We start from the raw sequence: 57,007 nt of genomic DNA on the forward strand, positions 1-57,007 counted from the left end.
GTGGACGGCGAGGCGAGCGAGAGCTTTGGCCGGATGGTGGCCTTCCATGGCCAGATGGGCATGTTCGTGCGGGCGCTGGCCTATATTCTCAGCCACGGCGCCGACGGGCTGAAACAGGTGGCCGAGGATGCCGTGCTGAACGCGAACTATATCGCGGCGAAGCTGAAGCATGTGATGACGCCCGCCTTTGAGGGCTATTGCATGCATGAGGCGCTGTTCTCCGATGCGTTCACGGCCGAGGGGATCGAGACGCTGGACATTGCCAAGGCGCTGATCGACGAAGGCTATCACCCGATGACCATGTATTTCCCGCTGGTGGTGCATGGCGCGATGCTGATCGAGCCGACCGAAACCGAGAGCAAGGCGGAGCTGGACCGGTTCTGTGCGTCGCTGGAGAGCATTGCCCGGCGCGCGGCGCAGGGCGACGAGACGCTGAAGGGCGCGCCTTACCTGGCGCCTGCCCGGCGCCTTGACGAGACGCGGGCGGCGCGCAAGCCGGTGCTGAAATGGATACCGGGACCGGCGGACAAGGTGGCTGCCGAGTAGCGGCCTATTCGGCGGTGACGGTGGCGGAGCGGGCGTAGAACAAGCGTTCGCGCAGCTTGCCGAAGCCGATGATCATCGGGCGCTCGATGAAGCGGTAGGCCAAGGCGGCGGCAAGGAGCGCGGCCGCGAGTGAGACCGTGTAGAAGGCAATATTGTCGAGCGGGCCGGGATGGCCGACCCGGAAGATGGGCGCGAGCGCATCCACCTTGCCAAGGGGGGCGAACACCAGGCGTACCGGAGCGAACAGGAGCGGGTGGCAGAGATAGAGCGAGAACGACCAGTCGCCGACCCGGGTCAGGCCGCGGTAGACGCCCTGCATCAGGGGTGCGACGGCATGCACGCGTTCCGGCATGGCCTGACCGCCGAGCCAGCCGGACCAGAGCACGATCATCATCGCGATGGCGCCCACGATGGCGGACATGATGGCTGCGCCGAAGCGGTCGGCTACGGTGCTGTCAGCGAAGACATTGTAGAGCAGGCTGATCAGGCAGGCGGCGATGGCGCCGGAAAAGGCCGGGACGAGCCAGGCCTGCCGGTTTGACAGTTCGAGCGTGGCAAACCCGTAGACCAGAAGCGTGCAGGGCAGGCCGAACCAGACGACGCGGCCCCACATCATCAGGCTGGCATCGTCGACACCCTGGAAGGTGAGCGAGGCGGCGAGCCAGAGCGTCGCCACAAGCGTTAGGATGCCGCTGCGCCAGGCAATGCCGGAACTGACCGCCAGCCCGACAACGGCGCCCATGATGAATTCCATGGTCATCGGATAGAAGACGAGCGCGCTATAGCCGGACGCAAACGTCTTGGTCAGGCTGACGAACGAGCCGCCGGCGATGACCGTGCCCCATGCCAGCAATATCCAGAGCCAGAACCGGCGGGGCACCAGCATCATCAGCGTGAAGGCGGCGTAGAAATACATCTCGTGGATCAGGGTCCAGCCTACGCCGAGCACGGGATGGGCATTCTGCGGCACCAGCAGGAAGGACTTGATCAGGTAGGGGACCAGGGGCTGGCCCTGGCTGACCCTGTCCCACCCCGACCCGAAGCCGCTGACGTTGTAAATGATGAACATCAGGCTCATCAGGCCGGCGAACACCCACCAGAGAGGATAGATGCGTGTCACGCGGGCAAACAGGAATTCGGCACTCGATTTCACGCCCGAGCGGATGCCATCGGTGACATAGACCATGATGAATCCGGAGATCACGAAGAACAGGTCCACGCCGGCATAGCCATTGGTGACGAAACTGTTCAGCAGCGGCAACTCGGACAGGCCATTATTGCCTATGGCGAGGATTTCCATTGCCCGGACATGATACACGACAACGAGCAGCGCCGCGATGCCGCGCAGGATCTGGATGGACTGTAATTTCATGCCGCCCTCATGCCCGGTTCCCGCATATGACAGCAAGAATTTTCACGTTTGTAGCAATCGGGTAACGCTGTTGCCAGACTTTGAACACATCCGCATGATTGCATTGCCGAAACCTCAACCCACCCCCATATCACCGCGAATGGCTGACGACGAAACGACCCCTATGACCGAAACCACTCCCCTGACGGGCGCCAAGCCCTCTGTCGCCATTCGCACCGGCTTCAATACCGCCTTTCGCCAGGTGCTGGCCCTGATCGGGCTGTTCATGATTGCCCTGTCGATACCGATCGGCCTGCTCACGCCGCTTATCCCCGTCGGCTTGCCGTTCGGTATTCTGGGTGTGGTCCTGCTGGGCCGCAATTCGGTCTGGGGGCATCGCTGGATGGAAAGCGTGCTGAAGCGTCACCCCCGCGTGGAACGCTTTGCTCCCAACTGGCTGATGAAGCTGGTGTTTGCCCGCGAAAAGCGCATCCTGCCGCGATCCCGGCGCTGAAAAACCGCGCAGGCCTTGCCGCCGTGTGAATTCTGCGCACAAATGCTGCAATTATCATTGCAGCAAATGGGGCTGATGCAGATGAACCGATTTCCGATGGCAGGCGCGCTGTGCGCGGCGCTGCTTCTGGCGGCCTGTGGCGGACAGGATTCCGGCGACAAGAAGGACAAGGCAACGATACCGGCAAACCCGTTTCCATCGACCTATGAACCTTATCCCAATAGTGCAGTCTTCATCACGAATGCCACCATTATCGACGGCACGGGCGGCCTGATCGATAAGGGCAGCCTATTGATCCGTAATGGCAAAGTGTCGGCGATCGGCACCGACCTAGAAATGCCCGAAGAGGCGACACGGATCGACGCCGAAGGCCGGTGGGTGACGCCCGGCATCATCGACAATCACAGCCATCTCGGCGTCTATCCCTCGCCCGGCGTCAGCGCCCATGGCGACGGCAACGAAATTTCAGGCCCGGTGACGGCCGAGGTCTGGTCCGAGCATGGTGTCTGGCCGCAGGACCCCGGCTTCACGCGGGCAATGGCGGGCGGCATCACGTCGCTGCACATCCTGCCGGGCAGCGCCAACCTGTTTGGCGGCCGGGGCGTGACCTTGAAAAACGTGCCGAGCCGCACCGTTCAGGGCATGAAATTTCCGAATGCGCCCTACACGCTGAAAATGGCCTGCGGTGAGAATCCGAAGCGGGTCTATGGCTATGGCGGCGGCAAGTATCCTGGCGGTTCGCCCTATTCGCGCATGGGCAACGTCGCCGGCTATCGCGAGTCCTGGATCCGTGCGGCGGACTACAAGCGCAAGTGGGAGAAGTATGCGAACGAGGGCGGAGACGCCCCGATGCGCGACCTTGAGCTCGACACGCTGAAAGGCGTTCTGGATGGCGACATCCTTGTTCACATGCATTGCTACCGCGCCGATGAGATGGCGCAGGTCATGGATATCTCGAAGGAGTTTGGCTACAAGGTCACCGCGTTCCATCACGCTGTCGAGGCCTACAAGATTGCGGACAAGCTGGCAGACTATGGCGCCTGTTCATCCATGTGGGCCGACTGGTGGGGCTTCAAGATGGAAGCCTATGACGGGATCAAGGAGAATGTCCCGCTGGTTCACAAGGCCGGTGCCTGCGCGATTGTCCACTCTGACAGCGATGTCGGCATCCAGCGCCTGAACCAGGAAGCGGCCAAGGCCTGGGCCGATGGCAAGAAGATCGGAATCAGCATTCCCGAACAGGAAGCCTGGCAATGGCTGTCGCTGAACCCGGCGAAATCACTGGGTATTGCCGAAATGACCGGAAGCCTGGAGCCGGGCAAGATGGCGGATGTGGTGATCTGGTCGGGCAATCCGTTCAGTGTCTACACGAAGGCCGACCAGGTCTTCATTGATGGGGCGCTGATGTATGACCGCAGCGATGCCGCGAACCGGCCCGTCATGGATTTCGAGCTTGGCCAACCCGGTGAAGGAGACATGAAATGAGCGCGCAACGTATCGCCAGCCTCCTGGCGGCGGCCGCCTGCCTGGCCCTGCCGGCCCTCGCCAAGCCCATTGCCATCGTGGGCGGCGACATCTGGACCGGCACGAGCGAGGGCACGATTTCCAAGGGGGTCGTCCTGATCGACGAGGGCCGGATCGTTTCGGTCAGCCCGGCAGGATCCCCCGTCCCGGTGGACGCCTCAATCGTCGAAGCGAGCGACAAATGGGTGACGCCGGGCCTGATCTCGGCATTCTCGCGCACGGGCATCGTGGAAGTCGACGCCGAAGAGACAACGAATGACACGGCTGCGGGCGAGTCTGACTATTCGGTCGCGCTGGACGCGGCTGACGGGTTCAATCCTGATGCCACATCTGTTGCGGTGACGCGGATCGAAGGGTTTACCCGGATCGCGGTCGCGCCGTCGGCAAGCGCGAACCTGTTTGCAGGCCAGGGCTTTGTCGCTGACACGAGCGGCGAGGCGGACACGGACATCTCGCGCAAGGCCTTCCTGCTCATGTCGATGGGCGAACGCGGCGCAACGCTGGCGGGGGGATCACGCCCGGCAGCCTGGGCCCAGTTCCGGGCCGCGCTGGACGATTCGCGGGCCTATCCGGCGCGCTACCTGGCGAGCAATGAAGGCACGGCGCTCAACCGGGTCGATGCGGCCGCGCTGGTGCGGGCGGCACGCGGCGAGCAGCTGATCCTGATCGAGGCGCAGAAGGCCAGCGACCTCAATGCGATCATGGACTTCGCCGAGGCCAATTCCGACCTCAGGATCGCGATTGTCGGGGCCGACGAAGGCTGGCGCGTGGCGCCCCGGCTGGCGGCATCCGGCATTCCGGTGATTGTCGATGCGTTCTCGAACCTGCCAGCCAGCTTCGAGCAGCTTGGCGCGACAGCGGAGAATGCCTCCCGCCTGATGGAGGCGGGCGTGACCGTCGCGATTGCGCATCTGGGCGATTCCAGTCACCAGGCGCGCCTCTCGACGCAGGTGGCGGGCAATGCGGTGGCCAATGGCCTGTCGCATGATGATGCGATGCGGGCGCTGACGACCCATCCGGCGCAGATCTTCGGTCTGCAGGGCCTTGGCGTGATCGGCCCCGGTGCGCGCGCCGACATTGTGGTCTGGGATGGCGACCCGCTGGACGTGACGTCCAATCCGGACGTGGTGATGATCGACGGCAAGGTGCAGTCGCTCGAGACCCGACAGACGCAGTTGCGCGACCGCTACCTGAAGCTCGATGAGAGCACGCGGCCGCTCGCCTATGTCAAACCCTGATAAGGGCAGCTTTGTTCAACTCCCATAAATCCCTGGTGGCCTAGACTGGCCGCCAATCACGCTTCTGACTGGTTTGCCGCAAGGTTGCCGCAAATTGGGTTCGAAGTGGAAACGGGATGGTGTTGTCAATGTGGCTTGCCTTGTTCATGGCGTTTTCGCTGGTGACCGGTTCGGGTCCCATGGACTCGGCCCTGTCTGCAACCGAGGCCCCAAAAACCCTGCGGGCCGCCTTTACCGTGGAATTGCAAAGCGATCGGGCCCGGCGTGTCTATGCCTTTGACCCGCGCCAACACGGCGCCGAGCGGTGGAAAGTGCTCGACTGGCAGGGCGAGGATGACGAGCTGGAGGAGGTGGCCGCGAACTGGGCCGCTGAAACCGCGCCGGACGGGCGCCTGTTCCCCGATGACCTGCGCGCGAGTCTTGGCCGGACGGTTGATGTCGATGACCGCGGGCATGCCTGGCAGATCTCGTTCCGGCATGCGCCGTCCAAAAATGATGGCGAGTTCGATGTCTGGGCCGCTGAGCGGCTGCAGGCGACGGCCTGGCTCGATCCGGTGGGTGAGCGGTTCCTGCGCATAGACTATCATTTACCGCGACCGGTGGCCGGTCCCGAGGGGGGCAAGCTGACCCGGTACAATCAGAGCTATTTCCTGCGGACCGAGCCGCGCTGGGGCATGAGTTACGTGTCCGGTTTCTCTGTCGAGCTGGAGGCGCGCGCGGCTTTCCGGAAGATCGAGCGGCGCTATTCGGCCAATGTGGTCCAGGCTGAATTCTTCTTTGCCAGCGCGGCCGCCCAGCGTGATTTCGAGCAGGGACGGACCGTCCAACCGCAATTGATGACTGGATTGGACGGGCTGGCGCGCTAGACTCGCCCGCATGACGATTCACATGGTGAAACTGAGCGTAGGGTCCGACACGGTCGAGGACCTTGCCGACTGGCAGGTGCGGAAGATGCAACGCCTCGACAATCCCGTTCATCATACCCGCATGTCGCCCAAGCGGGCCGAGGAAATGCTGGACGGCGGTTCGATCTATTGGGTGATCAAGCGGGCGATCCGCGTGCGCCAGCGGATCATCGATATCCGGGCGATCAAGGATGATGAAGGCCGCGACATGTGCGAGCTGGTGTTCGACCCGAATCTGGTGCGGACCTATGCGCAGGCAAAACGCCCCTTCCAGGGCTGGCGATACCTGAAACCGGCCGACGCACCGCGCGACCTCAAGACCGGCGATGTGGCGCTGGACATCCCGCCTGATCTCGACGCCGCCCTGAAACAGGCGGGCGTCTGGTAGGATCAGAGGACGAAGCGGGCGTGTTCATTGGCGTCGAGGAATTCAATCATCTCGTCGGTTGAGGCCTTCTCCAGCAATTTCAGCGCATCCGTCTTCCGGGCCGGCGAATTGCTGGAAATGAATTGCTGGCGCGCGGTGTTCACCTGCGCAGCGTAAAGTTCCATGCGGGCCAGTTCACGCTGTGGATGGAGGCCTTCCTCGACCGAACGCGTGCCGACGGCGAGGATCGCGAAGATGATGGCGAATGAGGCGGCGACCGTCTGGTTGATCGATTGCACAGGCCATATTGCGACCAAGAGGGCGAGGAAGTTGGACAGGAATGCCATCAGCACGAGTGCGAACATGACATTGCCCAGAATGCTGATCTGCTTGCGCGGCAGTGACCAGAAAGAGCCCTCGGACGACAGGATATAATTGGTGTACTGCACCTGGCCCAGCAGACGGGTCTCCTCGCAGGCGGAGAGTATCTCGTCCAGGATGCCCTCGGGGTCAGGCGGAAGCTTGCGGGCCGCCGCCCGGGCCCAGGCCGGGTCGATCCAGAAGGCTTGCTGGCCAGCCTTGTCGACCACGGTCTGGCCCATGTGGCCGACCGCCTCGCGGTGCGTGTACTTGGTGTATTCGCTGCTGATCTGGTCAAGGAAAGACCGTTTGAAGCGTTCAAAGGCGAGGTTGCGCGTTTCGACATATTCTGCAATCGCGGCTTCGGATCCGGCGGCCATGACAATATCGGCCATGTGCGCGGTGATGTATTGCGCCTGCCACTGGCGCATCCGCTCTGTCTTGAGGCGCATCTGCAGCCAGCGGCGCTTGGCCTGCCCGAAGGCGAGTCCGATATTGCCGAAGATGATGGCCAGCACGCCGCAGACGGCACCGATGATCGCGATGGCCTTGAAGAGGCTGATGGAGGTGACGGCATTTCCCGAGACAGATGCAATCAGCGGTTCGAGCGGAAATGTCAGCAGGGACGCCACGGCGAAGGCGAGTGTGAGACATCCGATCAGCCGGCTGCGCTTCTTGGCAGCGTTGGCCAATTTGTCCACGCGCTGGAATTCATCACGCAGGACCGGATGGTTCAGGGCAAAAAAAACGCGCGGGTATCTTTTTTTTGCGAGATCACGATCGCTTTCGCTGAGCAGCAGCTCGTCATTGAATCTGAACATGCCGCGCCCCCGGCTGCACTGCGCAAACCAGGATGCGCGAGCCAACGCGGCTGATCCTGCTTTGGACCAGGGCCGATTGCAATGGCCGTTCGAGATTTTCACCGGCGTTTGGCTAACCAAAAAAACTGTGTCATCGTGAACACTTAGCGGGCCTTCCTGATGTTTCAGAAGACTGCTTGCGTGGGGACGTGCATGGCCAGTGTTTTTCTATCCTATAGCCGCGTGGACAGGCCAAAGGCCCAGCAGGTCGCTGCAGCGCTGGAGGAAGAGGGCCTGACGGTCTGGTGGGACAAGGTGCTCAAGGCCGGGCAGACATATGACGAAGTGACCGAGGGCATGCTGCGTCAGGCGGATGTCGTGGTCGTGCTCTGGTCAACCGTCTCCGTCAAATCCAGATGGGTGCGCGCCGAGGCAACGCTGGGCGAACGATATTCGGCCGTTGTGCCGGCCATGATCCAGGAGGCTGACAGGCCGATCCTGTTCGAACTGACGCAGACAGCGGACCTGATCGGGTGGGATGGGGACCGGACCGAACAACGGTGGAATGATTTTGTGACCGACCTGCGCCATGCGATCACGCGGAAGGCAGTCAAAACCGCCGAACAGCCGGTAACGGCCAAGCCGGCCGCCGACACGGCGTCTGCGCCAGCGGCCCCCGCGCGCTCGCTTGCTGATGACGGCACGATCGAGAATACGTTCTGGATGTCGATCCAGTCCTCAACCGATGCGGCAGATTTCGCGGCCTACCTCAAGCGCTATCCGACCGGCCACTATTCTGACCTCGCCCGAAACCGCCTTGCCGCGCTTGAGGCCAAAGCGAAGGCGAAGACACCGGAACCCGTGTTCGCAGCCGCGCCTGTCCAGACGGCACCCGCCCGGCCTGCAACACAGACGCCGGCCCGTCAGCGCAAGCTATCCATGCTGCCGCTCATCGCCGGTGGCATCGTGCTCCTGCTTGGGGCAGGCTGGGGTGTGAGCCTGTTACTGCCTTCCGATCTTGAGGTCCCCGAGACGGTTGCAGAGCAGGCTGCGGACCCGGTTGAAGAACCCGTGGTCGAAACCGCCGATGCGGAGACTGTCGCACGTGCTGACACGGTGGCCGTGGTCGAGACCGGGGTTGCAGACGCCGTGCTGACGGAGGCGGCTTTTGTCGCGCCATCCGAAGAAACCGTGGCCGCGCCGGAACCCCCTCAGGCTGGACCGCGACGCGATTGCGACACCTGCCCTGAAGTCGTTGCCGTTCCGGGCGGAACATTCCTGATGGGGTCACCGGATTCAGAGCCGGGCCGGGTTGGGAATGAGGGGCCTGTTCGCAGCGTCACGGTGGCGCCTTTCGTGATGAGCCGCAGCGAGATTACCTATGCCGACTGGGATGCCTGTCTCGCAGATGGCGGCTGCAATGATTATCGCCCGGGCGACATGGGCGAGCGGGGCGACATGCCGGCCATGTCGATCTCGTGGCGTGACGCCCAGAGCTATGTTGACTGGCTGTCGGGCAAAGCGGGGCGAACCTACCGCCTGCCGACCGAAGCAGAATGGGAATATGCGGCACGCGCCGGAACGCAAACGGCGTATTGGTGGGGTGATGGTTTCGATCGGTCCATGGTCTCCACAGGTGGTCCCAAGGCAGCGTCAAACATGCCTGAAAACGGCTACGGCCTGGTGGGTACGCTCGGAAATCTGCGTGAATGGGTCGAGGACTGCTACGTGAACAATTTCAGCAACGCGCCGACCGATGGCAGCGCCGTGCTGACGGGTAGTTGCGACCTGCGTATCATCCGGGGCGGCGCATGGTCAGACAATGCCGCGACCCACCGAGCCGCGAACCGGGCCCGCGTGTCGCGGGGAACGCGGGACCGGAAGATCGGATTCCGCGTCGTGTCGTCGGACGTGAAGCCCTAGCCAGTTCAGGGCGAGACGGCTAAGCGCAAGGCATGATCGATTTGCTCCTTCACTACTGGCCGCTTTTGCTGGCGCTTGTCGTGGCTGGCATGGCGGCTGGCTTGGCGGCGGGCATGTTCGGGATCGGCGGCGGCGCGGTGATCGTGCCGGTGCTGTATTTCCTGTTCGACGGGATGGGATATGGCGAGACCGCCATGCATGTTGCGGTATCGACATCGCTGGCGACCATCGTGCTGACGTCGGTACGCAGCGTGATGGCGCATAACCGGCACAAGGCCGTTGACTGGGATATCATCACGTCCTGGGCGCCCTGGATCGTCATCGGGGCGCTGGTGGGCATGGGGCTCAGCGGCTTTCTTTCCAACAAGGCCCTGCTGGGCATATTCGGCACGATGGCTTTTGTGCTGGCGGCGCAACTATTCTTTGGCCGTCCGACTTGGCGGCTGGCAGAGGAGATGCCGGGCGGCGCGGTGCGCGGCGGGCTGGGCATCGCGATTGGCACCCTGTCGGCCCTTATGGGGATTGGCGGCGGCACGTTCGGGGTCAGCCTGATGACGCTGTATGGCCGTCCGATCCACCGGGCGGTTGCCACGGCGGCGGGCTGGGGCGTGCTGATCGGACTGCCCTCGGCGCTGGCAGCCATCGTGATCGGATGGGGCCGGGAGGGGCTGCCGCCCTTCTCGCTTGGGCATGTGAACATTGCGGCGTTCGCGCTGATCTCGGTTTTCACGGTGGCGATGGCGCCGGTGGGGGCGAAACTGGCACACAGGATGGACGCGGCCCTGCTGCGGCGGTCCTTCGCGGTGCTGCTGTCGCTGGTGGCCGCCCGGATGCTGTGGAATGCGCTGGGGCTCTAGAGCGGCGTGCCGAAAAGTGGACCCGGTTTTCGGGGATACGCCGCGACCAATAAGAAATTCTGGATCAGAGTGCTGATTCTTAGAATCAGCACTCTGATCTAGGCGTCAGACCAGGACATTGACGATGCGCTCGATCGCCCAATAGGCGCCGACAATGCCGATCATGTAGGCCGCGACATGCCGGGCCGGTGCCAGCGGCAGACGGGCGAGACGGGTGGCGAGGAAGGCCACCAGAAGCACCGTGCAGACAAAGGCGACCTGGCCCACTTCAACGCCAAGATTGAACAGGAGCAAGGCCAGTATTTCCGCCCCCCTGGGCAAGCCGATTTCCGACAGGGCCCCGGCAAAGCCGAACCCGTGGATCAGGCCGAACCCGAACGCGATGAGCCAGGGCTTGCGCTGGCTGAGCGTCTCGCGGCCCCGGCTGCGATAGATCGCTTCGGCGCCGAGCAGGGCGATGCTCATCGCGATGATGATCTCGACGGGCGGTCCGGGCAGGGTGATGCCGCCCAGCGAGGCGGCCGCCAGCGTGATGGAATGGGCAAGCGTGAACGCCGTGACCGTGGCGAGCAGCTGGCGGGGGCGCACCAGCAGGACAAGGCCCAGCACGAAGAGGAGATGATCGTATCCGAAGATGATGTGCTCGACGCCAATCCGGAAATAGGCGGCTGTCGGCGCGCCGGTTGGAACGGACAGGTCGAGCCGCAGCGCGCCCGGCCGCAGGACCGCCGAGAGATCATCACCCGTGAGGCGGTCAACGCGGACGAAGGCATCGGTCAGCGTGCGCTCCAGCCCTTCAATCGCGACGTGGCCTGCCGACAGGTCGCAGCGCATGTCCCAGCGCTGTACCAGCGTGCCGGCGACCGCTTCGGTGCGGTCACGCTCGCGCGTGCATCCGTCCGGGAAAACGGGGTCGAGCTTCAGGCGCCGGCCATCGAGGATGGGTTGTTTCCAGGTAACGGCAAACAGGCCGGGCTCGGTTTCGACCAGTTCGAGATAGGCCGGGCGCACCTCGTGCGCGGCGGCGGGCAAGGCGATGCCGACGAGGACAAGCAGTGCAAGCAGGAGGCGGTTCATTCGGCGCCTTCGATGTCGACCTTGTAGCGCCTGATGATGGCGGCAATTGCCTGTTCATTGGCCGTGCGCTGGGCGTCCTTTCGCCAGTCTGCTTCGACTTGCGTGCGGGCGTCTTCAAAGGGGCGCAGATGGCCGGGATCCTTTGCGGCAAGGTGGACCAGATGCTGGCCGAAGGAGGAGGCAACGGGCCCCTGCCAGTCGTCGCCAGCATCGAGCGAAAATATGGCGCGGGCAAAGTCTGCCCCGAACAGGCGAATTGTTTCGCGCAAGGGGAGATCGCCATAGGCGCGCTGCAGCATGAACGGGTCGCCAAGGGTGCGCCAGTCGGGGGGTGAGGAGGCGTTGAGGGTAGCGAGAAGGGTGTCTGCGTCGGCTTGCCAGGTCGCGGGGCGCCGGTCGGTGCTGAGGAATACGTGCTCGAAGGTGACGTTCGGCGCGGTCGTGTAGGTGGCAGGGTGGGCCTCATACCAGGCCCGCAATGTCGCCTCGTCCGGCTCGGGCGTATCGGCAAGGTCGGAGACCATGAAGCTCATCTTCTGGGCGAGGCGGCGTTCGATGATTGTGTCATCCTGATCGAGCCCCAGCCGGCGCGCCTCGCGCGACAGCGCCTCGTGGCGCACATGGTCTGTCACCATGGCCGCCATGTCTTCCGGCGACGGGAGCGCGCCCGATTCGGCGGCGTAGAGGGCGGCCATGCGCTGCATGTCGGCCTCTGTGACGGTGATCGTGCCGTCGCGTGCGGCGGCATGGGATGTCCAGATCGCATGGCCGGCAAAAACCAGCAGGGCGGCAAGGACGAAATGGACGAGGGGTTCGCGCAGGAGGGATTTCATGCTGGTGAGCGCATCATGTGTTCGAGACCGGGCCGGACCCCCACCCGGCCTCTCCCTTTCCGGGGAGGTTCGGCGGGTGTTCTCCGGCGTGACCATTCCAGTCATCTAGGCGGGCGGAATGTACCAGATGGGCGAGGTGTAGGCGCGCTCCTGCAGGGTTGTGGGCAGGTCGGGGTTTGGCGGTGTGCCGTTGCGATTGGCTTCCCATGTCGACCAGCGGCAGGTCGGGTTTTCCAGCACGCGTACATAATAGGTTGCGCGCTGGGCCGGGTCGAAGTCCGGATCAGTCCACAGGGCCTTCAGTTCGCCTGCGCCGCTGCCGGGCGTGGTGTTGCAGGTCGCGATGTCGACGCTGGCGCCATTGTCAGGGCAGCGGTGATCGCTGCCGGGCACCGCGCCGCCGGAGCAGGCCGCATCATAGACCGCTTCGCCGCCGCTGGTGATCTTGATGACCTGGATGCGCTGGAGGGGGGCGGAATTGGCGTCCTGAATGGCCCAGGCAATGAAGTTCGGTGCGCTGCCTGCGCCGACAAGGTCGCCGCCCATGGGCACGCCGCCGGCATAGGCCTGCGTTGCCAGGTCCGGCGCGTTCAGCATGTCGGCCGTATAGCCAAAGCCGCCAAAGAAGCGGACCTTCATGCGGGGGCCAGTGGTTGCGAAAGTCTCCTTGCGGCGGAAGGCGTCGAACAGTGCGTCGCGCGTATTCTCTTCTGCCCAGACGCCGGTGAGGCCGGAGGCGGACCAGCGCGAGAACCAGTGTTTTGCGCTCTGGGTTGCCTGAGTGTCAGGCTGGTTTGCCCAATCGGTCACGCCCGGCATCGGCACCGAGCCGCGCTGAAAGGGCAGGCCATCGACGATGCCGATTTTTGACCAGAAATCCTGCTCGGAATAGGCGCCGCCGGCAACATGGCTGTCCGAGGCGGCGGTCAGGCCGAAGCGGAAGGGATCGAACCCGCGTTCTTCCTGAAGCTTCAGGCCGTTGCGATAGGCTTCGCGTACATAGGATCCGCTGGCTTTGGACACGGTATTGGTGGCCAGCAGCTCGTCATAGATTTCGAAATTGGCCCATTCGTCATTCGGTGACAGGTCCGGGTGAGTCTCGCTCGTGCCCTTGACCTGCGTGACTTCGACCAGCGGCTCGTTGCGCATCCGCTGTTCGGCATAGGCGGCATCAAGGGGCTCGCCGGTATAGGTTTCAAGCCGGAACATCTGGCCATCGGAGACATTCGAATTGTGCGGGATCGCGAGCGACTCGCGCCCCTCGGCACGCTGGGCATCCATCCAGTCCCACAGGTCTTCGGGATTGGTGGAATCGAGGGTGGAGAAGGCGCGCGCGGGCGCTTCGCCGCGGAAGAAGACGTTGCGGTGCAGGTTGCCGCCGCCGAACCCGCCTGCGCCGCCTTCGGATGTCACGGACGTGAACTCGTAGGCGGAGAATGTGGTGAAGACACCTGGTTCATTATACTGTTCGGCGGCCGCGATGTTCTGCGCCCAGACCGAATTCATCAGCGGTTCGTCATACATGTCTTCGATTTTTTCTCCGGACCGAACCGACGCGCCGACGCCCTGGAAAGCGGCCGTGATCTTGTCAGGATCGGTGGAGAACATGTCCTTGGCGCGCGGCAGTTCCGAGAGCGGCGAATCCTTGGAATTCATGGCCGGCAGCACACCCAGATATTCGGCGTGGTCGGTCACGGTGTAGAAATCGAGCGGACCGCCGGCAATGGTCATGTCGAAGCCGGACGGGTGCTTGATCGTCTCACCCTTTGCGAAGCGGTAGGCGTCGTCGGCCGTGCGGCGCACATTGAAGATATAGGCATCGAAGCTGTTTCGCGTGTGGATGTGCATGTCGCCGAAATAGGCGTTGCGCTCCGCATTGTAGCCCGGCGTGGCGCCTTCCGGGGCTGTACTTTCCGGCGCTGCAGCCCGCTCGGCCGGGGCGGTTTCATCCTTGTTTCCGCTGCAGGCGACAAGCGCAAGCGCGGTTGAGGCAAGCGTCAGGGCTTTCCACATTTTGCAATTCCTCCCATGGGCACTCTTGTGGCACCGTCTGTGCCATATGTTCAGGGAATGCCGCCAAAGTCCAGATTCAAGCGGGGTGAAAAAATCATCCCTGCCAGAAGCGGCGGGTCAGCACGACGAAGACCGAAATGAACTCGAGACGGCCAAGCAGCATGGCGATCGCGCAGATCCATTTGGCGGCATCGGGCAGGGTCTGGAACGTGCCGGACGGGCCGATAATGGGGCCAAGACCCGGGCCGACATTCGAGACGCTGGTGGCCGAGGCGGAAATGGCTTCCATGGCACCGAGTCCGCAAAGCGAGAGCAACGCTGCGGCAATCATGAAGGTGGAAATAAACAGGAAGAGGAAAACCATGACCGACTGGAGCGTCTCTTCGTCCAGTGTCCGTCCGCCATAGCGGACCGGCGTGCGGCGGTGGGGCATGGTCATCTTGTGCGAATAGGCGACGAGCGCCTTGGCGGTGATTTCGAGGCGGAACATTTTGAGGCCCCCGGCTGCGGAGCCAGCGCAGCCGCCCAGGAATGTAATACATAGAAACAGCGCCAACATGGGCTGACCCCATGTGTCATAGGGGGCGGAGGCGTACCCGGTTCCGGTCATCACCGATACGACATTGAAGAGGCAGATCTTCAGGTTGCCCAGTATCGTGCCTGCGCCTTCTGTGTCGATCACGGTTTCATAATAGACCGTGACGATCAGCGTGAGCACGGCAGCGAGCCCAAAATAGAATCGCGGCTGCGGATCCTTCAAGAGTGGCATTGGGCGGCCCTGCAGGACGAGCATGGCGAGCAGGGCGAATGGCAGGCCTGCAAACATCATGAAGGGTGCAGCAATCCAGGCGGCGGGCGTTTCGTTAAAGTACCCGAATGAGGCATCGTGTGTGGAGTACCCCCCCGCCGACATGGTGGTCATGGCGTGGGTGACGGCATCAAACCAGCTCATGCCGGCCAGGAAATAAAGCAGGGCGCAGAGTGACGAGATCAGCAGATAGGTAAAGCCGAGATATGCGGCAATGTCAGTGATGCGCGGCAGGAACTTGCCGGAAATGTCCGAGCTTTCGAGCTGGAACAGCTGCATGCCGCCGACGCGCAGCTGGGGCAGGATGGCGATGGCGGCAACGATAATGCCGATGCCGCCGATCCATTGCAGGATCGCGCGCCAGAGCAGCAGGCCGCGCGGCAGATCGTCAAGGCCCGTAAGGACGGTCGAGCCAGTCGTGGTCATGCCGGATATGCATTCGAAGACGGCGTCCGTTATCGACATGCCGGACGCTAGGAAGGGGATGGATGCCATCGCAGGCAGGAAAACCCAAGCCATGACGGTCAACAGGAAGGCCTCGCGCTGCCCGGTGCGCTGGTCACCGCCGCGGGCGAGCACCCAGAGGCAGGTGCCGATGAAAATCGTGCCGAATGACGAGACCGCGAAGACGTACGCTTCCGGCCGGTTGTCGGCCATATCCATCAGCGCACACGGAATCATCGCCGCCCCGAGCAGGATGGTCATGATGCCGATGGCAAGGAGGACGGGGCGCAGCTGCATATTACGCGCGGAAGATACGCGGCAAATCCTGAGAAGGTGTCAATTTTCCGGGGGTTAACAAGGGGTTTCCAGACGAGTATCAGCGGGGTGGTGAGGGGGCGGCAAGGGTGTGGCAGGGGGGTGGGTAGCAATCAGGCAAGGATTGGGCCAGAGGGGGTGTGACGCCGCGATATTGTTGACGCAAGGGAAACAAGAACCTAAACGCCGCATATCGTTTCATCCGTAACCAAATGCGATTTCCCCCATGTTCGATCACCCCGCCTATGATGCCCATGAGGGCGTGCACCTGTTCCACGACGCGAAAAGCGGACTGAAGGCGATTATTGCCATTCATTCGACGGCCCGCGGCCCGGCGGCGGGCGGCACACGGATGTGGGATTTCGCCAATGGCGAGGCCATGCTGAAAGACGTGCTGCGCCTCAGCCAGGGCATGAGCTACAAGAATGCGATGGCGGACCTGCCGCTGGGCGGCGGCAAGGCGGTGATCTGGGGCAATGCCAAGACCGACAAGTCGCCGGACCTGTTCCGCGCGTTCGGCCGGGCCGTGGAGAGCCTGCAGGGACGCTATTACACGGCCGAGGATGTCGGGATCGATGTCGCCGACATGGAGATCGTGCGGCAGGAAACCGCCTATGTGGCCGGGCTTGACCATGGTGAAGCGGCGAGCGGCGACCCGTCGCCGATCACGGCGATGGGCGTATTCCTGGGCATCGTCGAAACCGCCAAGCGGGCGCTGGGCAGCGGCGACCTGACCGGGCGGACCGTGGCGGTGCAGGGGGTAGGCTCAGTCGGGGGCTATACGTGCGACCACCTGGCCAAGGCCGGTGCCAGCCTGATCATCACGGATATCGACCAGGCGGCGCTGAAAGCCGTGGCCGACCGGACGGGTGCCCGGATTGTCGGGCCGGACGAAATCTATGATGTCGAGGCCGATATCTTTGCGCCCTGCGCGCTGGGCGCGATCGTCAATGAGCAGACGCTCGAACGGTTCCGGGTTAAGGCGATTGCCGGCGGTGCGAACAACCAGCTGGTCGTGCCTGAAATGGGCGAGCTCTTGCGCCGCAAGGGCATCCTCTATGCACCGGATTATGTGATCAATGGCGGCGGGATCATCAATGTGGCAGCCGAAATTTCCGGCAATTATTCGCGCGAATGGGTCGATGCCAAACTCGGGCGGCTTGTCCAGACGCTGGGCGAAGTGCTGGACGAGGCATTGAGCAGCGGCAAGCCGACCAATGTCGTGGCCGACACGATTGCGCGCGCAAGGATCGCGGCTGCCCGCTAGGGGAATTTGCGTAGTTCGCCTCAGGCGCGCCAGATGCTACAGTGCTCTTAAGTTGAAGAGCATTCGTTACCCGGAGGTAGATGTCCCATGTCCGTTGTTGCCATACTGCAAGGAACCGACGCGCAAGACCGCCAGTCGACCCTGACTGCCGTTGAACTTGCACGGCGGCTGAACACGCCGGTCACGGGCCTGTTTGCCCTGCCGGATCCGAACGCCGTGCTGATGGTTGCGGCGACACCGGAAGCCACCGGCCTGACCGCATCGACGGCGCAGAGCATCATTGACCTGCAACTGGCAATGAAGGAGACGGCCGAGTCAGCGTTCCATGATGCCACCAGCACTGGCGCGCACGGGCTTGAATGCACCTTCTTCCACGAGGTGAATACGGTGGAGCGAGCAAGCGCGAATGCCGCGACCCTGGCGCAGGCCGTCGTCTTCCCGCGCTCTGCGGCCAAGGGCGGCGAGCCGCTGAACCTGGCCTTCGAGCATGTGATGATGGATGCACGCCTGCCTGTCGTTCTGGCAGGTACAGACGAGTTCAAGGATGCGGGCCCGGTTGTCATCGCGTGGGATGGCAGCAATGGCGCCGCACGCGCCGTGCGCTTCCACCTGCCGCTGATCCGTGCATTGGGCCATGTCGTGATTGCGCAGGCGCCCAAGGACCTGGAACGAGATATTGCGCGCCCTGTCTCCGAACCCGGCACGCTTGAAAACTGGCTGAAGCGCCATGATGTGAAAGCCGAAGTTGCCGAGATAGACGGCGATGTCGGCAGCGGATTGCTGGCGCTGGCCAAGGGTAGCGGTGCCTGCATGATCGTCGCAGGCGCATACGGACATTCCCGCCTTGGCGAGAAACTTTTCGGGGGAACCACGCGGCGGCTGCTCGAGGCGACGCACGCGCCCGTTCTCGCGCTGGCCCGCTAGCGTTTCACACAACACAGGAGACACTTCATGGCTCTCAGCCGCATCATTCTGCAACTTGCACGCAATCCGGGGCTTCCCGGCGGCGATCCTGGCGAAGGCTATACGCTGGTCGCACCGCTGACGGCTGACGGCCACCTTGATGTGGACGCCTGGCGGACCGAGCGGAAGAATTGCCGGGTTGTGCGTTTTTCGGCCGATGACTCCGAGCATGCGGATGGCCTTTTGACCCATCGCGGCAATCGCTGGTTCTTCCATTATGACGAAGACGACGAAGGCGATGACGAGGCAGGCTACCGGCTGGGCGAGCATGTCTTCAGGGAAGGCGAGTATGTGACGGTTGCCAGTCATGGTGAAACGCCCCTGACCTACAAGGTGACAGACGTCTCCCCCCTTTGAAGAAAGAAAAAGGCCGGGCGCGCGATGCGGCCCGGCCCTGTTTCGCGTGGTGGCAAGTGAGGCCTAGAAGTCCCAGCGCAGCTGGACGCCATAGGTGCGCGGCTCGTTGACGAAGCCGGTCAGGTTGTTGAAGTCGATCGCGCCGGTTAGCGCTTCTTCGTCCAGAATGTTCCGTGCGAAGATGGAGACGTCATAACCCGCATCGGCCTTGTAGCCGACCTTCAGGCCGCCCTCCCAATAGCCATCCTGGCCGAATTCGGCACTGTCATAGAGGAAGAAGTTCGTGTCGCCCTTGTAGGCCCAGTCGGTATAGCCGTAGAGCTCGCCTGACTGGAGGGGGACGGCATAACGGGCCGTGACGTTGGCGATCCATTCCGGGGCGTTCGGGAAGGAATTGCCGGAGATATTGTAGCCCAGTAGCGTCACGCCGTCGGCGGCGTAGACAGCCGGGTCGAGCATGGTGCATCCGCCGCCGCAACCCGGCGCGAGGAGGACGTCATCCTTGAACTCGGTCTTGTTGTACGAGAGGCCAGCCGTGAGGAAGAGATTGTCGATGGGCGCGGCTTCCACGTCAGCCTCGAATCCATAGCCTTCGCTCTTGTCCGCATTGAACAGGGCGACCGTATTGTTCAGGCCGCCGACAATGGTCAGCTGCTGGTCGTTGAATTCGAAGAAGAAAACATCGGCATTCAGGCGGACGCGATTATCGAGCAGTTCCGATTTGAAGCCGGCCTCATAGGAGAGAACGGTTTCGGTGTCGGCGCTGGACACTTCATTGGCGAAAACGAGGCGGCCTTGCGTGGACGGGCCACGGAAGCCCTTGGCCACGCGGGCATAGAGATTGATCTCGCCGGTCGCCTGATAGGTGGCCGAGACATCCCAGCTGACCTGGTCATCAGAGACGGACCCCGAGACCGGGCCGAACGTGCCTGAACCGAACGGGCCAAGGGTCCGCTCGACGACAAAATCCTTGGATTCGTCGGTCCATCGCGCACCGCCGGACAGCGTGAGCCTGTCTGAAACGTCATAGGCGAGCGAGGCAAAGATGCCGGTGCTGTCGGTCTGGTTTTCGCGGGTGGCGATTCCATTGACGGGGCGCCCCGGTGCAAGCGTGTCGAAGCTCCTGGATGTGATCGAGACTTTTTCATCGAACACGAAGAGGCCGGTCTGGGCGCGAAGCGGGCCGCCATTGTCGAACGCGAAGCGGATTTCGTTCGTGGTCTGGTGCAGGGCATCGACCGCGCCGGAGCTTTCCGAAGGGAAGGGGATGAATCCCGGGCCGAAATTGCCTGCGCCGAGGAAGGCGGCGCCAAAGCCGCCGTCAATGTCGCCGCGGCTTTCGATGGTTGCCTGCTCGTTGCCGAAGACATAGGTGACCTTGATCGCCTCCGTGAGGCCCTTTTCAAGGCGCAGCGTCACGCCATGGGCGTCCTGCTGGAGGAAGTTGTCACCGTCGAAATAGACCGTATCCCGATCAAAATTCGAGCCAACGCCATTGGAGCCTGCATCAATGATGTTGGCGCGGAAGAGGCGGGCGTCGCCTTCATTCGACCGGCCGTGCACGTTGAGAAGGGCCGAGAAGTCCGTGCCTGATGGCGTGAACAGGAGCTGGGCGCGCCCGGCCAGTTCGTCAAAACCCTCGTAGCGGTCGTTCTCGCCGGTGAAGGCATTGTCGACATAGGGATCGCGCTGCTGGGAAATGCCGGAGAGGCGCAGGGCGAGTTCGTCCCTGAAGATCGGCAGGTTCACCGCGCCTTCAAGTTCGCGCGTATTGTAGTTGCCATAGGAACCGCGGACATAGCCTTCGAATTCATGCACAGGCTTGGCGGAGTCGAACTTGATGATGCCGCCGGGCGTGTTGCGGCCGAACAGCGTGCCCTGCGGGCCGCGCAGGACTTCGATGCTGTCGAGGTCGAAGACCGGGAAGCCTTTCAGGATCGGGCTTTCATAGGGCACGTCATCATAGACGAGCGAAACGGGCTGGGAGGCGTTGAGGTCGAAATCGGTATTGCCGATGCCGCGGATGTAGAAGCGCGGGAAGGCGCGGCCGAAGGAGCTTTCAGCGATGACGCTGGGCACGCGGGCCGACAGGAAGCGAACGTCGGCGCCGGAGGATTTCAGGACGTCGAGCTTTTCGTCGGCAATCGTCGTGATCGAGATTGGAACATCCTGGATGTTCTCCTCGACGCGCTGGGCAGTCACGGTGACGGATGGTAGCCGGGCTTCGGTGTCGGCGTCCTGGGCGAAGGCCGGGAAAGCGGCCGCGGCGAACATGGTGGAACCGAGCAGCAGGGCGCGCAGGGCGGGTCTGTGTTGCATGTGGAAATCATCCTGATTTGCATGGAGAACAGCCCGTCTCTTCGCGGGATCTTATGCCTGGGGATGTCTCACAAATCGGGATGCCGGGATATGACAGGCGTCACGATTTTGACGGGAATGCGGATATTCTGATGCCGTATGTTGCTGCGCCGCAACATCTTTGGCCCGTACAAACGCGAAAATGACGGGATTCAGGATGGGCCTGACCCTGTCTAAGTCAGTTCCAGGGGTTGAAGCGCGTCGTGACCTTTGGCGCCGGTGATTCTTTTTCCGGTTCTTCAGCCTGCTGTGGTTGCGCGGACTGGGCCGGAACTTCGAACGCCTTTTCCTCGGGCCGGGACGGGGCCTGTTCATCGACCGTCTCTTCGGCGGCGGTTTCGGCAGCAGGTTCGGGTTCACTGAAGGCGAATGGCGGCTCGTCCGGGGCCGAATCAAACGCCGACAGCGGCAGATCGTCCGGAAGATCAGCCGTGCCGTCGATGACGATCCGCGGGCGGTCAGGTGACGGGACGTTCTGCACAGGTTCGGCAGTCCGTTCCGAACCCGGGATGTTGTTCCTTACGGCTGACCCGAGGCCGAACCCGGATGACATGCCCGACAGGCTGAAGCTGGGCAGCGGCGCCGGCTCGGTCGGCGAATCGCCGGTCATTTCCTGGGCGGGCTGGTCTGGCTCAGGCGTCGCGGCGGCTTCCGTGAAGGCGGGCGTGTATGCCTCGGGCTCGGATTCAGCGGTGGTAATTTCGGGCTCCGGCGCAGCCTCCGGCTCGACAGGCACAGGCGTTTCAGCCGTTTCGCCGGGCCGGCTCACGGCGTATCGCGACAGGTCGCCCATGCTCGATCCGAAAAAGCCGCCTAAGGCCGCTGAGGACGGCGGTGCAGACGGAGCCGGTTCCGGTTCGCTTTCGGGGGCGGCGTCCACCATATTCGTTTCGGCTTGTGGCTGCGGGGCATTTTCATCTTCTGGCCAGAGCGCGCCTTCAGCACGTTCAGTTTCGGCGGCGGGCGCTTCATAGACGTCCGCGCTGTGCTGTTCAGGCAGGAGAGAGGCGTATTGCGACAAGATCGCCTCAGCTTCGATACCCGCCGCCGGTTCGGCTGTATCATCGCCTGTATCCAGTGCGGGTTCGTCCGGCTCCGCTGCTTCGATCTCTGCGTCCACAAAGTCTTCGTCGTCGACGTCAGACGTCATGACCGGTTCAGCCTCGGTTCCGGAATCTGTTTCCAGGTCGCTCGGCGCCGCGTCTTCCGGCTCATCCTCTTCGTACGCGCTGGCGCCGGCATTCACTTCGTCGGCCATGCTGGCGACGGCGCGGGCCATGTCGTTCTGTCCTTCAACCTCCGGATAGGCCTCGGGCAGGGAATCCGTGTCGTCACCCGGATCCTCGATCAGTTCTGCCGGATCCATTGCGATCTCGGGCTGCGCGTCCGGCTCGGCTTCGATGGTTTCGAGGCCTTTCAGGACCGTGTGGATGGCCTTTTCCGCGCCGCGCGCATGACGATGCGCCTCGCGATACAGGTCGGCCACGAAGGCGGTATAGGGGCGCCCTGCGGAGTCGGTTTCGTCCATGAATTCGTCTGGCGTGCAGGATTCGATTTCCTTGCCGAGCGCGTCCGTCAGAAGGACGGCATGCGGTTCCGGCGTCAGGACCACCCTGTAACCCTCGGTATCATGGGTGATCGTGCCGTTTTCGCCCTCAGACCAGGCGACCCGCTGCTTGCGGGTCATTTCACTCAGCTTGTCGATCAACCGCTTCGTCGAAGGATGCAGCATGAAGTTTCGCCTTTTCCAATGTGTTCCGGCTATAGTTTATCCAATAGCGGCTGACAGGCGAACATTCAAACTGTGGTTCCGTCAAACTGCATGAATTGTCATTTATGCGTGCAGGATACGGGCCAGTTCGTCGCGATTGCGGGCAGCCGCCTAGGGGTTTTTCGCTGCCCGTGGCGGGATGAATTTCATCTCCAGGAGAACCGCTTCCTCCCGGTATTCAGGCGAGGCATTGTCGAGTGTACCGTCGAAGTCGCCTCCTGCCCCGAAGGCGCGGACGAATCTGGGTGTTTCGGTATTGTCAGGGCAAATGAACAGGGAATCGATCGGGCCGGATTCCAGCCTGCACTTCGCGCGGGCTTCCCCGGTCAGGTCCTTGAGCTTCATCTTGCCGACCGTGCCGCCATCGGGGCCGGTCACGGCGGGGTTCCGGGTCACGACGGATGCGACCGTGCCAAGCGTCCAGTCCGGTTCGATGACGTAGACGAGACGGCCCGGCTGGCCTTCTTCGGCGATCGTCTGGACAAGAAACACCGGATAGGACTGTTCGCCGGCCATCGCCCTGTCAGAGAGGATTTCGTGGCCGGGAAAGGCGGCTTTCATAGCGGCGAGGGTGAAGCGTGTTTCGCCCGTGAGGCGCATCGCGCCTTGCGGGCCGATCGTGGCGGGCAGCGGGGTGCCCCCGAACTCGGCCTTGCGGACCTCACCCTTCACACGGGCTGCCTCCTTGAGGAAATCCTTCACAGGCTCGCCGCCTGCCACCGAGAGGTCGGTGCGGAAACCCCGGATCACACCATCCGGGGATATGAGGATATAGCTCGGCGTCCAGGTGATTTTCAGCGCCTCGCGGACGCTGGCATCGGAATCGATTACCGTCGGGTAGCTGAAGCCCTTTTCAGCAAAAAAGGCCTCGACCGAGCCATACTCGCCATACAAGTCCTTATCACTTGTCATGTCAGCATTTTGCGGCACGTGGATCGACAGGAAATAGAGGTCAGGATCCTGTTCGATCGCGGTTGCAAGGGCGGCCGCGTAGGGCGCATCGTTCTGACTGTCGCCGCACCAGACGCCCCAAACCTGAATCACCATCCAGCGATTGAGGACATCAGAGTCGAAGGGCTGCCCATCCGACATGGTTGCCGTGAATTGCGGGAATTTCTGGCCGAGCAGTGCATAGTCGAGCGGGCGATCATGGCTGTCATGCACAATGCCGGCATCCGTGGCCGCGTCTGGGGATGCGGGCGGTGGCGGGTTGGTAGTGATGATGCTGGCGGCAGCACCATGTGGCGCCTCAACCGGGGCTGCGGGACGATCGCCGGAACATCCGGCGAGAACGAAAGCCAGTGCGCCGGTAGCAAGCATTCGGATCATGGGACAGGCCTTTCCTGGGAAGAGAGAACAGCCCGGGCCATCGACAAGCAGCAGGCGTTTCATCTGCATTATGCAGCGCCGTCTCACCGGCACAAGCACGCAGCATCAGCAGGTGGCCGCAAACCCCAACCCGAGGTTTAATGCGCGGAAAAATAACGCCATTTTGGTTTTCTGCCTTGCCAAGCATCCGGCGCTTTCCGTGTGAATGCATGGCCGAAAAATGTTCGCCCGATTGCTGCGCTGCATCATTTCCGGTCAGATTTGAACTTATGCCCTGAACCATTCCGATATTCGGTTCAGGATATTCCCGGGCGGAACAAACCTGAGCGGACCGTAGCAGTGGTTCAGATCAGGAGACCAAATTTAATGAGACAATTCGAAATTCGGCCGACGCGGCGTGTGTCGCTTGCGGCCTGTGCCCTCATGGGTGCGGCAAGCCTGGTGGCCCCTGCGTTTGCCCAGGAGGCAGGCGAAGACGGCGAGGCGCGTTACGAAACCGTGGTCGTCGAGGGGCGCCGCGTATCGACGGCTGATACAGCCATTGGCCTTGACGAAGCAACGAACACGGTGGCCGTGACGCGGGCAGAGCTTCTGTCTGCGCCGGGCGGCATATCCGGGCTGAAGATGCTCGAATCCCTTCCTGGCTTCAACGTGCAGACGGATGGCGCACTTGGCCTCTACGAATTCGGCAACTCGGTGACGGTGCGCGCCTTCAATCTCCAGCAGATCGGCTTTGTTCTGGACGGCGTGCCGATGGGCCGGTCGGACGCTTTCGGCGGCAGTCCGATCTTCCGCTATGTCGACAATGAAAACCTTGGCTCGGTCGTCGCTTCGCCGGGTGCGGGCGATGTGTCCCTGCCGAGCTATGCCTCGCTCGGACCGATCGTTTCCTACAATACGGTCGATACATCGGACACGCCTGGCGGCATGATTTCCTACACGATGGGCGACGACAATCTTGAGCGCAGCTTCATCAAGCTCGAGACCGGCAATATCAACGGCCTGTCTGCCTATATCAGCCGCTCGAAGACGGACAGCAACCTGTGGCGCGGGCCCGGCACGATCGACCGAGAGCATATCGAGGGCAAGATCAAGTACGAGTTCGACGAGGACACGTTCATCAAGTTCGGCTACGTCCACAACGACTTCTTTGACTATGACTCTCCGTCCGCTCCGGAATCCACGTTCGAGAATAACTATTATTACGGTTATTCGCCGACTATTCCTGAAACTGGCTGCATCAACCCGCTTCCCGGCGTCTATGACTATAATGGCGACGGAGTTGCGGACGATGCCGACTTCGCGCCGATTTTCACGGGCGGTACGTGCACCAGCTATTATGAAGACCGCATCAACATCCGCGATGATTCGCTCTACTCGCTGAACTTCCAGACCGACATCACGCCAAACCTGATGTTCAAGGCGACGGCTTATCAGGAAGACAAGGACGGTTACGGCGTCTCGCCAGACAGCTATTCGAATTCACTTGGCATTTATAACCGCCAGGTCGCTGCCGGTCTCGATGTCGTTCATCCGCGCGGCGTGCAGTACGGCCTGTCGGGCGTTGGCGGTACGCGCAAGGGCGCCGTTGCCGGGCTTGAATGGGAAGTGGCCAATCACAAGGTAGAATTTGGCGGCTGGTATGAGGACGAAGACTATAACCGCACCCAGATGCGTCTGAACAAGACGAATGGTTCGGCTGATGGCGATGTGATCTGGGATGAAGTGGCTTATTATCGCCGCAACTATACCTCCACCCGCAAGACGACCCAGTTCTACCTGAAAGACACAGTCAGCCTGCTCGATGACCGCCTGAAGGTTGAGGCTGGCGTGAAAACCCTGAGCGTGGATTATGGGCTCAGCGGCTATCGGGACTATAATGACTACGAAATCTATGGGCCCCAAAGCGTAGGCGAGAAATACGAGAACAGCTTCCTGCCGATGCTCGGTGCGGTTTATAACCTGAACGAGACGGACCAGGTGTTCGCCTCGTATTCGCAGAACTATGCCCTGCCACGCGGCGCTGACGATATCTTCTCAATCGCGACCACGGATCCGACAACAGACCCGCTGCCATCACCGGAAGGCGAGGAATCGACAAACTATGAACTGGGCTTGCGGACCAACCGCCCGCAGTTCTATGGGTCAGCCGCATTGTTCTTAACCTCGTTCGACAACCGGCTGGTGGCTGGCAGCGTAATCAATCCGGCGACGGAACAACCGGAGGCCTTCTATACCAGCGCCGGCAAGACGGAAGCCTATGGCTTCGAACTCTCCGGCGTCTACAAGCCCGACTTCTTGGGCGGCAAGCTCTATTTCGACGGAAATCTGACTTACAATCACTCCGAGCTGAAAGACGACACTGACGCAAACTTTGATGATGTTCTCGATTATCTGTCCGGCACGATTTTGCCCGACAGTCCAGAATGGCTGGCTACAGGCGGCGTGACTTATGAACCCACCGAGTGGCTCGTCGCGAACGTTTCCGGTAAGTACACAGGCAAGCGCTATGCCCGGTTCAACGAAGTCTACGACATGGAGGCCTTTACGGTCCTGAGCGGCTATCTCGATCTTGGTGGGCCGAATAACTTTGGCATTCCGGAGAATGTCAGTCTGCGGTTCAATGTCGACAACCTGCTGGATGAGGAAGTGCCGACCGCTTTCGTTTTTGCAGGCTCTGCTTTCTTCCGCCCGCTGAACCCGCGGACTTTCCAGGCGACCCTGACCGTCCGCTTCTAGGCGAGGGGATCACAATCTGAAACAGAGGCCCCCGGCTCGATTGGCCGGGGGCCTTTTCTTTAAAAGTCGGCCTGAAGGCGCAGGGTAAAGCCGGTGACGGTCTCGCCGGCCTGTCCGGCAAGCACGGCAGCGGCAAAGGCGGGGGCGAGGCCCGAGGCTGAAGCGCCAAGTTCGCCTTCTGACCGGAACAGGCTGAGACCGGCGCGCGTCTGGGAGGTCGGGTACCAGGACAGGCCGATCAGCGCGGTGTCCAGCGACCCGCCGTCGATACCGGGCTCATTCAGGTCGAGCGTGTCGAACGCGGCGGATACGCAGAGGGCGCCATTGCCGCCTTCGGTGATGGGGCGGTTGACCACCGGGCGATCGAACCTGCCGTCCCTGTAGGTGCGGTGGCCGCCGAAGACATAGCCTGCTTCGAGCTTACCGCCCCCGAAGCGCGCGCGGCCACCGGCTGCAAGGTCGGACGAGAGGACGGCATATTCCGAGCTGGCCCAGAGCGGGCCGCGCAGGATGGCGCCCTCGATGCCGAGCAGCATATCGGACTGTCCGACTGATCCGGTCGAGATAATGCGGCCGGGGATGTGGGCGAACGGCCGCTGGCGATAGCGCAGGCTGGGCTGGTCATCACCCTTCTCACGATAGCGGACGGATGTGCCGAGATGGACGGTCATGTCCGCGGAATGGACCGGCGTGAACGTGCCGCGCGCGGCAAGGGCGATGCTTTCCTGCGTGGGCGTGTCATTCAGACTGCCGCCGAAAGCGCCTGCCATAAAGGTCCAGTTCCGGCCCTTGGTGGACGCGGCCACGCCGACACGGCGGTCGAGTTCGAAGGCGTCCGTGAATGCGGCGCGTTCCGCGAACGTGGTGAAGAGGCCGGACACCTGCTCTTCCAGCGCGTTGGGCGTTTTGAACTGGCCGGCGCGGATCGTCCATCCGGATCCGGGCAGGGCGACAGCGATATAGGCATCGGTCGCGGAGATATCGCCGCTCTCGCTCGTTTCCATCTCGATCTTGAAGTCGATGCGCTCTCCCTTTCCGGAAAGGGAGAGGCGGGCGGTTCGCAATTCGGCTTGATCGACCTGGAACGCGGCCTTGTCGGCTTCGGCCTGCGCGTAGTCGTAGAGGACACGGCCTGAAAGCTTGAGGTCGATGGAATCGTCCGCTGCTGCAGAAAAGCTTGCCAGTGCGATACTGGATGCCGCGGTCAGAAAGCGGAGATAATTCATGCCCGTATAGTCACCCTCGGTTTTCCGGGGCGTCTAATCGTATTTCACAAATAAGTCACATTAATTACGTCATTATGTAACTTTAAGGGCTGACCAAGAAAAGCCCCGACCCAAAGGGCCGGGGCTTTCTTTTGTCATTGCCCAGCCGGGCCGAAAGGGCAGCCTAGCTGTAGATTTCGAACAGGCCTGCAGCGCCCATGCCGCCACCGATACACATGGTGACAACACCCCACTTGGCACCCCGGCGACGTCCTTCGAGCAGGATCGAGCCGGTGCAGCGTGCGCCGGTCATGCCGAACGGGTGGCCGATCGAGATCGAGCCGCCATTGACGTTGTATTTTTCAGGATCGATGCCGAGGCGGTCGCGGCTGTAGAGGCACTGCGACGCGAAGGCTTCGTTGAGTTCCCAGAGGTCGATATCGTCAACCGTGAGGCCGTGGCGTTCGAGCAGGCGCGGCACGGCGAAGACGGGGCCGATGCCCATTTCGTCAGGATCGCAACCTGCGACGTTGAAACCGGCGAACCGGCCGAGCGGCTCGATGCCGCGCTTTGCGGCTTCCTTGGCTTCCATGACGACCACGGCAGCGGCGCCATCGGACAGCTGGGACGCATTGCCCGCGGTGACGTATTTGCCTTCCTTGACGACCATGCCGCCGGAGAAGACAGGCTTCAGGCCCGCAAGGGTTTCATAGGTCGTACCGGGACGGTTGCACTCGTCCTTGTCGACGATGACGTCCTGATAGGTTTCTTCGCCGGTCTCCTTGTTGAATAGCTTCATGCGGGTCTTCATCGGCGCGATTTCCTCGGCCATGTAGCCCTTCTTCTGGAACTCGGCCGTGCGGCGCTGGCTCTCTGCGGAGTAACGGTCCTGGTCTTCGCGCGACACACCGTAGCGGTCTGCAACGATCTCGGCCGTTTCGATCATGCTCATCCAGATGGCTGGCCATGTCTTCATCAGCTCTTCTTCGGTGTAGCGGTACAGGTTCATGTGGCCCGAGCGCGACACCAGCGAGAGGCTTTCCACGCCGCCGCCTACAGTGACAGATGCGCCTTCATTGATGATCGTGTGCGAGGCGTTGGCGATGGCCTGGAGGCCTGACGAGCAAAAGCGGTTGATGGTCGCGCCTGATGTGGAGGACGGGCAGCCGGCCCAGAGGGCGGCGTTGCGGGCGACGTTGTGACCGGTTGCGCCTTCAGGCTGGGCGGTGCCGAGGAACACGTCCTCGACCGCAGCGCCTTCGACGCCGGCACGCTCAAGCGCGCTCTTGATGGCGTGGCCGGCCATCGTGATGCCGTGGGTGTCGTTGAGTGAGCCACGGCCGGTTTTGGCCATGCCCGTGCGGGCGGTGGAAACGATGACTGCTTCACGCATATGGATACTCCTCCAGAGTTTTTTGTAGAGCGTTTCGGATGTTGCGGCGCACACTAACGGGCTGGCGCGCATGGCGCCAGCCTTCCCTTAACGTCAAGGTCAGGAAATCGTCGTGTCAGGCAGGCGTTTTCGCCTTGGGCGCACTGGCCCGGACAGATTCATCGACATAGCTCTCGAACTTGGCAAAATTTGCCACGAACATGTCGGCAAGTTTGGCGGCCTGTTTGTCATAGGCGACCGGGTCTGCCCAGGTTGAGCGCGGATCGAGAATTTTGCTGTCCACGCCGGGAACGGCAGTCGGGACCATGAACCCGAAGGTTTCATCCTTGCGGAAGGCCGCCTTGTTGAGCGAGCCGTCGAGCGCGGCATTCAAGAGGGCCCGCGTGGCCTTGATCGGCATGCGGTTGCCCTGGCCGTAGGGGCCGCCGGTCCAGCCAGTCGAGACCAGCCAGCAATCGACGTCATACTTGCCGATCAGGTCGCGCAGAAGATTTCCGTATTCGGACGGATGGCGCGGCATGAACGGGCCACCGAAGCAGGTGGAGAAGGTAGCGGTCGGCTCGGTCACGCCCTTTTCGGTACCCGCGACTTTTGCCGTGTAACCCGACAGGAAGTGGTACATGGCCTGCGCCGGCGTCAGCTTGGCAATCGGCGGCATCACGCCGAAGGCATCGGCGGTCAGCATGATCAGGTTTTTCGGCTGGCCGCAGCGGCCGGATTCCGAAGCGTTCGGGATCGACGAGATCGGATAGGCGCCGCGCGAGTTTTCAGCGAGCGAGCCATCGTCAAGATCAAGTTCGCGGGTGACAGGATCCATCACCACGTTCTCGAGCACGGTGCCCCACATTTTCGAGGTTGCGTAGATCTCGGGCTCGGCGTCGGCCGAGAGCTTGATCATCTTGGCGTAGCAGCCGCCTTCGAAGTTGAAGAGGCCGTTTTCCGACCAGCCATGCTCGTCATCGCCGATGAGGATGCGGCTGGCGTCGGCAGAGAGTGTCGTCTTGCCAGTGCCCGACAGGCCGAAGAAGATCGCCGCGTCATCCTTGTCGGATGTGTTCACCGAACAATGCATCGGCATGACGCCCTGGGTCGGCAGGTAATAGTTGAGTGCGGTGAAGACCGATTTCTTGGTTTCGCCCGCATAGGACGTTCCGCCGATGAGCACCATGCGCCGGTCGAAGTTCACGGCGATGACCGTTTCCGAGCGTGTGCCATGGCGCGCCGGATCAGCGCGGAAGGTCGGGCAGTTGATGATCGTGAATTCCGATTTGAAGCCATTGTATTCGGCATCGGTCGGCACGCGCAGGAGATGGCGGATGAACAGGGAGTGCCAGGCGAGCTCGGTGACCACGGTGACCGGCAGGCGGTGGTCAAGGTCTGCACCGCCGAAGAGTTCCTGGACGAACACATCCTTGCCGGCGAGGTGGGATGCAAAGTCGGCCAGCAGCGCATCGAAATGTTCCGGCGTCATCGCGGCGTTATTGTCCCACCAGACGGTGTTTTCCGTGGTCGCATCGCGTACCGTGAACTTGTCCTTAGCGGACCGTCCTGTGTGCTGGCCGGTTTCCACGACGAGCGCGCCGCCATTCGCCACACGGGCTTCCCCGGCAGCAACAGACGTTTCATACAGGCGCGGTTCCTTCCAGTTCTTGCGGATGGACTTCGGTTTGATGCCCAGCTCGGCAAGAATGGCTACGTTGTCGCTCATGGTTTCCTCGGAATCTTGTTCTTGAACCTGGTGAATTCGATCGGGCCAATTAATGGCACACGTCATCGATTTGCAACAATCATGCCCCTGTATTGCAGCAAGTTAAAGCCGATCGGCTGCATCCTGATGGCTGACACCGGTTACCATGCTTGATCGGCCAGGGGGCAGTCTTCGATTTTTCGCCAGATGAGTTCAATTTTGAGAATCATCGCCGCGAAGGCGGTCGATGATGCCGTCGCGCCAGCTTTCAGGCAGGAGGTAGACCACCCAGGCGGCGGCTTCGTAATGGGTGCGCTTCCAGATATCCACCGGATTGAGGCTGGCCTTCGCGCAGGCCGAACGGGCCCTGGGGCCGCCCTTGGAGACCGTCTGGTAGATCGACTTTGCGCGCAGGAGGTGCATGCAGTTGGATACGAAGACCAGCTGGTCCGCGCCAGCGAGACCCGGCTGCCCGGCCAGGGTCTGCAGGCCCGAGATCGTGTCGCGGGAGGAAACATCGGCTGATATCCGTGCGCCATAGCCCGAACGGCGGATGGCGGCGAGCGCCATGTCCTGGCTGCCGACAATGCCTTCCTGCGGGCGATGGCCGCCGACCATGACCAGGCGGTCGACCTTGCCGGCCTCGAGCAGGGCGATACCCTTGTCGATGCGCGCATCGGCTTCACGGGCGGAATCGGAATAGAAGACCACGCCCGCGCCATGGGTGATCTGTCCCGTCTGATCGACGAGGCGCGTCAGGCCGAAAAAGGCGAGGGTTGCAATCAGGTCTGCAACCAGTAGCCGCACCAACAGGATCCGCAATTGTCTCATGCCTGCTTATTAGCAGAATTCAGGTCGTGGGCGAGGCCGCGGATGCGGTTTCGAGGCTCGCAAGCAGCGCATGGGTGGGCGTGGTCAGGCGGGGAGGGAGGGCGTCGAGGGCATACCAGCCGAAACCTCCATGTTTTTCAGGCTCCATCAGGCAGGGTGTGCCGGAAACGACGCGGGCGAAAAAAATCGGAGACACCCAGTGACGCCCGTCGCCCTGATCTAGAATTTCCGCCATGCAGGCAAGGCCTGTCACCTCGATATGGATTCCGAGCTCTTCGGCGATTTCGCGATGTGCCGCTTCGCGAGCCGGTTCCCCGAAATCGATCTTGCCGCCGGGCAATCCCCATGCGCCCGCTTCCGGCTCTGTCAGGCGCTGGATCAGGAGCAGGCGCCCCGACGGATCGAAAATGGCCGCGCCGCAGCCGACCTCGGGATAGGCGATCCTGGAGGCAGACAGTCCAGCCATCGTGTCAGAGCTCCCCGAATGATTTCAGCGCCGAGAGGGCGACCGGCTCGCCCCATTCCTGAACAAAGTGTCCGGCGTCAGCGAGGACCATGGGTTCGGGACAGCCGCGGATCGTCTTGCGCAGCTTCTCCATCTGCGCGGGGCCGAGAACGGGGTCTTGTGCGCCAACGGCCATGAAGCTGTCGCCCTTCCAGTCATTTGCCCACCAGGCAGCCGCGCGCCGCGAGATATCGACGCCTTCCATGCCCGGACTGACCATCACCAGTTCGGGAAACATGCGCACGCCGGCCTTGTAGGTCGCATCCGGGAAAGGGGCGGCATAGGCGGCCGCTTCGGCGTCGGTGAGGATGGGCGTGCCGCGCTTCATCAGGGCGGCAATGTCCATGTCGGGCTGCGTGCGGTTATAGGCTTTCCACTGGTCAAACCCGGCGCCAGGCGATGTGCCCGTGGCGAGGGTTGTATTCATCACGATCAGGCGCTCGAACGTGTCGGGCATGTCCATCGGGATGGTGAGGCCAATCAGGCCGCCCCAGTCCTGGCAGACCAGGGTCACGGTTTTCAGGTCGAGGCGCTTGATCAGTTCGACCATCATGTTGCGGTGAAAACTGAACGAATAGACCTTGTCATCGACAGGCTTGTCCGACCGGCCAAAGCCGAGCCAGTCAGGCGCGACGACGCGCGCGCCGCTGTCGAGGAAGACCGGGATCATCTTGCGGTAGAGATAGCTCCATGTCGGCTGTCCATGCAGGCAGAGATAGGTGCGAACGGCATCCTGTGGGCCTTCATCGACATAATGGATCCGCAAGCCTTCATAGCCGCGCAGGTCGTCGACATAGTGCGGGGCATAGTCAAATCCCGGCAAATTGTCGAAGCGGGCATCCGGCGTGCGCTTGGCGTCGATCGGCATGGTGCGTCCTCTTGTCAGCCTTTGGGAACACCATGCGGCAGGGCGCATTCAATGCCAACAGTGCAAGTTTTGCGAAGGCGCCTGATCTTGCCCGGCCAATGTGATAGGAAGGCATGGAGCCATCCCGCAATCAGGAGATCATGATGCCCTACACAATCAATCGAACCATTTCCGGCGCCAGTTTTGACGCCGTTGACCAGCGCACGCGGCAGGCACTGGCCGACAAGGGGTTCGGTGTGCTGACCGAGATCGACGTGAAAGCGACGATGAAGAAGAAGCTCGATGCCGAAATGCCGTCTTATCGCATCCTGGGCGCCTGCAATCCGCAAATGGCCCATCAGGCGATCCAGATCGAGCCGCGCGTCGGCGCCATGCTGCCCTGCAATGTCATCCTCAGGCAGGTCGACGACGCGGTTGAAGTCAGCGCGATTGATCCGGTGGCGTCCATGCAGGCGATCGAGAATGATGAACTTAAACGCGTTGCCGGCGAGGTGCGCGACATGCTCGCGGCTGCCATCGCAGCCATTTGAAATGGGAGACGGACATGGCAAGGGTTATAGGCCTCGGCGGGCTGTTTTTTCTGTGTAAGGACGTTGACGCGACGCGCGCATGGTATTCGCGCGTACTGGGGATCGCGATTGATGACTATGGCGGCAGCAGTTTCAGCCATGCGAGTGCGGCAGGCGTCTTCCCGAAAGGGGCCCAGACCATCTGGGCGCCGTTCAAGGGCGAGAGCGACTATTTCAAACCCTCGGCCAGCGACTTCATGATGAACCTGATGGTGGATAACATGCCGGGCATGCTGGCACGCATCAAGGCGGAGGGTGTCGAACTGGAAGGCGAGCCGATGAGCGAAAGCTATGGCCACTTTGCCTGGGTCATGGATCCGGATGGGCGCAAGGTCGAGTTGTGGCAGCCTGTCGAGCCTGCTGACGGATAAAAAACGGCCGCCCCGGTTTCCCGTGACGGCCCGAGGAGAGACTCTTGAAGTCCGGAGAGCGATCTAGCTCTTCGCGGAAGCCTTGCAGGCTTCGAGGTCGGCAGCGTCGAGTTCTGACTTGTCATTGCGCAGGGCAGTGATTTCGCCGACTTCCTTGGCGATTTTCTTGCAGATGCGGAGCGAGACAGTCTTGCGGTCAAGATCGCCGACGCAGGTGGTGCCTTCGCAGGTCCAGACAACGCTTTCCGCGATGACACGCTTTTCAGCGACTGGCTGGGCTGTTTCGAAAACGAATGTTCCAGCGAGGGCGGGTGCAGCAAACGCCAGGGCAGCGGCGCTGATGAGAGTAGAACGTAGCATGGGAGGGTGCCTTTCGTTCGGGGTTTGTGATGAGCGTGCAACGCGGTGAATAAAGGGAAAGCGCCCCCTTCAGAACAATGACTATCAAACGCTGAATATTTGGTCAAGTGTTCAGAGGGTGCATTTCGCGTGATTTCCCGAAGGGAATCCCTATGGCAACGCGGTTGCCCCTACGACACAAATTGCTCCCATCCCAGCGTAGGTTAAAGTGCCAGGCAGAACAGAGGCGCGCGCCTGGGAGAGAAACATCATGGATTTCAATATTCCAAAAGATATTGCCGATTACCTGATCGTCCTTGATCAGTTCATCGAGGACAAGATCAAGCCCCTCGAGCAGCAGGACGACAATATCCGCTTCTTCGACCACCGCCGCGAATGGGCCCGAACCGATTTCGAGAACCAGGGCCTGCCGCGCAAGGAGTGGGAAGAGCTGCTGGGCAAGGCGAAGCGCCTGGCGGACGAAGCCGGGCATTTCCGCTTTGGCCTGCCGAAGGAGTATGGCGGCCAGAACGGGTCGAACCTCGCCATGGCGATCATCCGCGAGCATCTGGCGCGCAAGGGCCTCGGCCTGCACAATGACCTGCAGAACGAACATTCCATCGTGGCAAACTACCCGCAGATCCTGATGCTGCGTGACTTTGCCCGCGAGGACCAGAAGCATCTCGCGACGGCGGCCCTGGAGGGCAAGTTCCGCGCGACGTTCGGACTGACCGAACCGAACCATGGCTCCGATGCCACGCACATGGAAACACGGGCTGTGCGCCACAAGAAGGACGGCAAGGATGGCTGGCTCATCAATGGCGAGAAAATGTGGATCACGGGGATGCATCACGCCACCCACATGATGTGCTTTGCGCGCACAAGCGGCGAAGATGGCGATGCCCGCGGCATTACGTGCCTGCTGGTGCCGGCGGACGATCCGGGCATCGAAATTCTCGAATATATGTGGACATTCAACATGCCCACCGATCATCCCCGCCTGACCATCAAGGATGTCTGGGTGCCCGACAGTGCCGTGTTCGGCCCGCCCGAAGGCGGCTTGGCGCTGGCCCAGCATTTCGTGCACGAGAACCGCATCCGCCAGGCGGCGAGCTCTGTCGGCGCGGCACTGTTCTGCATCGACGAGTCGATCGACTATGCAAACACCCGCGCGCCTTTCGGCAAGAAGCTGTCGACCAATCAGGCGATCCAGTTCCCCATCGTTGAACTCGCTTCGGAAGCAGAAATGCTCCGGCTGCTGATCTTCAAGACGGCCTGGGAAATGGACCAGATGTCGAAGCCCGAAGTGGCGATCAAGCTGTCAGACAAGGTGTCGATGTGCAATTACCGGGCAAACCGGCTCTGCTGCAATGCGGCCGACCGGGCAATGCAGATCCATGGCGGCATGGGCTATTCACGCCATACGCCGTTCGAGCACATCTATCGCCACCACCGTCGCTATCGCATCACCGAAGGCTCGGAAGAGATCCAGATGCGCAAGGTCGCCGGGCACATTTTCGGCTTCATGGGCGCGCAGAAGCACGGCCAGTCCACCGGCGAAAAAGATGCAAAAGGCAAGAGCACCGAACCGACGGATTTTGCCGTCCGGTAGGCGATGACTGACACATGATGGGAGGAAATCCGTGGCCCGGCGCAAGGGGTTAATTTCACGGTAACCTTCGTGGGGCCAGAATCGGTGTCAGATTCACCCCACTGGAGTTCCCGTCATGTCCCTGCTGGAACGGGTTATCCGTGCGCATCGCTGCACGTCGACACATCATCATATCGCGTTCAATGCGCTGGACCTGATTGACGCCGAAGCGGGAGAGCAGTGGAAGTCGCTGTTCCTGGTGCACCACGAGCATCTGTTGAAAGGCGCCAAGGCGCCGGACACGGTTTTCAAGGACTTCCAGAACCACGTCCTCCACATATCCGAAGGCGAATGGGGCGGCGCGCGCGACAAGGCGACCGAGTGGTATGCCAGGTCTGTCGAGCTGCTGGCGAAGAAGAAGTGGAGCGAGGCTGCCTATGCGCTCGGCGTGCTGAGCCATTATTATGCTGACCCGCTCCAGCCCTTCCATACAGGCCAGACCGAGGAAGAGGGCGCGATCCATCGCGCCGTTGAATGGAGCATCGCCAGGTCGCATGACGGGATCGCCGCGCGCATCGAAGCCAGCGGTTATCCGGCGATTGATGTGCCGGATGGTCTTGGTTTCGTCTCCGACATGGTGCGGGCCGGGGCGGAACGGTCCCATCCGCATTACCAGACATTCATCGACCATTACGACCTTGATGCCGGCGTGAAGGACCCGCCTGCGGGCCTCGACGAGACGATGCTGGATATCGTGGCCGACCTTGTCGCCTATGCGACGGCAGGCCTGTCAGTCCTGATGACACGGGCTATCGAGGAGGCCGCCGTTGCGCCGCCGAAAGTGAACCTGACGATCCAGGGCTATATCGAGACGCTGGATATTCCGCTGCGCATGATTTCGAAGAAGCTGGCCGATGCCGGTGACCGACGCCAGGTCGCGCGGATGTATGCCGAGTTCCAGAAGACCGGCAAGGTCGTGAAGACGCTGCCTGACGATGACAAGGCGATACGGAAACTCCATGCCAGACAGGTGCTGCGCGTGCCGTTGAAACAGCTGGATGCGCAGGAACTGGCACCGCTTGGTGCCAAGCGCGTCAGACCGGAGAGCGCGTCTGTTGCTACCAGGCCAACACCCGCACCCGCGCCGAAGCCGGTGCCAAAGCCAGCGACCGAACCGGCAACAAAAGCGGCAGCCAGGCATGAGCTGAAACCTGCGCCCAGGCCCGAGCCTGTCAGGGAAGCGCCAAAACCCGCGCCTGCGCCCGTCGCAGCCGCTGAGCCTGAAGCCGAACCGATCGCCACGATTGGCGGCCAGGGGCGTCTCACGCGCGAATCGCCCATCGTTGATGCGCCGTCGATCGGCCGCAAGACGGCGCGGCGGCTTGGCAAGGCCGGTATAACGAATGTCGGCGACCTGCTGGACTGCGATATCGACGAAACCGTCCACCTGCTGAACGCGAGCCACATCGACGCCGACGCGATAGCCGACTGGCAGGACCAGTCGCGCCTGATGATGGATGTTCCCGGATTGCGGGTTCACGATGCACAGATCCTTGTCGGCGCCGGAATCCGGTCGGCCAGCGATCTGGCAGGCGCATCCGCGCGCGATGTGTTCCTGGCCGCGATGGACTTCCTGACGTCGCCTCAGGGGGACCGGGTGCTATGGGATGATGCCCAGTTCGAGGAAGAGGAAGTCGAAGGCTGGATCAGCATGGCGCAGGCCAGCGCCGGCTGATTACATCCCGCGCGGAGACAGGCCTGCGGCGCGGTAGATCGCGTCAATCGCGGCCATGTTTCCGACAGCATCCCGGCCGCCCGTCAAGGCGTATGTGCGCCCGGCAAGCACGTCCACAACGTGTGCAAGCTGGTGGTCATACGTGGTTTGACCGGGGGCGGTGACGGTGCGGGACGTGCCGCCCAAGGTGGTGGTGATGGTGTGGCCGCGGTGGGGGTGGACCGGGTTCCTGATCTCGAGCTGGCCCTCTGTGCCATCGACCCGGATCCAGGCGTCGAATTTCGTGTCCGGTGCCATCGTCGTATGGATTGATCCGGTTTCGCCGCCCGGAAAGCGGAATTCGGCTTCCATACTTGTGTCGACGCCCGGCCGCTCGCATTCCGCCCGGGCTGAAACGATTTCGGGTTCGGCGCCGACCAGCGTGCGGACCCAGTGGACCGGGTAGCAGCCAAGATCCATCAGCGCGCCGCCGCCGACGTCCAGCGTGTGGCGCAACTCGTCGGTCCGGTAGGGAATGGTCACATCGAATGCGGCCTCGACACGCCGGATCGTGCCCAGCCGGCCGCTATGCACGATGTCGAACACGCGCTGGAAGGCGGGGTGGAAGCGATAGTGGAAGGCTTCGATCAGGATGCCGCCGGTGTGCCTTGCTGCGTCGGCCATGCGGGCGGCTTCTGCCGCATTCATGGCAAACGGTTTCTCGCAGAGCACGGCCTTGCCGGCCTCGAGCGCGGCGATGGTCAGGTCCGCGTGGCGATGCGGGGGCAGGGCGTTGTAGATGAGGTCAATGTCCGTGCGCGCGATGAGCGCCTCATAGGAATCGGAGATGTCAGGGATGCCGTTTTCGGCGGCGTAGTCGCGGGCGCGCTGAGCGTCGCGCGCGGCCACGGCGACGGTTTCGCAATCGCCCCGCAGGCTGGCCGGTTTTATGATGGCGGCAGGTGCAATTCTGGCTGCGCCGAGGAGTCCGATCCGGATCATTGGGAGTGCCTTGTTTTCATTCGTGCCGGGCGTGGGCCTGTGGATAGGGGTAAACTGGAAGAGCCCGCCTGTTTACCCCGACCTAACAGCGCTTAACCCTCTTTCGCAAATCAAGTGCGCGCGCGCCACTGGCGGTAACCAATCGGAAAGCATGTAGGAGGTTAATGGGGGTTCCGGAGCCATTAATCCTAGGAGTGCCACGCTAATGCTGAATGATCTCATTGCGCACATCGCTACAATCAATGGACTCTCGGAATCGACTGCTAAAACGGCGCTGGGGATTGTGTTGAATTCAGCTGAGCGACAGGCTTCCCCCTTCGCACCGGCGATGTTCAAGACCATTCCCGGCGCTCGCGCACTTGCGGCCCGCACAGGGTCTGAGTTCGGCGAGGCGACGGGCATCATCGCCCGCCTGATCGAACAGACGCCCGGCGGCAAGCGCGTCGTTGCCCAGTCCATGATCACCTCGCTGCATGCGATTGGTCTCGATCACAAGGCCATCGGCCACCTGCTGCCGTCGATCTCGGCCTTCATGGAAGAGACCTATGAGATGACCGGCTTTGGTCATCTGGGAGACCTTATCGGACACGACATGGATGCAGAGATCAGCGCGGCCAAGGCAGCCTGATCCGGCAACTCACCGCAGCACCATTCAAACAGAGCCGCCCGGAAGGGCGGCTTTTTTGTTGCCCGTGGCTGCGTGCGGGGCCGGCATGGGCCTTTTCAATGCGGGCGCGGATGGCTACAGCGGTGCCTGCTGACATGAACGAGGAGACGTGATGCGAACCGAAACCGGACTGCGCGCCGACGAAGCCTTGGCGCTGGACCTGATGGCGGCGATCCGTGCGGACGCGGAAGCCCGCTGCTCACCTGACAGGGTGGAGCTTGTTTCGGTGACGCTGGATGTCACCGGTGCCGATGTTCACTGCCAGCCTGTGTTCACCGCGCGCATCGACCGGAAAACCCGCACCGTTCTGTTCACCGGCGGGGCGGCCAGATGCGGCGATGATATCGTGATGAATGCGACCGCCGTCTACCGGATCGTATCCGCCTAGGCCTACATCGGCGTATCGCGCAGTTTCATCAGGTCCGGGAATTCCGGGTCGCGCTTTTCAGCGCGGGCAGCGAAGGCTTCCTGCATGTGCGGGGGCGGGATCATGCCGGCATTCCACACGCCGATATAATCGAGCGTGTCGGCCGTGTTGTGGTCGCGGCCATAATTGATGAGCGTCTTGCAGCCGGTGACGGTCAGCGGGTCCTTCGTGGTGATCTCCTTTGCTGTCGCCAGAACATGCGCAACGCATGCCTCATGCGTGTCGAAGACATCATTCACGAGGCCGATTTCCTTGGCCTTGGCCGCGTCGATGCGCCGGCCCGTATAGGCCATTTCCTTGACCCAGCCTTCGGGGATGTAGCGCTGCAGGCGGGGGAAGGTGCCGACATCTGCCGTCATGGCGATATTGGTTTCCATGATGGTGAAGAAGGCATCCTTGGTGCACCAGCGGATGTCGCCGGCCGAGATCATGTCAATCGCGCCGCCGATGACGCCGCCATGCAGGGCGAAGAGGACCGGCATGCGGGCCTCCTCCAGCGCGTTGAAGCTGGACTGGATCTGGCGGATGTTCGAGCGGAAGGCTTCAGCCGCCACATAGCGGTCCGCCGCGCCGCCGCCTTCGCCGGACCCGAAGACCGCGAGGTCCATGCCGGCCGAGAAATGCTTGCCAGTCGATGAGATAACGATGCAGCGGGCGCGCGCGTTCATGTCGATGTCGCGGACGATGGCAGGCAATTCGTTCCAGAACGCCTTGTTCATCGTGTTCATCGCCTCGGGGCGGTTCATCCTGATATGGGCGACCTTGTCCTCAATCGTGACGGCGAAGGCTTCATAGGTTTTCTGCAGCATGGATGCGTTTCCTCGATTTTGCGGGAGACTAGCACAGGGCGGTTAGAGGGCCAGATGTGACGCCGCGCAAGCCTCAGGCGTGGAGCACCCGGCCTTGTTGGGGCGAATGAGGAGGGCCAGCCTTTGCTGCGTCTGGTCCGGCAGCTGTCCGGTCCCCAATTTCAGTGCGGCCATGGCTGTTGGTTTCCTTCACAGGGATACACGACACTGTCCTTGTTGATAATGCCGAGTCGTCGGCCCGATCCGTTTCAGTACCAGGACCAGCAGAAGGTCACGTGCGTGGCCAGTGTCAAAGGCTAAACCCCGGCGGGCAGGCGCATCTACTACAAGGCGCATTTTAATCGAAGCAGTGCGGACTCATCTGCTCCATCAACAAGGAGCGGAGCCATCCGAACATGCGCACATCCCTATGGACATTCGACACGGTCACTGTCGACCTTGAAGACAGGGACTGCTCGGTCAAGGCGGTCCATGCGATCAGCCTGACGGAGGTCACGATCGTCTTTCGCCTGACAGACCGGCAGCTGAAAGGGTCACCCGGCAAGCTCAGGAAGGCGATCGAAACACTCGCAACCGACAAGATCCTCGATCTTGCATCCTTCCTCGACCAGATGCCGCCCGGCTGATCCCTCAGCGGGGACCGAACACGACAAGAGCGAGAAAGCCGGCGAACACCAGGCTCGCCGTCACCCAGATCCATTTGGGCAGCGGCGGCGGCACATAGTGTCCGCTCTTGTCATCATCCCATCCCATGCCGGTGAACCCATTTCTGCAAATGCGTGAATCATGATCAGCTTGAATCATGAGACAGAAGCATGCCAGCATTTTTTCAATGATCTTGCTCCTGGCCGCCTGTGGGCAGCTGAATACAGATGCGGGCCGCACCGTCCCGGCGGGCGATCCTTCAGACCGGATTGCCGGTGTGGCGTCCGTCATTGACGGGGACACAATCGAGATCCACGGGCAGCCTATCCGCCTCTCCGGATTCGACTCGCCCGAGCGCGGGAAAACCTGTGCCGGCACCAATGTCTACCAGAGGGCAGCTCTTTACCTCTCCGACCAGATTGGAACCCGAACGGTGACCTGCAACAGCACGGGCAAGGATTCTTATGATCGCGCGGTCGCCACGTGCCGTGTCAGCGGCGCTGACCTCGGCGACCTTATGGTCGGCGGCGGCTGGGCCCGCGACTGGCCGAAATACAGCCAGGGCGCCTATGCGGATGCGGAAGTACGCGCCCGCGCTGCGCGCAAGGGAGTTTGGAATCTTGAGTGCCCGGATGACCTCTGGGGCAATCGGAAATATGACTAGGGCGGTTCTGCCAATGGCTGAACCGCCCCAGAATATGCATACCATAACGCTCAAAGTTGTCCTGCCTGTCGATGTCCGCCGGAGGGTCGATGAGAATCTGATCGTGCCGGCCCGGTGCGCCCCGCGATAAGTCCGCAATCGCTTGCGGCAGTGCGGACAGGCGCGAAGGCAGGGATGCTACTAAATCTATAAATGCATTAAAACTGAAGCAATAAGTGGAAAAGTGGTCTTTAATGCACTATAAGTGACGCATTAAAAGAATTGTATTCGAATTTATATAATGCTTCATATATGGCTCACAAAATGCATTAAGTTGGAATTGGGCTGCATAAATGACGCATAAGATTGATTTTTCAACAGCATCCAGCGGTGCGCTAATTGAAGCGCTTTGCAAGCGACTCGACGAGATCCGGCTGAGCCGCAATATCAGCCAGGCAGATCTCGCGGCTGAAGCCGGCGTCTCCAGGAGCACACTCACCCGGCTTGCCGATGGCAAAGCCATATCGCTCGATTCCTTCATCCGGATCATGCAGGCCTTGCGATTGACCGATCACCTGGCTGCCCTGTTGCCTGACCCCGCCGTCCGACCCGTCGACCGCGTACGTCTCGAGGGGAGCGAGCGCCAGCGCGCAAGCGGCAAGCGAGCCGCCGCCGCGAAATGGCGCTGGGGCGACGAGGATTCCCAGGCATGACCGATACGGCCCGGGTCATTCTATGGGGCAGTGATATCGGGGCTGTGACCTGGTTGCCGGATCGCGGCATTGGGGTCTTTCAGTATACACCTGAATTTGCCGCCTCCGGCATCGCCGTCGCCCCGGTCATGATGCCCCTGACGGACTTTCCCTACGAGTTCCCGTCGCTGTCGCGCGAGACGTTCAAGGGTCTGCCCGGCATGCTGGCTGACAGCCTTCCCGACAAGTTCGGCAATACGCTCATCAATGCCTGGCTGTCGCGCCGCGGCCGGGAACCTGGAAGCTTCACGCCCGTCGAGCGCCTGTGCTATACCGGCACGCGCGGTATGGGCGCACTCGAATTCAAACCCTTGATGCGCGACGCGCCCACCGTGTCGCGACGGATCGACATTGATGCGCTCGTTGCGCTCGCCAACCGTGTCCTGGACGACAGGATTGCCCTTGAAGGCAAGTTCACTGGCATCGACGACCAGCAGGCCATCGAAGACATTCTACGGGTCGGCACGTCGGCAGGCGGCGCGCGCGCAAAGGCTGTCCTCGCCTGGAACCCGCAGACCGGCGAGTTCCGGTCCGGCCAGGCGCAGGCCGGGGAGGGGTTCAGCCAGTGGCTGATGAAATTCGACGGCGTGCATGGCAATCGCGACAGGGAACTGGCTGATCCGCAGGGCTTCGGCCGCATCGAGTATGCCTATTCCCTGATGGCGCGTGCCGCCGGCATCGACATGGAAGCGTGCCGGCTGCACGAGGAAGGCGGCCGCGCGCATTTCATGACCAGGCGGTTCGACCGGACACAAACCGGCGCCAAGCTGCATATGCAGTCGCTTGGCGCGCTCATGCACTATGATTTCAACATGGCCGGAGCCTACGCCTATGAGCAGGCGCTGCAGGCGATCCGGCGCCTGCAGCTTCCGATGGGTGATATCGAGCGCCAGGTTCGACGCACCTTCTTCAATCTTGTCGCGCGCAACCAGGACGACCATGTCAAGAACATCGCCTTCCTGATGGACCGGGATGGCACCTGGCGCCTCTCGCCCGCCTTTGACGTGGCCTATTCCTACAATCCGTCCGGCGCCTGGACGAGCCAGCACCAGATGAGCGTCAACGGGAAGCGCGACCTGTTCGAGGTCGAGGACCTGATCGCCTTTGCCGGCACCGGCGGCGTCAAGCCGGCCAGGGCCAGGTCCATCCTGGCCGAGGTGTCGCAATCTGTTGCGCAATGGCGTCTTCATGCCGAGGCGGCAGGTATGCCCGAGGGCGATATGGAGCGGATTGAGCGAGCACATCGCCGCGACCTGCTGGTCCAGGCGCTGTGAGCCATCGTGAGAACTGAGGTCCATGACGGCGTCCGTGCGGTTCACGAGCATGCCATGCCGGAGACCCTTCACACACTGGACGATTGCAAAGAGCAGCTGACCGGCGGGGCAGAGAGCCTCCTCAGGCAGCGGCCCTAACCGGTCTGCGTGGGCATGTGGCTCGAGACATGAGTAACACGCCTGGCCTTGCCGCAAGTATGGATGCTGTGGAGAAAAAGTTCGGCCATGGAAGAAAGCCCTCGATGGGGTGTCCGCTTCCCTGAGGGCGAGAGCATGACGGGTTTCTGCCGGACTTTTCAGGACATCCTGAAAAGACCGGCCACGCGATTTTGGACCGCTACAAGGTGGAAGGACCGTCGGCCATGCGTGATAAGTCGCTGGGAGTTCGGTAGGGGAGTGAGTGGCTTGCTTTGCCGCTTCAGGTGGATCCTGGTCATTCAATTTCATCATTATCGCTTTGCCGTACGGGGTGCTGAGACTTTCTTCTGCCGCGTGACGTCAGTGTCTCGTTGAGTCTCGTAGTGCCCGGCGCATCAAGGAAAGCCCGGTGCTGGCGATGCGTGAGGGCGTATGACATGAGGCATGCAGGTGGGAATAGTGACGAAGCACCAATCCTGCCTGGATGTGTGGATCGCGTTTCACTTTTCGGCACAGGAGGATGCGAGCTATGACCGGCGGCAAGCCGAGAGCAGCGCGGGCACCTTCTGAAATGGATTTACGGGTCTCCGCGCATTTGCGGGCGCACCGTCAGGCCTGCAGCATGACGCTCGTGGAGCTCGCCGGGCTTCTGGGTATATCGCACCAGCAGTTGCAGAAGTACGAGACCGGCATGAACCGGATTTCTGCAGGCATGCTGTACGAGGTGGCAAAGCGGCTCGACGTGCCTCTTGCTGATTTCTTTGCATGCGAGGAGGCAAATGAAGACGATTTCGTCTCGCAGTCACCTACCACCTGAAGCGAAGTGACAGTGCCGCGCGCGATCCAATGAAGGGCGCCGGTTGCGCCGCACAAACTCTCATGCCCCGTCGCTGGGATGTCAGTGCGCAGTAAAACCGTGCTGCATCAGGATGTTCCCGAATTCTGTGACGTGCCGGAACTGCATGCGCTCCTGTGGCCAGAGATGCGGCATGGACGCAGAAAATACAATCATAAGAGGAAAAATTTGAATTTGCGCCAACCGGCTGTCGAGGCGTATCCATCTGTATAATAGCGATATAGTCAATACTACTCCTCATTATGCGAGGTTCAGGACATCTATACCAAAAAGTATGCTAAGGTAGAAAATTCAGAGACCGAATATTGATTAAGGCGCCCCATGCGGCCAGAAAATTGGAACAATCTAGGCCGTGCCATTCCTGCGCTGCGGAAAGAGCTGGACGCTGAGGACGTTCTCAAGATTCTGATCGCGCTGGCCTGTGTCCTCGCCATGTCGGTTCTGGGTGCATTCGGTCCTCTCGCACTGAAACTCCTGATCGACGGACTTTCAGCTCATGGCACAAACAGCTTTCAGCAGAAGCAGGGTCTCCTTCTGGCTGTGCTGTTGGCATCCTATGTGGCCGCGCAGGTGCTTGGCCGGATCGCAGCTGAGGTCAGGATGTTCCTGTTCGGGGCCGCCGACCAGGCAATCGCCCGCAAGCTCGGGCGAAAGGTGTTCGCCCATGTGATAGCACTACCTCTTTCATTCCACCGTGAGACGTCGACCGGTGCTTTGACGCAAACAGTCGAAAACGGCCTGCAGGGGTTGCGGCTTGTCATGCAACATGCCTTCTTCACGATCCTGCCGGGCGTGATTGAAGTCGTGCTCATGAGCCTTGTCATTGCCCGTGTGCTTGACCTTGCTTTCCTGGTCATATTCAGCGCCTGCGCCCTCGCTTATGCGATCGTCTTTTCTGCAGGCGCGCGGACAATCATGAAGGCAAGCCGCGCGATCTCCTCGGCTCGGATTGAGGCGAATGCAGCGCTGGCCGACAGCCTGCTAAATGTCGAGACCGTCAAGTCATTCGGGGGGGAGGGGGCAGTTACGGGTAGATTCGACGCAGCCCTCGCCCATGCGCAAGCACGCTGGCGATCTTTCTATCGCGCGCGGTTCACGAACGGACTTCTCATCGCCTTTGTGTTTTGCGCGGGCCTGACCGCGACACTCTGGCTTGCGATCATACAGGTCCGATCCGGTGCCATGACGGTCGGCGATCTCGTGCTGGTCAACACCTACATGCTCCAGGTTGTCCGGCCGATGGAACTGCTCGGTGCCGGCGTGAGGGATATCGGCCAGGGCACAGCGTTCGCAGAGCGTCTGCTCGATCTGCTTGATACGCCCCTCAGGGAAAAGCCAAACGACGGTGGAGCCAAGGTCTCTCCAGATGCGGCGCTGCCGGCGATCCGGTTCGAGAACGTTTGCTTTGCATACAAAGCGCAGCAACGTGTACTCGATGGCGTGAGCTTTGACATTGCGCCCGGTTCCACAACTGCAATTGTGGGGACTTCAGGCGCTGGCAAATCGACCATCTGCCGCCTGCTCTTGCGGTTTCATGACCCGGATTCGGGCCGCATCCTTATCGACGGCATTCCCATTTCTCATTATGCGCCAGCAGACCTGCAGCGGCTGATTGCCGTGATTCCCCAGGATACAACGCTCTTTAATACCAGTCTGGCCTCCAATATCGCCTTCCCTGACCTCGACGCTGCGACAGAGGAGGTCGAATGGGCCGCACGACTCGCCCATCTCGGACACCTCATCTCGGGCCTTCCCGACGGTCTTGCCACGATTGTTGGCGAGCGAGGCCTCAAACTATCAGGGGGCGAGAAGCAACGCGTTGCCATAGCCCGGGCCATGCTCCGCCACCCGAAATTGCTCATCGCGGACGAGGCGACTTCAGCGCTCGATTCAGGCGCCGAAGCGAGCATCCTTCGCAATATTAAATCTGCAGCGCATGGAACAACCACGATGATCATCGCCCATCGTCTTTCCAGCATTATACACGCCGATCAAATCATCGTCCTGGACAAGGGAAGGGTCGCCGAAAGCGGCTCCCACGAAGACCTGCTAGAAACTGATGGTCTATATGTAGCACTTTGGAGAGCTCAGAATCGAGAATCTGAACCGAATGAAACGTATAACAATATAGACGGAAATGATTAGCCCCCCTTCAATGCTTCAAGCATTTTCTGGGTCCGGACCAATTGCTTGTCATTCATATTCGCGAGAATACCATTTATACTGCTAAGCGTTTCTCCTCGAGCGCCAGACGGAAATGACTTCGCGCCCAACAGGGCTTGTGGGGAGACACCAAGTGTCTGGGCAATCTTTTCTACGGTTTCAAATAGCGGCGCTGAAATGCCGCGTTCTATTTTCCCGATAGTTTCTCGCGAGACGCCAACCTCGCCAGCTAGTTGTTCAAGAGTCCAACCTACTGCGCGCCTGTGGTGTCGAACGTTGGCCCCAAATATTTTTTGAAGTTCCATGGATCAACTCTCCTCCGCGCAGAGGAAGGTGAGCCGCGGTGCGTTGCGAGAAATAGGAACTTTACATTTTTAAAAAAGAGAACTACAACTTTACATTGTTTCAATGTGGAAAGTAGGGTGCGTTCTCTTTTTGAGATCGCGGAGACTGAATGTCCGAAGCGCGCAACGATTCTCACTTCTCAAAGCCAGACCTGAGGGGTTCGTCCAATTCTCACGAAAGTGGCTCCCGTTCGAAACCTCGGAAGTCACCAAGTCTCATAGATTTCCATCATGAGCCTGGCCACCTAGTAGGTCCTGAAGCCCTGAATTATATCTTCCGGCTCCACCACAGCGAACTTCTCCGATTCAGCCGTACACGGATTGGTAATTCCGATGATGCTGAAGATCTCGTCCAGGAAGCCTTCATCTCGGCAGGGCGTGCCTACAGCGACAAGCCCATCCAGGAATTGCGACCTCTCCTGTTCACGATCCTACGAAATCTGACCCGCGACTACCTGAAGTCGGGTTATACGCGGAGCTGGTGCGACAGTACCGACATTGGGGCGCTGGGCGACAGGCTGGCCTGCTGCCAGACGATGACGCCGGAACAGCAGGTTCAGGATGCGCAATTGCTCGCGATTGCGGAAACAGCCATCGCGGGGCTCAAATCTCGCGAAAGACAGGCGCTACTGTTGCATCGACTGGAGGGATTGACCCATGAGGCCATTGCAATTCGTCTCTCCGTGTCGCCAAGAACCGTCAGAAGTGATATAGCCTCCGCGCTGGCAGCCATCGCGAAAGTCCTTTCGCATTCCGGCGGCTGGCGTCCAGATGCGGCTGAGTGATCGACGTGATGACAGATATTGAGGAGGACACGGGCAGGCTAGATGCCGCCGCTCGTTGGTACAGCGAACTCCAGCGCGAAGACGTCGAGGTCGAAACGTGGGACGATTTTCTCGCCTGGGAACGTGATCCACTGAACGCCGCAGCATTCCGTCAGATCCAGGCAAGCCTTACTATCATTGACCGGTCACTGCGTTCGGGCAGCAGGTCTGCGGGATCAATTCCACCGATCACGACGCCATCGGGATCAACATTGCGCAAGCGCGCCTGGCTATCCGGCCTTGCGGCGGTTCTTTCTTTCGCAGCTCTTGGCTGGTGGGTTGCAAGTAAAAACACGAAAGTTGAACCCGAGACCTTCACGACACTGGTTGGGGAGCAGCGGACTGTCACGCTTTCTGATGGATCTACGATAACGCTCAACACGGATACGTCGCTTGAAGTGTTGTACACAGCTCGCGAGCGTCGGGTCGGCCTCAGACAGGGCCAAGCCCTTTTCGAAGTCGCAAGGGCGGACGTGCCATTCCATGTCGACGCGGGCGGCAGTCGTACCACGGCACTCGGAACACAATTCGACATCTACGCGCAGCCAGGCCAAGTGGCCGTAACCTTGCTGGAAGGTTCTGTTGTGGTTTCCGCCTCAACTGAGCATGAGAGGGGTTTCGTCAGTCCAGAAGGCTCAGACACCGCTGAACCAAAGAGGCAGATGCTCACACCTGGCGACAGGCTAGAAATCATGCAGGACGGATCTCGAACCCTGTCCAGAGTGGAGCCTGCAACTGCGGTCCAATGGCGCAGCGGCGTCCTTCAATTTGATAATGTCACACTCGCAGAAGCCGTCGCGGAGCTGAACCGCTATTCGGAAACGAGGATAAGTGTACCCGATCATGGCCTTGCCTCAGAACGCCTGAGCGGAACCTTCCCGACAGGTGAACCTGAAGAATTCGTGTCGAGTCTCGCGCTATTCTTGCCAGTCAGGCCAGAGCGATCCGAAAATCTGATCACACTTATGCCCATAGATCCTGATTAACCATGAAACATTTTTCCTGGCGGATCGCTGAGATTGCGACCAATCCGATCTCCTGAAGAAATCAAAAATTCTTGAAGCTTTCACTGTTTGCAAGTTTTAAGAATCTTTTTGAGCTAGTTTCTTCTGGCCATTAGAGATGCCGGCTTTTCCGATTGCCGGTTTACGGATACGCAACTAGCGCGTCTTGTTGTCGGCATTGACGCGCGCCAGTAAGGCCTTGTCAATCGCACCCTGAAGCAGGGATATCTAACCCGTATCAAGCGCGGGCTCTGTGCTCTGGGTCGTGCTTACTCACAAGGTTTACCTCACCCATACGCGGTTGCTCTGGCTCTCGTGCCGGGCAGAGATGGCGCCTTTTAGACGACTCAATTATTTCACGGCTGAATTCCAAAAGCGGCAGTTCTCTTGCTGGCTTCTTTCGCAACGCGGACTGATTTTGCTTGTCCGGCCTTTCAATTATGCCATCGCAATTGGTGCGTTCACGGATCTCGTTCGAAATATCAGGTGTTGGATAAGGCCTCTTCCGGCTTATCGGACGACAAGACTGCCACATCTTCTTTCCCGCTCGTTGAACTTGGTGCGCGTCCGGGGTGAAGCCCTGACGGGGGAAATTAATCCGGAGGGGAATATGTTCAACAAGGCACAATTCAACGCGCGGCTGTTCAGCGCCGCGGCAGTATCCATCATCCTGTCGACCGGCCTGACCGACGCACATGCCGATGCGCTCTCACCAGGAGGCCAGGTCGAATTCGACATTGATGCACCCATGCTCGCAGACGCGCTCCGCGCGTTTGGTACGCAGTCGGGAGCGCCCATCCTGTTTTCCGAAGCGTTGGTCGCAGGGCGCAAGGCGCCGAGGCTCAACGGAAATTTCGTGCCGACGGATGCGCTGGACCACCTTCTTCAGGGGAGCGGACTTGAAGCGGTCAAGGGCCCGGGGCGGGCTATCATCATTCGGGCGCGGGCTGGTGCACCAGTGCAGGCACCTCCGCCAGCGCGTGCGGGTCAGGCGGAGACACCTGCACAGACCCTGACACCTCCTAGCGTTGCCGAGCCAGACGATGGCACATTGCGGGTCGATACTGTCACTGTCACGGGCACAAGTTTACGCGGGATATCTCCAGAAAGTTCGCCTTTGCAGATATACAGCCGGGAGGACATCCTTGGATCGGGTGTCACAACGACAGAGCAATTCATACGGACATTGCCGCAGAACTTTGGTGGCGGGTCCAGCGAGTTCGCGCCCGGCGGCCTGCCCAATGACATCAATTCGCGCCAGAACAATACGTTTGGCACCAGTGCCAATCTCCGCGGGCTGGGATCGCGCGGGACGCTGGTCCTGCTCAATGGCAACCGTCTGGCTCCCACGTCAAAGGTGGGCGACTTCGTGGACCTGTCCCTTATTCCAGTCTCAGCACTGGAGCGCGTCGATGTCCTGACCGATGGGGCGTCTTCAATCTATGGCGGAGACGCTGTAGCAGGCGTCATCAATTTTGTCCTCCGCGACGATTTCGAAGGGGCTGAGACCAGCGCTCGGTATGGCTCCGTGACCGATGGCGACATGAATGAGTACCGTCTCAGTCAAACGCTCGGTACAGCTTGGGGGAGCGGCAACATTCTCGGCACTTATGAATATTTTGACCGCGGAAATCTGACACTCGCGGACCGCCCGAATATTGGCCTCCCTCTGCTGACGGATGGCGAGCCGGTACCGGACACGGGCGCGGTCGACCTCCTGCCACAACAGCGCCGACACAGCGCTGTTGTGTCCGCGCGGCAAGCCTTCGGTCCAGCACTCGAACTCACTGGTTCAGGGCTCTATTCAAAGCGGGATGTGGTCAGCCATTCCATCCTGAGTTCTGCACCGGGATATAAGCAGATCTACAACACAGATTCAGAATCGCTCTCCGGGAGCCTCGGGGTCGACTATGAACTGGCCCCAGGCTGGTTTGCTGCCGCCGATGCGACCTATAGTCAGATCCGTAACGAAGAGACGCTGACATTCTTTCTGACGCAGGATCCGAGTGTGGATCAGACGGAAAGTCGGTCCGATCTCTGGTCGCTCGATGCTCAGATCAACGGCGATCTGCTGAATATTCCCGGAGGTCGGATCAAGGCCGCGCTCGGAGGTCACTTTCGGCGGGAATCCTTCACAAATGAGTCGCAATCAAGCGGGGTGAACCGCGATGCTGAACGAGATGTGTCGGCTGTCTATGGTGAGCTGCTCCTGCCGATAATCGGAGAAGGCAACTCGCTGCCATTGGCAAGGCGTCTCGAACTGAACCTGTCAGGCCGGTTCGATGATTATTCCGATTTCGGCAGTAGTTTCAGCCCCAAGGCCGGGATTCTCTGGTCGCCTGCATCGGGACTGAACCTGCGCACCTCCTACAGTGAATCCTTTGCGCCGCCTCCGCTCGGAAGGGTCGGCGCGCTCGACAGGACGGGAAGCGTCTCGCCCTACCAGCTTATTCTCGACCGACTGGGTTTGCCATTACCGGATGCCTCGCTGGCCGGTGTTGACTATATGGTTCTTGGTGGCACCGCAGAAAATCTTGATGCAGAAGAGTCACGCACCTTTACAGCGGGACTGGATTACAGTCGTGACGAGGGTAGCCATGCATGGTCAGCAACCGCCAACTATTACGACATCGCGTTTGACGGGCGCCTCGGCAGCACACCCGTGCCGGGGAATGTGAATATCAACGCCGCACCAGGCATTGCATTCACGATGCCCGGGTCCCTTCCCGACGGCACTATCATTTTCAATCCGTCTTCGGAGGAATTGAACGCAATCCTGGCAGGATTGTCTCATCCGGTACGGCTCAATTCAGGGGCAAGTCTGGACAATATCGCAATTATAAATTCGGTAAATGTCGTGCGCAATATTGCGGAAACACAGACCCGGGGGCTGGATGCACAGCTCACCTACAGTGCCGACACCCGGCTTGGCCGGATCTCAACGGGGCTGAACGCGAACTATATTCTGGAATTTAGCGAGCAAGCCGCTGCAACGACACCGCCAGTCGAAACGACGAATACACTCTATAATCCTGTCGATCTGAAGATTCGGGCAAATGCCGGAATTCACCGGGGTGGGTTCAAGGGCACGCTATTCCTCAACTATTCTGACAGCTACCAGACCGATACAACGGCTGATGCATCCGATATCGGGTCATGGACCACAGTCGATGCTGCCTTGTCATACACATTCGAAGACCGGGCTGGATGGCTCGATGGTGCCGCCGCCAGTCTTTCAGTTACGAACCTGTTCGACAGGAATCCACCGTCGGCACCGTCGCGCGGTTCCTTCCTGATCTCGGGCTTCGATCCGACCAATGCATCACCGCTTGGCAGATTTGTGGCGCTCGAATTGCGCAAGCGTTTCTGACCGGCCGCGCGTCGGTGCGCAGCAAAGCGGCGCACCCGTCTTTCAATTCCCGAACCTGGTAATGCTCATCATGCTCAGCCGTTTCAGACATTCGCTCATTCTCTTCGTCGCCAGTGTGGTCTTCTCCTGGTTTTCGGCCGCTCTGGCTGAGGCCCGTGCCTTTGGGCTTGACGACCTTCTGCACATGGAAGGGCTAGGAGCAGCTGAAGCCGATCCGCGAGGCAAGTGGATGATGTTCGAAAAAATTCGGCCCTATGACGAGATCACCGACTACAGCTTTCGGACCTATGCCTACCAGAAAAGTGGTCATCAGATCTGGCGCTACGATCTGCGCGGTGGCGGCGAGCCTGAACGGCTTCCTGGTCTCGATCCGGAGCCGCACACCTACCTCCAGGGCTTTTCTGCCTCAGGCAAGTATCTCCTGCTGATGCAGTATCACTCGGGTGCGCTATCTATGCTTGCTTATGAGATGAACAGTGAGACGGTCCGGGCGTTCGAGAAGACGCCAGCCTTCAGCCGTTCAGGTGAGCATAATCCGGTCTGGATCAGCGACACGGCCTTCGTATTCGCGGCCCTTCCAGACGGGGACCTGCCGGCCACTACGAGCGTGCGGGCGCGAACCGGAAAGGCTTTGGCCGAGGGTTGGAAGGACGCCTGGAGCGGAGAGGCTGCGACAGCTGTCGAAGTGCGTACTTATGCGGAGGATCAGTCAAATCAACCTGAGGCCGGAGAACTGATCGTCGCAGATGCCGACACAGGCCGTGTGGAAGTGCTGGCCGATGGGCTCTATGCAGACCTTCGTGTATCACCTGACCAGAGGTGGCTTGCCGGTCTGGCGGTATCGAAACCGCGACCGGCCGATCCCGATCAACTGCTCGTCCGCGAACCGCGCCGTTACAAGCTGGTTGTGTTCAATCTCGAGACTCGGCAGGAAGTCCATCTGGCAGAAAATCTCGAATTCTATCCCTATACGATCACATGGTCGCCCGATGGCCGGCGCCTCACCGCCTATGGCTGGGAGCGCGACAAGGATGCGGCAGAAGGCAGATTTCATGTCATCGATATCGCGGCGGGCTCCGTTACCCGTTATGACCATCCCGGGCTCGATCTCGTCTCTGAGCGTGAACGCGGATGGCGGCAAAGGCCGGAACGAGCACTTTTCATCGGCGACAGGTTAGCCGTATTTGCGCGACGTGCGGCTGCGGGATCTGATCCGGCCGGCACCTTCACTGATCGCAATTTCATGCAGACCGGACTTGCCCGCGCCGATTGGTACACACTGGCAGTGGATGGCAAAGTACACAATCTGACAGCGTCGCTGTCGGATGTGTCAGGCATTCCGGTCCATGCAGGCCCTGGCCACGTCACGCTGAAGGCCGCTGACGGCGTTTATCGCTTTTACAGGGATGGTGGTATGCGGCGCCTGGGCCCGGACCTCGATGGGCAGCTGCAGTTGCTGACGCCAGGCACATTTGCAACGCGTAGCAGCGTCATCCGGCCGGAATTCAGCACTGAGGCACTTTTCTCCGTAAACGGGGCGGGAGGAGCCAGGATCCTCATGCTCGATCTGCGTGAAGATCAAAACGTATCGCCGATCCTGATCGACGCCCCGGACAGCCAAGCCTCCCCTCTGGCCGGAAGTCTTGCCGCCGGGTCCGTGTTGTTTCGAACCGAGAACGGGCCCCAGTCGCATCTGTTCCTTGCGCGCTCAGGCCCGCAACAGCGTCCCAAGGAGATCATGCGCATCAATTCGCATATGGCAGGGCTCGATTTCGGTGAGTGGAGAATCCTGTCCTACAATTTGTCGGATCCGGAAGGACTCCTGAAAAACCAGACCGTGGAGAGCTGCATACTTCTGCCTCCGAATTTCGATCCGCAGGCGCCGCCACCTTTAATCGTGGATATTTACCCCGACATCGGGCCGAGTTGCCGCAAGGCAGGACCGCAACTTGCCTATCCGGATCCGGATTCGCCTTATGTATGGGCCAGCAAGGGCTATGCCTACGCTCGGCTCACGACCCCGCGAGAGCTGATCCGAACTGAAGAAGGTCCGATTGCCGGAATGGATGAGGTAATCGGGGCAGGGGTCGATGCCATTCTCAAGGACAGACTTGCCGATCCCGAGCGTATCGCACTTTACGGGTTCAGTCAGGGCGGCGTGTCTGCGCTCTACGTGGCGGCTCATTCAGATCGATACAAGGCAGTGATCGCGGCAAATAGCTGGGCAGACCTGTTCAGTAACTATTTCGGGTCCGCCGGAGTGTATTCCTACCTGTATGGATCCTTCGGGGCGTTTGGCCGGTATGACGCAACAAGCGGCAGCGATTTCGGTATTGGCCGCACGCCCTTTCAGGATCCGGAGTTCTATTATCGCAATTCGCCCGTATTCCTCGCACCGCAGATCGATATTCCCGTCCTCCTTCTCCATTCCGACATGGACGAGTTCTCAATGTCACAATTTGACGAAATGTATGGCGCACTCTTACGAGCGGGAAAGGATGCCCGCTACGTCCGGTATTGGGGCGAGGGCCATGGCCCATCAGGGCGAGCAAATATAAGGGACATGTGGGAACGGTTTGACCAGTTTCTCAGTGACACTCATGTTGCGCCTGAGAATGGTACTATGCCTGCCTGCCAGGCGTGTCGATGATCCTGGTCCAGGTGCGTAACCAGGCTTCAATAGCGTATGTGACAAGGAGGCTGCGACCGAGTCCGTGAATGCCGAAATTTTCGCGGCGTGTCATCCTCTCAAGCTCATCCCTGTCCATGAGACCAAGCTCTGTGAGTGCGCCGGAGCGGAGAGCTTTCGCGAGTGTCTCAGAGTTGGCTTCGAGAAATTCCATGAAGTATCCGGACGCGCTGCCTTTTGTCATTCTGCGCCGAATGCTGTCCGGTATCATGTCACGGAAAGCCTCGCGCGCGAGGCCGCGGCTCTCGCCGTTTGCTGAAAGAAGTGAGACAGGCAGGCGCAGGCAGAGCTCCATGAGTGGCTGGGAGATCAGAGGATGCAAAACAGCCATAGTCTTGGGCCGCGTCGCAGAATCTGCAACCTGCACCATATGGTGGAGAGAGCTGACTTGCAGGAATTTGGCAGGCGGCAACGCCTTCGCGACGCTAACCCATTCTGGCAAGGCGACGTCCATGCTGGCGCCCGCGTGGACGAATGCCGCCATTGTCATCTGTCGGTGGCGGATAGCAGTTTGCATGGCGCTTACGCGCCGACCGAGAACAAGGCTCGGTAGGCAGGCGCGAAGAACTTCCCAGATTGATCGCTGAGAGAGCTGTGATGAACGAAGCAGGGCGGACAATGTGTCCGCAGATAGGCCATGAGCCAGAACATGGTCAGCGAAAGCCAGAGGTGTCCTGTGCTCCAGGAAAAGATGATCGCCTCCCTGGCCGGTGAAGAGTGCCGCGCGTATGCCAGAGGGAGTATTCCCGGCGGGTGACGGCGCGTCGCCGATAAAGGACCGGTAGGGCCGGGCCGTTGCGGGATGACTTGTCACATCCGGCAGGAAATTGCTTGGTCGAACACGTATTACTTCAAGAGGGACACCTGCAAGGGTCGCTGCCGACCTTGCATAATTTTCTTCCGACAGATCGCCGGATTCAAGACGATAATGGAGTGCGCTGATATCATGCGTACCAGTTGCGCGGATTAGACAGGCAAGAACGATAGCCGAATCGAGCCCGCCCGAAAGGCTGACATTGATCCTGTCGAAGCGCGATGCCCAGGCCTCAACAACCATCCGGCTGGTCTCCATGAGATGCCTTGCCGCTTCCCTCTGGTCTGGCGTGGAGACATTTGCGGCGATGTCTCTTGGGTCCCAGGCAAGATCTGCTTTTCTCCTGGCGGAACTGATCTCAAGTCGTTCGCCGCCCAGCAACTCCCTGACCTCGTTCAGCCCGGTCTCCCCATTCTGAATTTTGTCATAGATGCCCAGTTTCGAGATGAAGCTGAGATTCAGGGTAAAGGCGGACCTGTCGATGAAGCTGCAGTCCTGGAGATGGGAGAAGACGAGCGTCACGCCGCATTGATTTGCATGGAAGCAGGGCATGGAAGCGGTAGGATCCCTGATAATGACGAAGCGGTCGCCACAATCCAGGAAGGCTACGTAGCTTCCCCAATAATCCCTGAGGAGTACATCGCCTCGAGAGCGGCAGATGCGTGACGACAAAGCGGCACCGATTGCAGCAAAGCCTCGTGCTGACAGGGAGTTGCCGAATCTGTCGAACAAATTTCCGAAGATGGCACCACCGACACCGTCAGGTGCGCTGGGCAAGGCAAGGATGTTGCCGTCATAGGGGGCACGCGCGAAGTCAAAGAGTGCAAAGCCTCGCCGTGTGAAGTGGGGGTTTG

Annotated in this window: 49 protein-coding genes and 1 pseudogene (1 of these 50 cut by a window edge); 28 read left to right on the plus strand and 22 right to left on the minus strand. The window is 60.9% G+C overall.

Annotated elements, in window-relative coordinates; genetic code table 11:
* Positions 1-546 (plus strand): annotated as a pseudogene (locus VR74_RS11300) (aminomethyl-transferring glycine dehydrogenase subunit GcvPB); the annotation flags it as partial.
* 4 nt (positions 547-550) lie between these two features.
* Here the strand turns inward: VR74_RS11300 and VR74_RS11305 are convergent.
* The gene (locus VR74_RS11305; RefSeq protein WP_299950244.1) at positions 551-1,918 is read right to left on the minus strand and encodes an acyltransferase; all 1,368 of its coding nucleotides are present in this window, start codon (positions 1,916-1,918) and stop codon (positions 551-553) included.
* A gap of 139 nt (positions 1,919-2,057) precedes the next feature.
* On the opposite strand from VR74_RS11305, the gene VR74_RS11310 reads away from it, so the two are divergent.
* The 5 genes from VR74_RS11310 (at position 2,058) to VR74_RS11330 (ending at position 6,466) form a co-directional block, all read left to right on the plus strand.
* Positions 2,058-2,411, plus strand: coding sequence for a hypothetical protein (locus VR74_RS11310; RefSeq protein WP_299950246.1), 354 nt, complete (start codon positions 2,058-2,060; stop codon positions 2,409-2,411).
* A gap of 75 nt (positions 2,412-2,486) precedes the next feature.
* Positions 2,487-3,896 (plus strand): amidohydrolase family protein, encoded by a 1,410-nt coding sequence (locus tag VR74_RS11315; RefSeq protein WP_366462490.1) that lies wholly within the window; start codon positions 2,487-2,489, stop codon positions 3,894-3,896.
* The gene (locus tag VR74_RS11320; protein WP_045696867.1) at positions 3,893-5,173 is read left to right on the plus strand and encodes an amidohydrolase family protein; all 1,281 of its coding nucleotides are present in this window, start codon (positions 3,893-3,895) and stop codon (positions 5,171-5,173) included. The genes VR74_RS11315 and VR74_RS11320 overlap by 4 nt, the downstream gene beginning before the upstream one ends.
* 128 nt (positions 5,174-5,301) lie before the next feature.
* Complete coding sequence (locus VR74_RS11325) at positions 5,302-6,039, plus strand: hypothetical protein (protein ID WP_299950250.1); 738 nt, start codon at positions 5,302-5,304, stop codon at positions 6,037-6,039.
* A 22-nt stretch (positions 6,040-6,061) separates the two neighbouring features.
* On the plus strand, positions 6,062-6,466 hold the full coding sequence (locus tag VR74_RS11330) for a DUF1489 domain-containing protein (RefSeq protein WP_299950252.1): 405 nt from the start codon (positions 6,062-6,064) through the stop codon (positions 6,464-6,466).
* Positions 6,467-6,468: 2 nt separating this feature from the next.
* Here VR74_RS11330 and VR74_RS11335 read toward each other — a convergent pair whose 3' ends face one another.
* A complete protein-coding gene (locus tag VR74_RS11335; RefSeq protein WP_045696872.1) occupies positions 6,469-7,626 on the minus strand; it encodes a hypothetical protein in 1,158 nt (385 codons plus the stop codon).
* Positions 7,627-7,818: 192 nt separating this feature from the next.
* Between VR74_RS11335 and VR74_RS11340 the strand changes: the two genes are divergently transcribed.
* Together VR74_RS11340 and VR74_RS11345 are read left to right on the plus strand one after the other, a co-directional pair.
* On the plus strand, positions 7,819-9,528 hold the full coding sequence (locus tag VR74_RS11340) for an SUMF1/EgtB/PvdO family nonheme iron enzyme (protein ID WP_045696874.1): 1,710 nt from the start codon (positions 7,819-7,821) through the stop codon (positions 9,526-9,528).
* A gap of 32 nt (positions 9,529-9,560) precedes the next feature.
* Positions 9,561-10,385: a sulfite exporter TauE/SafE family protein gene (locus VR74_RS11345; RefSeq protein ID WP_045696876.1), complete on the plus strand. Its 825-nt coding sequence runs from the start codon at positions 9,561-9,563 to the stop codon at positions 10,383-10,385.
* 105 nt (positions 10,386-10,490) lie between these two features.
* On the opposite strand, the gene VR74_RS11350 is transcribed toward VR74_RS11345, so the two are convergent.
* The 4 genes from VR74_RS11350 to VR74_RS11365 all read right to left on the minus strand — a co-directional run bounded on the left by VR74_RS11350 (position 10,491) and on the right by VR74_RS11365 (position 15,857).
* Complete coding sequence (locus VR74_RS11350; protein ID WP_045696878.1) at positions 10,491-11,462, minus strand: HupE/UreJ family protein; 972 nt, start codon at positions 11,460-11,462, stop codon at positions 10,491-10,493.
* The gene (locus VR74_RS11355) at positions 11,459-12,295 is read right to left on the minus strand and encodes a peptidylprolyl isomerase (protein ID WP_045696880.1); all 837 of its coding nucleotides are present in this window, start codon (positions 12,293-12,295) and stop codon (positions 11,459-11,461) included. Before VR74_RS11355 ends, VR74_RS11350 begins: the two co-directional genes overlap by 4 nt.
* A 105-nt stretch (positions 12,296-12,400) precedes the next feature.
* Entirely contained in the window at positions 12,401-14,308 is a 1,908-nt protein-coding gene (locus VR74_RS11360; RefSeq protein WP_299950254.1) for a DUF3604 domain-containing protein, read from the minus strand.
* A gap of 94 nt (positions 14,309-14,402) precedes the next feature.
* Positions 14,403-15,857, minus strand: a complete 1,455-nt coding sequence (locus VR74_RS11365) for a TrkH family potassium uptake protein (protein WP_045696884.1) — start codon at positions 15,855-15,857, stop codon at positions 14,403-14,405.
* A 244-nt stretch (positions 15,858-16,101) separates the two neighbouring features.
* Here VR74_RS11365 and VR74_RS11370 point away from each other — a divergent pair, with 244 nt between their 5' ends.
* The 3 genes from VR74_RS11370 (at position 16,102) to VR74_RS11380 (ending at position 18,462) form a co-directional block, all read left to right on the plus strand.
* Positions 16,102-17,142: a Glu/Leu/Phe/Val dehydrogenase gene (locus VR74_RS11370; RefSeq protein WP_045696885.1), complete on the plus strand. Its 1,041-nt coding sequence runs from the start codon at positions 16,102-16,104 to the stop codon at positions 17,140-17,142.
* Between the two features lie 87 nt (positions 17,143-17,229).
* Positions 17,230-18,066: a universal stress protein gene (locus VR74_RS20935; protein WP_299950256.1), complete on the plus strand. Its 837-nt coding sequence runs from the start codon at positions 17,230-17,232 to the stop codon at positions 18,064-18,066.
* Positions 18,067-18,093: 27 nt separating this feature from the next.
* Positions 18,094-18,462: a hypothetical protein gene (locus VR74_RS11380; protein WP_045696887.1), complete on the plus strand. Its 369-nt coding sequence runs from the start codon at positions 18,094-18,096 to the stop codon at positions 18,460-18,462.
* Positions 18,463-18,525: 63 nt separating this feature from the next.
* Here VR74_RS11380 and VR74_RS11385 read toward each other — a convergent pair whose 3' ends face one another.
* The 3 genes from VR74_RS11385 to VR74_RS11395 all read right to left on the minus strand — a co-directional run bounded on the left by VR74_RS11385 (position 18,526) and on the right by VR74_RS11395 (position 23,920).
* Positions 18,526-20,781, minus strand: coding sequence for a TonB-dependent receptor (locus VR74_RS11385; RefSeq protein ID WP_045696889.1), 2,256 nt, complete (start codon positions 20,779-20,781; stop codon positions 18,526-18,528).
* Between the two features lie 217 nt (positions 20,782-20,998).
* Positions 20,999-22,552 carry a hypothetical protein gene (locus VR74_RS11390; RefSeq protein WP_045696891.1) on the minus strand — a complete coding sequence of 518 codons (1,554 nt, stop codon included), beginning with the start codon at positions 22,550-22,552 and terminating at the stop codon, positions 20,999-21,001.
* Between the two features lie 150 nt (positions 22,553-22,702).
* A complete protein-coding gene (locus VR74_RS11395; RefSeq protein ID WP_299950258.1) occupies positions 22,703-23,920 on the minus strand; it encodes a TlpA disulfide reductase family protein in 1,218 nt (405 codons plus the stop codon).
* A gap of 366 nt (positions 23,921-24,286) precedes the next feature.
* On the opposite strand from VR74_RS11395, the gene VR74_RS11400 reads away from it, so the two are divergent.
* Positions 24,287-26,659 (plus strand): TonB-dependent receptor, encoded by a 2,373-nt coding sequence (locus VR74_RS11400; RefSeq protein WP_299950260.1) that lies wholly within the window; start codon positions 24,287-24,289, stop codon positions 26,657-26,659.
* Between the two features lie 59 nt (positions 26,660-26,718).
* Here the strand turns inward: VR74_RS11400 and VR74_RS11405 are convergent, their stop codons facing one another.
* The 6 genes from VR74_RS11405 to VR74_RS11430 all read right to left on the minus strand — a co-directional run bounded on the left by VR74_RS11405 (position 26,719) and on the right by VR74_RS11430 (position 33,148).
* A complete protein-coding gene (locus VR74_RS11405) occupies positions 26,719-27,885 on the minus strand; it encodes a porin (RefSeq protein WP_045696895.1) in 1,167 nt (388 codons plus the stop codon).
* A gap of 163 nt (positions 27,886-28,048) precedes the next feature.
* Positions 28,049-29,257, minus strand: coding sequence for an acetyl-CoA C-acyltransferase (locus tag VR74_RS11410; protein WP_045696897.1), 1,209 nt, complete (start codon positions 29,255-29,257; stop codon positions 28,049-28,051).
* 115 nt (positions 29,258-29,372) lie between these two features.
* Complete coding sequence (locus VR74_RS11415) at positions 29,373-30,965, minus strand: phosphoenolpyruvate carboxykinase (protein ID WP_045696899.1); 1,593 nt, start codon at positions 30,963-30,965, stop codon at positions 29,373-29,375.
* Positions 30,966-31,157: 192 nt separating this feature from the next.
* Positions 31,158-31,775: an ElyC/SanA/YdcF family protein gene (locus VR74_RS11420; protein ID WP_299950262.1), complete on the minus strand. Its 618-nt coding sequence runs from the start codon at positions 31,773-31,775 to the stop codon at positions 31,158-31,160.
* A 19-nt stretch (positions 31,776-31,794) separates the two neighbouring features.
* Positions 31,795-32,241 carry an NUDIX domain-containing protein gene (locus tag VR74_RS11425; protein ID WP_045696903.1) on the minus strand — a complete coding sequence of 149 codons (447 nt, stop codon included), beginning with the start codon at positions 32,239-32,241 and terminating at the stop codon, positions 31,795-31,797.
* 4 nt (positions 32,242-32,245) lie between these two features.
* Complete coding sequence (locus tag VR74_RS11430) at positions 32,246-33,148, minus strand: haloalkane dehalogenase (RefSeq protein ID WP_045696905.1); 903 nt, start codon at positions 33,146-33,148, stop codon at positions 32,246-32,248.
* A 143-nt stretch (positions 33,149-33,291) separates the two neighbouring features.
* Between VR74_RS11430 and VR74_RS11435 the strand changes: the two genes are divergently transcribed.
* Positions 33,292-33,678 (plus strand): DUF302 domain-containing protein, encoded by a 387-nt coding sequence (locus VR74_RS11435; protein ID WP_045696944.1) that lies wholly within the window; start codon positions 33,292-33,294, stop codon positions 33,676-33,678.
* 14 nt (positions 33,679-33,692) lie between these two features.
* Positions 33,693-34,088, plus strand: a complete 396-nt coding sequence (locus VR74_RS11440) for a VOC family protein (RefSeq protein WP_045696907.1) — start codon at positions 33,693-33,695, stop codon at positions 34,086-34,088.
* Positions 34,089-34,151: 63 nt separating this feature from the next.
* Here the strand turns inward: VR74_RS11440 and VR74_RS11445 are convergent, their stop codons facing one another.
* Positions 34,152-34,448 carry a hypothetical protein gene (locus VR74_RS11445; RefSeq protein ID WP_045696909.1) on the minus strand — a complete coding sequence of 99 codons (297 nt, stop codon included), beginning with the start codon at positions 34,446-34,448 and terminating at the stop codon, positions 34,152-34,154.
* A 250-nt stretch (positions 34,449-34,698) separates the two neighbouring features.
* Here VR74_RS11445 and VR74_RS11450 point away from each other — a divergent pair, with 250 nt between their 5' ends.
* Both VR74_RS11450 and VR74_RS11455 read left to right on the plus strand, forming a co-directional pair.
* Positions 34,699-36,039 carry an acyl-CoA dehydrogenase family protein gene (locus tag VR74_RS11450; protein ID WP_045696910.1) on the plus strand — a complete coding sequence of 447 codons (1,341 nt, stop codon included), beginning with the start codon at positions 34,699-34,701 and terminating at the stop codon, positions 36,037-36,039.
* 115 nt (positions 36,040-36,154) lie between these two features.
* Positions 36,155-37,753, plus strand: a complete 1,599-nt coding sequence (locus VR74_RS11455; protein ID WP_045696912.1) for a DUF4332 domain-containing protein — start codon at positions 36,155-36,157, stop codon at positions 37,751-37,753.
* Here the strand turns inward: VR74_RS11455 and VR74_RS11460 are convergent, their stop codons facing one another.
* Positions 37,754-38,734 carry a Gfo/Idh/MocA family oxidoreductase gene (locus VR74_RS11460; protein WP_045696913.1) on the minus strand — a complete coding sequence of 327 codons (981 nt, stop codon included), beginning with the start codon at positions 38,732-38,734 and terminating at the stop codon, positions 37,754-37,756.
* A gap of 205 nt (positions 38,735-38,939) precedes the next feature.
* Here VR74_RS11460 and VR74_RS11465 point away from each other — a divergent pair, with 205 nt between their 5' ends.
* Positions 38,940-39,362: a hypothetical protein gene (locus VR74_RS11465; RefSeq protein ID WP_045696915.1), complete on the plus strand. Its 423-nt coding sequence runs from the start codon at positions 38,940-38,942 to the stop codon at positions 39,360-39,362.
* Positions 39,363-39,510: 148 nt separating this feature from the next.
* Positions 39,511-39,789 carry a hypothetical protein gene (locus VR74_RS11470; RefSeq protein ID WP_299950266.1) on the plus strand — a complete coding sequence of 93 codons (279 nt, stop codon included), beginning with the start codon at positions 39,511-39,513 and terminating at the stop codon, positions 39,787-39,789.
* A 2-nt stretch (positions 39,790-39,791) separates the two neighbouring features.
* Here VR74_RS11470 and VR74_RS11475 read toward each other — a convergent pair whose 3' ends face one another.
* Together VR74_RS11475 and VR74_RS20940 are read right to left on the minus strand one after the other, a co-directional pair.
* Positions 39,792-40,637, minus strand: coding sequence for a crotonase/enoyl-CoA hydratase family protein (locus VR74_RS11475; protein WP_045696918.1), 846 nt, complete (start codon positions 40,635-40,637; stop codon positions 39,792-39,794).
* A 42-nt stretch (positions 40,638-40,679) separates the two neighbouring features.
* On the minus strand, positions 40,680-40,811 hold the full coding sequence (locus VR74_RS20940) for a hypothetical protein (protein WP_299950268.1): 132 nt from the start codon (positions 40,809-40,811) through the stop codon (positions 40,680-40,682).
* Between the two features lie 221 nt (positions 40,812-41,032).
* Between VR74_RS20940 and VR74_RS11480 the strand changes: the two genes are divergently transcribed.
* Positions 41,033-41,263, plus strand: coding sequence for a hypothetical protein (locus VR74_RS11480; protein WP_045696919.1), 231 nt, complete (start codon positions 41,033-41,035; stop codon positions 41,261-41,263).
* 4 nt (positions 41,264-41,267) lie between these two features.
* Here VR74_RS11480 and VR74_RS20945 read toward each other — a convergent pair whose 3' ends face one another.
* Entirely contained in the window at positions 41,268-41,390 is a 123-nt protein-coding gene (locus VR74_RS20945) for a hypothetical protein (protein WP_299950270.1), read from the minus strand.
* Positions 41,391-41,439: 49 nt separating this feature from the next.
* Here VR74_RS20945 and VR74_RS11485 point away from each other — a divergent pair, with 49 nt between their 5' ends.
* From VR74_RS11485 to VR74_RS11510, 5 genes are all read left to right on the plus strand, one after another.
* Positions 41,440-41,946 (plus strand): thermonuclease family protein, encoded by a 507-nt coding sequence (locus VR74_RS11485; protein ID WP_299950272.1) that lies wholly within the window; start codon positions 41,440-41,442, stop codon positions 41,944-41,946.
* Positions 41,947-42,278: 332 nt separating this feature from the next.
* Complete coding sequence (locus VR74_RS11490) at positions 42,279-42,638, plus strand: helix-turn-helix transcriptional regulator (protein ID WP_045696921.1); 360 nt, start codon at positions 42,279-42,281, stop codon at positions 42,636-42,638.
* Entirely contained in the window at positions 42,635-43,951 is a 1,317-nt protein-coding gene (locus VR74_RS11495; RefSeq protein WP_045696922.1) for a HipA domain-containing protein, read from the plus strand. The genes VR74_RS11490 and VR74_RS11495 overlap by 4 nt, the downstream gene beginning before the upstream one ends.
* Before the next feature lie 667 nt (positions 43,952-44,618).
* The gene (locus VR74_RS11500; protein ID WP_299950274.1) at positions 44,619-44,906 is read left to right on the plus strand and encodes a helix-turn-helix transcriptional regulator; all 288 of its coding nucleotides are present in this window, start codon (positions 44,619-44,621) and stop codon (positions 44,904-44,906) included.
* Positions 44,907-45,266: 360 nt separating this feature from the next.
* On the plus strand, positions 45,267-47,090 hold the full coding sequence (locus VR74_RS11510) for an ABC transporter ATP-binding protein (RefSeq protein WP_299950276.1): 1,824 nt from the start codon (positions 45,267-45,269) through the stop codon (positions 47,088-47,090).
* Here VR74_RS11510 and VR74_RS20950 read toward each other — a convergent pair.
* Positions 47,087-47,413 (minus strand): helix-turn-helix transcriptional regulator, encoded by a 327-nt coding sequence (locus VR74_RS20950; RefSeq protein ID WP_299950278.1) that lies wholly within the window; start codon positions 47,411-47,413, stop codon positions 47,087-47,089. The genes VR74_RS11510 and VR74_RS20950 overlap by 4 nt on opposite strands.
* A 149-nt stretch (positions 47,414-47,562) precedes the next feature.
* Between VR74_RS20950 and VR74_RS11520 the strand changes: the two genes are divergently transcribed.
* From VR74_RS11520 to VR74_RS11535, 4 genes are all read left to right on the plus strand, one after another.
* A complete protein-coding gene (locus VR74_RS11520) occupies positions 47,563-48,237 on the plus strand; it encodes an RNA polymerase sigma factor (protein ID WP_045696926.1) in 675 nt (224 codons plus the stop codon).
* Positions 48,234-49,262: a FecR domain-containing protein gene (locus tag VR74_RS11525; protein ID WP_045696928.1), complete on the plus strand. Its 1,029-nt coding sequence runs from the start codon at positions 48,234-48,236 to the stop codon at positions 49,260-49,262. Before VR74_RS11520 ends, VR74_RS11525 begins: the two co-directional genes overlap by 4 nt.
* 628 nt (positions 49,263-49,890) lie before the next feature.
* On the plus strand, positions 49,891-52,650 hold the full coding sequence (locus VR74_RS11530) for a TonB-dependent receptor (RefSeq protein ID WP_045696930.1): 2,760 nt from the start codon (positions 49,891-49,893) through the stop codon (positions 52,648-52,650).
* 70 nt (positions 52,651-52,720) lie between these two features.
* Positions 52,721-55,300 (plus strand): prolyl oligopeptidase family serine peptidase, encoded by a 2,580-nt coding sequence (locus tag VR74_RS11535; RefSeq protein WP_299950280.1) that lies wholly within the window; start codon positions 52,721-52,723, stop codon positions 55,298-55,300.
* Here VR74_RS11535 and VR74_RS11540 read toward each other — a convergent pair.
* On the minus strand, positions 55,272-57,007 hold the 3' portion of the coding sequence (locus VR74_RS11540; RefSeq protein WP_045696933.1) for an asparagine synthase-related protein. Its footprint extends 100 nt past the window's final position; only the last 1,736 of its 1,836 coding nucleotides appear in the window; its start codon lies beyond the right edge, outside the window; its stop codon occupies positions 55,272-55,274. The two genes, VR74_RS11535 and VR74_RS11540, sit on opposite strands and share 29 nt — an antisense overlap.

The sequence above is a fragment of the Hyphomonas sp. BRH_c22 genome, assembly GCF_000961795.1.
GTDB lineage: Bacteria > Pseudomonadota > Alphaproteobacteria > Caulobacterales > Hyphomonadaceae > Hyphomonas.

Excerpts from the sequence above, each read along its gene's own strand:
- VR74_RS11500 (WP_299950274.1), top strand. The coding sequence starts at position 44,619 with ATGACCGGCGGCAAGCCGAGAGCAGCGCGGGCACCTTCTGAAATGGAT.
- VR74_RS11495 (WP_045696922.1), top strand. The coding sequence starts at position 42,635 with ATGACCGATACGGCCCGGGTCATTCTATGGGGCAGTGATATCGGGGCT.
- VR74_RS20935 (WP_299950256.1), top strand. The coding sequence starts at position 17,230 with ATGTCCGTTGTTGCCATACTGCAAGGAACCGACGCGCAAGACCGCCAG.
- VR74_RS11350 (WP_045696878.1), bottom strand. The coding sequence starts at position 11,462 with ATGAACCGCCTCCTGCTTGCACTGCTTGTCCTCGTCGGCATCGCCTTG.
- VR74_RS20940 (WP_299950268.1), bottom strand. The coding sequence starts at position 40,811 with ATGGCCGCACTGAAATTGGGGACCGGACAGCTGCCGGACCAGACGCAG.
- VR74_RS20945 (WP_299950270.1), bottom strand. The coding sequence starts at position 41,390 with ATGGGATGGGATGATGACAAGAGCGGACACTATGTGCCGCCGCCGCTG.
- VR74_RS11320 (WP_045696867.1), top strand. The coding sequence starts at position 3,893 with ATGAGCGCGCAACGTATCGCCAGCCTCCTGGCGGCGGCCGCCTGCCTG.
- VR74_RS11360 (WP_299950254.1), bottom strand. The coding sequence starts at position 14,308 with ATGTGGAAAGCCCTGACGCTTGCCTCAACCGCGCTTGCGCTTGTCGCC.
- VR74_RS11395 (WP_299950258.1), bottom strand. The coding sequence starts at position 23,920 with ATGATCCGAATGCTTGCTACCGGCGCACTGGCTTTCGTTCTCGCCGGA.
- VR74_RS11435 (WP_045696944.1), top strand. The coding sequence starts at position 33,292 with ATGCCCTACACAATCAATCGAACCATTTCCGGCGCCAGTTTTGACGCC.
- VR74_RS11390 (WP_045696891.1), bottom strand. The coding sequence starts at position 22,552 with ATGCTGCATCCTTCGACGAAGCGGTTGATCGACAAGCTGAGTGAAATG.
- VR74_RS11340 (WP_045696874.1), top strand. The coding sequence starts at position 7,819 with ATGGCCAGTGTTTTTCTATCCTATAGCCGCGTGGACAGGCCAAAGGCC.
- VR74_RS11465 (WP_045696915.1), top strand. The coding sequence starts at position 38,940 with ATGCTGAATGATCTCATTGCGCACATCGCTACAATCAATGGACTCTCG.
- VR74_RS11485 (WP_299950272.1), top strand. The coding sequence starts at position 41,440 with ATGAGACAGAAGCATGCCAGCATTTTTTCAATGATCTTGCTCCTGGCC.
- VR74_RS20950 (WP_299950278.1), bottom strand. The coding sequence starts at position 47,413 with ATGGAACTTCAAAAAATATTTGGGGCCAACGTTCGACACCACAGGCGC.
- VR74_RS11490 (WP_045696921.1), top strand. The coding sequence starts at position 42,279 with ATGACGCATAAGATTGATTTTTCAACAGCATCCAGCGGTGCGCTAATT.
- VR74_RS11345 (WP_045696876.1), top strand. The coding sequence starts at position 9,561 with ATGATCGATTTGCTCCTTCACTACTGGCCGCTTTTGCTGGCGCTTGTC.
- VR74_RS11420 (WP_299950262.1), bottom strand. The coding sequence starts at position 31,775 with ATGAGACAATTGCGGATCCTGTTGGTGCGGCTACTGGTTGCAGACCTG.
- VR74_RS11535 (WP_299950280.1), top strand. The coding sequence starts at position 52,721 with ATGCTCAGCCGTTTCAGACATTCGCTCATTCTCTTCGTCGCCAGTGTG.
- VR74_RS11410 (WP_045696897.1), bottom strand. The coding sequence starts at position 29,257 with ATGCGTGAAGCAGTCATCGTTTCCACCGCCCGCACGGGCATGGCCAAA.
- VR74_RS11415 (WP_045696899.1), bottom strand. The coding sequence starts at position 30,965 with ATGAGCGACAACGTAGCCATTCTTGCCGAGCTGGGCATCAAACCGAAG.
- VR74_RS11530 (WP_045696930.1), top strand. The coding sequence starts at position 49,891 with ATGTTCAACAAGGCACAATTCAACGCGCGGCTGTTCAGCGCCGCGGCA.
- VR74_RS11385 (WP_045696889.1), bottom strand. The coding sequence starts at position 20,781 with ATGCAACACAGACCCGCCCTGCGCGCCCTGCTGCTCGGTTCCACCATG.
- VR74_RS11520 (WP_045696926.1), top strand. The coding sequence starts at position 47,563 with ATGTCCGAAGCGCGCAACGATTCTCACTTCTCAAAGCCAGACCTGAGG.
- VR74_RS11305 (WP_299950244.1), bottom strand. The coding sequence starts at position 1,918 with ATGAAATTACAGTCCATCCAGATCCTGCGCGGCATCGCGGCGCTGCTC.
- VR74_RS11370 (WP_045696885.1), top strand. The coding sequence starts at position 16,102 with ATGTTCGATCACCCCGCCTATGATGCCCATGAGGGCGTGCACCTGTTC.
- VR74_RS11400 (WP_299950260.1), top strand. The coding sequence starts at position 24,287 with ATGAGACAATTCGAAATTCGGCCGACGCGGCGTGTGTCGCTTGCGGCC.
- VR74_RS11510 (WP_299950276.1), top strand. The coding sequence starts at position 45,267 with ATGCGGCCAGAAAATTGGAACAATCTAGGCCGTGCCATTCCTGCGCTG.
- VR74_RS11480 (WP_045696919.1), top strand. The coding sequence starts at position 41,033 with ATGCGCACATCCCTATGGACATTCGACACGGTCACTGTCGACCTTGAA.
- VR74_RS11475 (WP_045696918.1), bottom strand. The coding sequence starts at position 40,637 with ATGCTGCAGAAAACCTATGAAGCCTTCGCCGTCACGATTGAGGACAAG.
- VR74_RS11450 (WP_045696910.1), top strand. The coding sequence starts at position 34,699 with ATGGATTTCAATATTCCAAAAGATATTGCCGATTACCTGATCGTCCTT.
- VR74_RS11325 (WP_299950250.1), top strand. The coding sequence starts at position 5,302 with ATGTGGCTTGCCTTGTTCATGGCGTTTTCGCTGGTGACCGGTTCGGGT.
- VR74_RS11380 (WP_045696887.1), top strand. The coding sequence starts at position 18,094 with ATGGCTCTCAGCCGCATCATTCTGCAACTTGCACGCAATCCGGGGCTT.
- VR74_RS11425 (WP_045696903.1), bottom strand. The coding sequence starts at position 32,241 with ATGGCTGGACTGTCTGCCTCCAGGATCGCCTATCCCGAGGTCGGCTGC.
- VR74_RS11335 (WP_045696872.1), bottom strand. The coding sequence starts at position 7,626 with ATGTTCAGATTCAATGACGAGCTGCTGCTCAGCGAAAGCGATCGTGAT.
- VR74_RS11365 (WP_045696884.1), bottom strand. The coding sequence starts at position 15,857 with ATGCAGCTGCGCCCCGTCCTCCTTGCCATCGGCATCATGACCATCCTG.
- VR74_RS11430 (WP_045696905.1), bottom strand. The coding sequence starts at position 33,148 with ATGCCGATCGACGCCAAGCGCACGCCGGATGCCCGCTTCGACAATTTG.
- VR74_RS11315 (WP_366462490.1), top strand. The coding sequence starts at position 2,487 with ATGCAGATGAACCGATTTCCGATGGCAGGCGCGCTGTGCGCGGCGCTG.
- VR74_RS11440 (WP_045696907.1), top strand. The coding sequence starts at position 33,693 with ATGGCAAGGGTTATAGGCCTCGGCGGGCTGTTTTTTCTGTGTAAGGAC.
- VR74_RS11310 (WP_299950246.1), top strand. The coding sequence starts at position 2,058 with ATGGCTGACGACGAAACGACCCCTATGACCGAAACCACTCCCCTGACG.
- VR74_RS11445 (WP_045696909.1), bottom strand. The coding sequence starts at position 34,448 with ATGCTACGTTCTACTCTCATCAGCGCCGCTGCCCTGGCGTTTGCTGCA.
- VR74_RS11330 (WP_299950252.1), top strand. The coding sequence starts at position 6,062 with ATGGTGAAACTGAGCGTAGGGTCCGACACGGTCGAGGACCTTGCCGAC.
- VR74_RS11355 (WP_045696880.1), bottom strand. The coding sequence starts at position 12,295 with ATGAAATCCCTCCTGCGCGAACCCCTCGTCCATTTCGTCCTTGCCGCC.
- VR74_RS11405 (WP_045696895.1), bottom strand. The coding sequence starts at position 27,885 with ATGAATTATCTCCGCTTTCTGACCGCGGCATCCAGTATCGCACTGGCA.
- VR74_RS11460 (WP_045696913.1), bottom strand. The coding sequence starts at position 38,734 with ATGATCCGGATCGGACTCCTCGGCGCAGCCAGAATTGCACCTGCCGCC.
- VR74_RS11455 (WP_045696912.1), top strand. The coding sequence starts at position 36,155 with ATGTCCCTGCTGGAACGGGTTATCCGTGCGCATCGCTGCACGTCGACA.